Here is a 41,908-nt window from a genome sequence, read left to right as displayed (position 1 = left end):
CGGCGTTGCGCAAAGGGTTGCATACAACGAGTATGCGCCCCTTTGCGCGCCTTGCAGGACGGGCGTCTCGACGCCCCAAAACAGGAAGTTATTCTTTCGCGGGCCCTTAGGCCGCGATAATGCGGAGTGCCGCGACTCGACGAGACTAGACGGAAAGGGCGCCTCGCGGCCTATGGGCCGCTCCTACACCGGGCGGGGCGCGATCCCGTCGAGGCCGTGCTGACGGTAGATCGAGGCGGTCTCCGGCGAGGCGAGAAAACGGGCCAACCGCCCGCCCCAGGTGCCACCGTCGCCGACCACCGCGGTGTGTACCTCGCCGGAGAACGCCTCCGCGCCGGGCAGCCCGACCCACTCGAAGAGCGAGGGGAAGATGCGGCAGTAGCGCAAGGCCAAGTGGTAGTAGACCACCGCCGCGTCGGCCCGCCCGTCGGCCACCGCCTGGGGCGCCTCGCGATGGTGGATGCGCTCGCCGAACACCACCTTGCCCGCCTCCTTGCCCAGCGACGGCAACGTCACCCCCTCACGCGCGGCCAGCGCCCGCAGCGTCTCCTCGTAGCCGCCGTAGCTCACCGCCTCGGACTCCGGGTTGGAGAGGAAGAGCTTGACCTCCTCCCGCGCCAGATCGGCCACCCCGCCGATCCCCTTCGGGTTGCCCCGGCGCACCAGCAGCACCGCGCCGCGGTGGCGGGCGAGCGGCGTGGTGTCGGCGATCCACCCCTCCTCCGCCAGCTGCCCCAACACGTGAGGCGGACTGATCACCAGATGGGGCGCGAGGGCGAGTTGGAAGTTGCCGAAACGCAGCGTGCCGCGGCGCACCCACTGGAGCAGCGGGCCGGGGGGCGTGGTGGTGTAGAAGATCCCGCCAAGGCCGGGGTGCTGCTCGCGGAAGAGGCGCAACGCATCGCGCAGCGCCATATGGTGATTACCGTCGGAGAAGACCACCAGCTCTGCGGCGAGGGGGTCGCCGTGCAGGTCGAGCATGCGGTTGGAGCCGGCGTGCTCCCAACGGGGGACCTCGCCGTCTGTGGAAATCGTCTCCTCCGGCCACTGCAACATGGGGGCATCCTCCCTGCTCTCGGTTGATGATCTGAAAAGCTTAGACCGAGTCAGGGAAAGAACGATCCCGGCGGGAGATCGAAAAACCCGTGTTGCCTACCACATCAGATCATCGGGGATCTGGTACTCGGCATAGGGATCGTCTTCGTCAGGGGTATCGGCGCGCCCCTCGTTGAGCACCACCACGTAGGCGGCATCGCGCTCGCGGATCTTCTCCGCCACCCCCTTCGGCACCACCTCGTAGCCCTCGTCGAGGCGCACGATCGCCAGCTGCCCGCGGGCGATAGCATCGGCGACCTCCTTGGTGACGTGGATCCGCTTCACCTTGGTGCCGTCGGTGAAGTTGTAGGCCTCGCCGTCGTGCCCCTCCGCCTTCGGCCGGCGGTTGGCCTCGATCATCTGGCGGATCTGGGCGACCACCGCCCGCTCCCGCTTCTCCGCCTCCCGTTGGCGGTTCAGCTCGCGATCGCGCTCCGCCTTCTCCCGTGCTCCCTGCTCGGCGGCGCTCCTCGCCTCCTCCTCGACGCCGCCGCCCTCGCCCTTCTTACGCTTGCCCTTCTGCTCGTGGCGAACCTTCTTCGCCTTGCCCTTGCTCACCAGCCCCGCCTTCAGCAGCTGATCGCTCAGTGAATTACCCATGACCTGGAATCCTGTACTCGTAAAAGCCGTAGAAGTTCGAAGCTCTTTCGCGCCGCCGACTGAATCGGCTCCGGCAGCGTCTCGAATGCAGCCCAGAAGCGGCGGGTCGCCCGATGCATCAGAGCCCCTTCAAGCTGCCCTTCGCCTTCGCATCGGCGGCCTCATCCAACAGGAAGTCCAGCTTCCCCGATTGCCCGTCTGCCTCGATGTCTCGATCCCACTCTTCCCAATCCCGCTGGTTGATCCATTTTGCCAAGCGGACAAAGTCCTCATGGGGCAGTGCCTCAATTGCGGACTGAATCTGTTCGATCCTGCTCATGACGTCCCTCCGGGGACGAAAACTGGAAATTACATCGAATCCGATTGTAAGACTGTCCCCCCAATTTGGCGACGACCCGGTCAGGCGGGAGGATCCAAAAAGGGCCGAGCGTCATCACCGACACTCGGCCCCCCGCATTCGAATCCCTCTTCTCCGCGAACTCCGCGTCTCTGCGTTCTCCGCGTTGATCATCCCAAGCGCGGAAGAACGCCGGCGCCCGGACTCAGTCCTTCATCACCCCTTCGATGAACTTCTTCACCCCGTCGAGCCACGACGAGGCCTGCGGGGTGTGGGTGGCACCACCCTCGCCCATCGAGCCGTCGAACTCGCGCAGCAGCTCCTTCTGGCGGTCGGTAAGATTCACCGGGGTCTCCACCACCACCCGGCAGAGCAGATCGCCGACCACCCCGCCGCGCACCGGCCGCACCCCCTTGCCGCGCAGCCGGAACAGCTTGCCGGTCTGGGTCTCGGCGGGGATCTTCAGGCTCACCTTGCCATCGAGGGTCGGCACCTCCAGCTCGCCGCCGAGCGCGGCGGCGACGAAGGAGATCGGCACCTCGCAGAAGAGGTGGTTGTCCTCGCGGGTGAAGATCGGGTGCTCGCGCACCACGATGTGGACGTAAAGGTCCCCCGCCGGTCCGCCTTGGTCGCCCGCCTCTCCCTCGCCGGTGAGGCGGATGCGGTCGCCGTTGTCGACTCCCGCCGGCACCTTCACCGAGAGGGTCTTGTACTCTTCGATGCGGCCGCGGCCGTGGCAACTGCCGCAGGGCTCCTTGATCACCTTGCCGGTGCCGCGGCAGGTGGGACAGGTCTGCTGGATCGAGAAGAAGCCCTGCTGCATCCGCACCTGACCGTGGCCGCCGCAGGTGGTGCAGGTGGTGGGGTTGGTGCCGGGCTTGGCGCCGCTGCCGTGGCAGGTGTTGCACGACACCAGGGTGGGGATGCGGATCTTGGCGGTGGTGCCGTGGACCGCCTCCTCCAGGGAGAGTTCCAGGTTGTAGCGCAGATCGGCGCCGCGGTTGACGCTGGCACGCCCGCCACCGCCGCGGCGGCCGCCGCCGAAGATGTCGCCGAACACCTCGCCGAAGATGTCGCCGAAGTCCGCCGCGCCACCGAAGCCACCGGCGCCCGGTCCGCCGCCACCCATGCTGGGATCGACCCCGGCGTGGCCGAACTGGTCGTAGGCGGCCCGCTTACGGGCGTCGGAGAGCACTTCATAGGCCTCCTTCGCCTCCTTGAACTTGCCTTCCGCCTCATGATCGTCGGGGTTGCGGTCGGGATGGAACTTCATCGCCAACCGCCGGTAGGCCTTCTTCAGCTCGGCCTCGGAGGCGTTCTTGTCGACTCCGAGGACTTCGTAGAAATCGCGTTTGGACATTTTATTTAAGGCGCCAGGCTTCAGGTGTCAGGCTTCAGGTGATCCGGGGCTGCGCTCGCCAGCGGTCTATACCGTTGACGTCCGACTCCGAAACAACTCCATAAACGGGACAGGCTTCGCAAGCGAAGCCATTTATATTCTTCGGTCAATGCCAAGTAACCGCCAGCGAGCGCATCAACCCCTGTAGGAGCGGCCCCCAGGCCGCGATCCGTGCGGAGTGAGGCCTTTCATCTTGGCTGGCGGCAGGTACGGAAACAGCGCCATCGCGGCCTGGGGGCCGCTCCTACAGGCAGACATTTCACCGCATGTGCGATATTCGGGTGCGACTCCGGCACCGAGCCCTGCTCCGGGGCAGGTACGAAGTCCCCTGCCCGGAGCCTGACGTCCGGCGTCCGAAACCTTACTTGTCGTCCTTGACCTCTTCGAACTCGGCGTCGACCACATCATCCCCGCCGGGGGCTGCACCCGCACCCGCACCGGCGCCACCGCCCGGCTGGGCGCCGGCACCGCCCTCGGCCTCGCCACCCTTCTGGGCGTAGAGGCGCTCGGCGAGCTTGCCGGAGAGTTCGGTCAGCGCCTTGGTCTTCTCCTCGATCGTCTCCTTGTTGTCTCCCTTCATCGCCTCGCGCAGGCCATTGATGGCGCTGTCGATGTCGGACTTCTCCTCGGCGCTCACCTGCTCGCCAAGCTCCTTCATCGACTTCTCGGTGGCGTGGATCATGTTGTCGGCCTGATTGCGGGCGTCAACCAGCTCGCGCGCCTTCTTGTCCTCGGCGGCGTGGGCCTCGGCGTCCTTCACCATGCGGTCGATCTCGTCGTCGGAGAGACCGCTGGAGGCCTTGATCACGATCGACTGTTCCTTGCCGGTGGCCTTGTCCTTGGCGGAGACGTTGAGGATGCCGTTGGCGTCGATGTCGAAGGTCACCTCGATCTGCGGCACGCCGCGCGGCGCCGGCGGGATGTCGGAGAGGTCGAAGCGGCCCAGCGACTTGTTGCCGGAGGCCATCTCGCGCTCGCCCTGGAGGACGTGGACGGTCACCGCGGTCTGGTTGTCCTCGGCGGTGGAGAAGACCTGGTTGGCCTTGGTCGGGATGGTGGTGTTCTTGTCGATCAGCTTGGTCATCACCCCGCCGAGGGTCTCGATGCCGAGCGACAGGGGGGTGACGTCGAGGAGCAGCACGTCCTTGACGTCGCCGCCGAGCACGCCGCCCTGGATCGCCGCACCGATCGCCACCGCCTCGTCGGGGTTGACGTCCTTGCGCGGCTCCTTGCCGAAGAAGCCCTTCACCGTCTCCTGCACCTTGGGCATGCGGGTCTGGCCACCGACCAGGATCACATCGTCGATCTCGGAGGCGGCGAGCCCCGCATCCTTCAGCGCGATGCGGCAGGGATCGACGGTACGCTCGACCAGATCCTCCACCAGCGACTCCAGCTTGGCGCGGGTCATCTTGATGTTGAGGTGCTTCGGCCCGCTGGCGTCGGCGGTGATGTAGGGCAGGTTGACCTCGGTCTGGCTGGAGGAGGAGAGCTCGATCTTCGCCTTCTCGGCGGCCTCCTTCAGGCGCTGCAGGGCGAGCGGGTCGTTGTGCAGGTCGATCCCCTGCTCCTTTTTGAACTGGTCGGCCAGATAATCGATGATCCGCAGGTCGAAGTCCTCGCCGCCGAGGAAGGTGTCGCCGTTGGTCGAGAGCACCTCGAACTGGTGCTCACCGTCGACCTCGGCAATCTCGATGATCGAGATGTCGAAAGTGCCGCCACCCAGGTCGTAGACCGCGATCTTGATGTCACCGCGCTTCTTGTCCATGCCATAGGCCAGGGCCGCCGCGGTGGGCTCGTTGATGATCCGCTTCACCTCCAGGCCGGCAATGCGTCCGGCGTCCTTGGTCGCCTGGCGCTGGGAGTCGTTGAAGTAGGCCGGCACGGTGATCACCGCTTCATTGACCGCCTCGCCCAGGTAGTCCTCGGCGGTCTTCTTCATCTTCTGCAGCACGCGCGCGGAGATTTCGGGGGCGGCCATCTTCTTGCCGTGGGCCTCGACCCAGGCGTCACCGTTGTCCGCCTCGACGATCTTGTAGGGGACCATCTTGATGTCGCGCTGCACCACCTCGTCCTTGAAGCGGCGGCCGATCAGGCGCTTGATGGCGTAGAGGGTGTTGTTGGGGTTGGTCACCGCCTGACGCTTGGCCGGCTGGCCCACCAGCACTTCACCGTCTTCGTTGAAGGCGATGATCGAAGGGGTCGTGCGGTCACCCTCACTGTTCTCGATGACGCGGGCGCTCCCGCCCTCCATCACCGCGACGCAGGAGTTGGTGGTACCGAGGTCGATGCCGATGATCTTGGCCATGTTCCGTGCTCTCCGTTGAAAATCTTGAGTGATCCGCCCTGTGCGCGGGCGGAAGCGTGAATTCGTTGATAAACGTTAGATAGGTATGGAATTGCCGATTTCAAGCCTGGACGTCGATGGAGGGGGACTCCTCCGGCTTGGTCCCGGCCTTGGCCACCACCACCATCGCCGGGCGGATCAGCCGCTCGTTGAGCTGGTAGCCCTTCTGCACCACGTGGAGCACGGTATTGGGCTCGGCCTCGGCCGACTCCATCATGCTCATCGCCTCATGCAGTTGGGGATCGAACTTCTCCCCCTTGGGGTCCACCTGGACGATGCCGAACTTTTCCATGGCACCGGAGAGCATCTTCAGGGTCAGCTCCATCCCCTCGCGGATCTTCTCCACGTCGCCCTCGGAGTTCTCCGCGGCGGCCAGCCCCATCTCCAGGCTGTCGCGCACCGGCAGCAGTTCACCGGCGAACTTCTCCAGGGCGAACTTGTGGGCGTTCTCCAGGTCGCGGCTGCTGCGCTTGCGCAGGTTGTCCAACTCGGCGTTGATGCGCAGCACCTGATTCCAGTGGTCGTCGGCCTTGGCGCGCGCGTCCTCCAGCATCAGCACCACTTCGTCGTAGCTCGGCTGCCCTTCGCCGGTCCCTTCTGCGGCAGCCTCCTCGACGACACCCTCCACCTCGACCGATGGCTCGTTCATCTTCTCCTCATCACTCATCTCGCTCTCCACGGCGCTGGATAGTTCATTGAAAAACACAGAGAAAACCCGACGAAGGGGTGCTTCGAACGGGTAGTGGTACGGAATATGGGGTTTCATTTGGGGGTTTCAAGGGGCAATGGCTTCAGACTTGAAGTGCTTTTGAGAACCGCGCCGAGGCTGAGACATGGGCGCGTGCACTGGAAAGCGAGATGGACCGGGGGGTGTCTGTCTCCCGCTCCGAGGCGGAGCAGACGACGCTTGGCGAAGCGCTGAAGCGCTATTTGCGCGAGGTGACCCCCGCCAAGAAGGGAGCCGATCAGGGGAAGAGAAAGATCCGCCTGTGGCAAAACCGCAAGCTGGCGCTGCGCCCGCTGGCATCCATCCGCGGCGCCGACCTCGCGGAGTTCCGCGACCAGCGGCTCGCCGACGGGAGGAGCCCCTACACCGTCAATCATGACCTCAACCTCATCTCCCATCTCTTGCCCATGCCGCCGATGGCGATGAAGCGGAGCATCGGGTTGCGGTGGACCTCGCTACCCGGCTTGGCCACCCAGTCGGTGAGCAGGGAGAGTTCCTGCTCGCGCCCCACCAGGCGGCGCGACCGCATCAGTACGTAGGGGTGGGCGATGTAGGGCTCGGGAGCGGTGGGGATGGGGCTGGCCGTCGGGCGGTAGTCGGAGGCGGCGGAATCCCTTTATCCGTACTCGTGCAGGGCGTGAATGATCTGGCCGCGCAGGTCCTTTTCGTCGGTGAAGAATTCGCCGACCCGCTCGCTTCCGACGCGTTTTTTGACGGCCTCCAGCTTGGTAGCGCCCTCCCCTTTCTCCACCAGCTTGGACGGCCATGGATGATTCTCGTCCATGAAAAAGAGCAGGCGCGGAATGCCCCGCGCCTTGGCCCGTTCATACTCCAGCTCGGTGATGGAGGCGTGCGACATCGTTCCCTGTTCCCGTCCTGACTAAACCCCGTCCATTGTGCGGGATTTGCAAACGACAATTCCATCCACTCCGGCATCGATGTGGGAGCAGCCCTAAAGCCGCGATTGCCTACAGGGATGTAGGCACTTCGCGTGAGCAGAATGCGGAAGCCGACGCCGTTTGCGCCGCCTACCGCTCTCCGGGCCGAAACGTCTCACTCCGTACCATCGCGGCCTGGGGGCCGCTCCTACAGGGAGGGCGTCCAGGCGACGAAAAACAAGGCGGCACCTTCCGGCACCGCCTTTTTCCCGATTCGCGAACGAGGGGTTCCCGCCGCCGATCACTCGGCGCACAGGGGATAGCTCCCCGACTTGCACTTCATCAAGGCCTTCTCCCGGTCGCCCATCAGCACGCCCTGCCAGTTGGACTTGTCCAGCTCGATGGTCATGTAGCCGAACTCCTTGAGCCCCTGGACGGTGGCCTTGTGACCGTCGATCGCCAGCTCCTTGGTGCTCTTCGGATGCAGCGAGGCGAGCTTGACGCCGCCGTTGCCGAGGATCAACTGCTGGGCGTGGGACTTGGATTTGAAGCCGACCGCCTGGAAGCGGTGCATGTGCCCCGACAGCACCAGGTCCAGCCCCTCGCTCAGGCCGGTCGCATGGTCGGCGGCGAGCAGGGTCCGGGTGATGTGGCAGTACTTGTCGGTGGGATTCGCGCCGCAGGCGCCGACGTCGTCGCGCTTGACGATGCCCCAGACCGGCCGGTGGATCACCAGCCAGGTCTGCTTCGCCTTGGGGGCGTTGCTTTGCAACTGTTTGGTGAGGGCGAACTGGTTGACGTAGTCATCCGCATTCAGCAGGCCGGAGTCGCAGGCGTTGGCGGCGTCGACCACCAGCAGGTTGAGCGGATCGAAGTGGACCAGGAAGGGCTGCGCCGAGAGCGTCGGCGTCGGGTTGTCGGCGGAGGGGCAGCTGAGCTGGGCGGCGTATTTGCCGAGCAGCGGGCTGTTGGCGTCGAGCAGGTAGAACCAGCCGTTGCCGGCGCGGCTGCACAGCTCGTGGTTGCCGCGGGCGAAGACGAAGGGGGCGGCCGACATCAGCGATTGGGCGGCGTCGAACAGGTTGCTCTTCCAGGCGCTCCAGCTATCCGAGAAATTGCTGCCAGGGGTGTTCATGCCGTAGTAGCCGCCGGGGATGCGGCACATGCCCTGGGTGGTGTTGTCGCCGGCATCATAGACCTGGACGGTCTGGCCGTTGACCTGGATGGTGCCGGGGGTGCCGCTGTAGTTGTAGTCCCCCATGTGCAGGACCAGGTCGGGCGCCTCCTTCGCCGCCTGCGCGGCCAGTTCGGGGAACACCCAGCCCCCCTCCCCGTCGCTGATCTGGCTCGATTTGTAGCCCGTGTCGCCGACGACCACGATCTTCTCCGGCGCGCTCTTCAGCGCCGGCAGGGTGAGGGTGCTGCCGGGGATGGCGGTGGCGGTAGTGGCGCTGTAGATCCCCTCGCAGACGGTGATCGGGAAGTGCGCGGGGTCCGGGTTGGTGCGGGTCCGCATCGTCGCCACGGTGGGGACGGACGGGCACGGCTGGTCGACGCCGTCGATGACGATGCGGGCGAGGCTGACCGTATCGCCGGTGTCGATGTTCTGGGTATACAGCACGTAGGCGGCGGCGATGTCGCCGGTCGATTGCGCCTGTGCGCAGGGGGTGGTTAGAACGAAGAGGGAGAGCAGGCCGAGCAAGGCGGTGTTTCTCTTGACGGTCATGATTCGATTCATCCTTTTTGGGTGGTTGGCTCGTGGCGGTCCGTTTGAATGCGCCGTCTATTGTGCGGGATTCATCCGCGATTATTCCATCCCGCGTAGGTTCGGGAACACAGGATTCCAGAGCGTTCACAACTCCCCTACTTCCCGCGCCTCCCCTTCCTGGCGCGGTGCGGAGGCCGCGGTGAGGAGGGCATCGAGGTAGGGGGCCATCGCCTGTACGGTGGGGCGTTCGAAGAGGGCGGAGAGGGGGACCTCGACCCGCCAGCGGGTGTGGATGCGGGAGACCACCCGGGTGGTGGAGAGGGAGTGGCCGCCGAGGGCGAAGAAGTCGTCGGTGACGCCGACGCGGTCGTGGCCCAGCACCTCGGCCCAGATGGCGGCCAGCGCCGCTTCGGTGGGGGTGTGGGGCGCCACGTAGTGGTGGCTCGCCGCGGCGCCGCGGCGGCGCAGGGCGCGGCGGTCGGGCTTGCCGGCGGGGGTGCGCGGCAGGCGCTCCAGCACCGTGAAGCGCGCCGGCAGGAAGGCGTCGGGGAGACGCTCCGCCAAGTCGCGGCGCAGGCGCTCGGCGAGGGTACGGCGCAGGTGGCCGCGCCACGGGGTGTTGGCCAGCTCTACGTCGGTTGCGGTGGGGCGCAACTCGGAAAAGTCGACGGGTGCCGGGGCCCCGGCAAGGGCGAAGGCGCCCTCTCCGTCGCCACCGAGCCATGACGTCTCGCCCCGCTCGGCCGCCACGTCGGGATCGATGCCGCGCTCGGGCAGGGCCGCGAAGAAGCGGCGCAGGTCGCCCACCGTGGCCGCCCCCTCGGGCGGGGCGGCGAGCCAGCGGCGCAGGGTCGCCGCCCGGCTCAGGCGGCGGTTGGGAAGCGCTCTCCAGGCACGGCCCTCCGCCGCCGCGGGCAGCTCCGCGGCGGTTTGCGGGGGAGACTCGGACCAGCTGACCGCGGCCAGCGCCGGGGCCGGCCCCACGTGCAGCAGGACGTCGTAGCGGTAGCGCGCCATCTCGGTCTCGCCGCCCGCCCGCGGCATCACTTGCAGGTGGCCCACCCGCGGCAGGCGGGCGGCGAGTTCGGCGAAGAAGGCGGGGTGCAGCACCAGCTCCTCCTCCTGCTCGATCCCCTCTTCCACCGCCTGGCGCCACGCCTCCACCTTGGTCCCCTCCGGCAGCCGCAGGAGCGCCGCCTCGGCGTGGAACAGGTCGAGCAGCGGCAGGCTGCGCACGTCGCCGACGTAGACGTGGCCGCCGTCGGCGACCGCCTGCACCGCCCCCTCCAGCACCGCGGCGAGATAGTCGGCGTCGCTGAAGTACTGCACCACCGAGTTGAGCACCACCAGATCCACCGAGCGCGCCTCGATGCCGGCGAAGTCGTGGGCGTCGCGCCGCTCCAGGGTGACGTGGGCGAGACGCGGGTCGGCGTCGCGCCGGCGCTCGACGCCGGCCAGCGCGGCGGGGGCGAAATCGGTGGCGTGGTAGCGCTCCGCCGACGGCGCCAGCGCCTGCACCAGCAAGCCGCTGCCACAGCCGATCTCCAATACCCGGCGCGGCGCCAGGACGGCAAGGCGCGCCACGCTGCCGCGCACCCAGGCGCGCATCTCGTCGGCGGGGATGGCGGCGCCGGTGAGGCTGCTGCTCCAGCCGCGCAGGTCCCAGTCGGGGTCGGCCCGGTCGGCCACCGCCCCCTGGTAGACGTTCTCGTAGAGGCGGCGCCAGTCATCGAGGAAGGCGTCCCGCGGCCCCCGCTCACGGGTGAGGGCGGCGGCGGGCTCGACGAAAGCACTCAACGCGGCCTCGCCGCCCGTCTCCTCCAGCAGCACGGCGGCGGCCCCGACCAGCGGGCTGGCGGCGATCGCCGCCTCCACCTCGCCCAGCTCGATACGCACCCCGCGCACCTTCACCTGATGGTCGCGGCGGCCGAGGAACGCCAGGCGGCCGTCGCCGCGCAGCCGGACCCGGTCGCCGCTGCGGTAGACCCGCCCGTCCGGGTCGAGCGGGGTCTCCAGGAAGACCGCGGCGGTCCGCTCCGGGCGGCCGTGATAACCGGGCATGACCCGCGGCCCACCGAGGCACAGCTCGCCGACCGCGCCGCGCGGCGCGGGGTGGCCGTGGGGATCGAGCACATAGGCGCGGATGCCGGGCAGCGGGCGGCCGATGTCGGGGGCGCTGTCGTCCTCCTCGCGGGGGGCGAGAACGCCGGCGGTGTCGCAGACGGTGCATTCGGTGGGGCCGTAGGCATTGATCAGGCGGAACGGCAGCCCTCGCGGGGGGCGCCCCGGCAGCCGGTCGCCGCCGGTCACCAGCAGGCGCGGCGCCCCCTCGCGGGGCCACGCCAGTTCGAGCAGCGGGGGGAACAGCGGGGTGGGCACGAAGCCCACCTCGATCCGCTGCGCCAGCAGCCAGTCACGCAGCGTGGCGGGATCGGCGGTGCTCTCCGCGGGCACCACCGCGACCCCGGCGCCCGCGCAGAGCGCCGGCCACAGCTCCAGCAGGCTGGCGTCGAAGGCGGGGTTGGCCAGCAGCGAGGCGCGTACCCCCGGCGCCAGCCCGACGTACTCACCCCACTGCGCACAGAGGCCGGCCAGCGCGCCGTGGCGGATCGGCACCCCCTTGGGTCGGCCCGTGGAGCCGGAGGTGTAGAACATGTAGGCGATGGAGTCGGGGTCGATCCGCCCGCCCGCGGGGGCCGCCACCGCCTCGCTGTCGTCGCCTAGCCCGCATTTCTCACCAACTTCCGTAGCGAGGGCGTCGAGACCCCGCTGTGACGGGGCGCGCGGACTGGAGGGCGACGAAGGCATGGCCGACCCCATGTTGAGGAGCCCGGAGGGAGCACGCCCCGTCACAGCGGGAGGATCGGCGTCCGCAGTAGGAAGTTGGTGAGAAATGCGGGCTTGCACCACCTGCGGTATCTCCGGTGGCAACGCCCCCTCCTCCCCGGCCACCACCACCGCCACCGGCGCGGCGTCGGCGAGGATCTCGCGGTTGCGCGCCGGGGCACCGCCGTGGTCGAGGGGCACGAAGGCGGCCCCGCTCTTCATCACCGCCAGTTGGGCGATCACCATCCCCGCCGAACGGGGCAGGTGGAGCGCCACGAAGCGCCCCGGCGCGGCGCCGAGGGCCCGCAGGCGCGCCGCCAGCGCCTCGGCGGCGGCATCAAGGGCGGCGTAGTCGAACCGCACCGGCCCCTCCTCCACCGCGATGGCGTCGGGCTGCGCCGCCGCCCGCGCCGCCACCCACTCCGCCACCGTGGGGTACTCGGGCGGAGGCCCGTCGCCGCTCGCCAGTGCCGCCAGCCGCTCGTCGCGCTCCTCGCCGGAGAGCATCTCCAGCTCGGCGACCCGCCGCCCCACTCCGCCGATCATGGACTCCAGCAGCCGCGCGAGGCGCGCCGCCAGCGCGGCGACCGACGCCTCATCGTGAACGGCACGGTCGAACTGCAAACGCAGGTGCATGCGCTCGCCGGGGCTGGAGTAGACCACCAGCGGGAAGGTGGTGCGCTCGAAGAATTGCAGCGCCTCGATGGCGAAGCCGCAGAAGCCCACCGCCAGGCTCTCGTCGCGCGGGTAGTTCTCGTAGGCGACCACACTGTCGAACAGCGCCTCGCCCGGCGCCAGCCCGGCCCAGCGCTGGATCTCCGCCAGACCGGCGAAGCCCCACGCCTCCTGCGCCGCATGGCGCCGGGAGAGCTCGGTGAGGAGTTCACCGAGGCACCGCTCCGCCGGCACCGCCACGCGCATCGGCAGGGTGCCCATGAGCATCCCCACCATCCCCTCGATGCCGGCGACCTCCGGCGTGCGCCCCGAGCTGCCGTAGCCGAAACAGACCGCCTCCGCGCCGGTGTGGCGCGCCAGCAGGATCGCCCACGCCGCCTGGAGCACCACGTTCATGGTCACCCGCGCCTCGCGGGCCAGGGCGTGAAGGGCGGCGGTGGTCTCCGCCGGGAGGGTGGCCGCGACCTCGCCCGGCGGGGCGTCCGGAGCCGTAGGGCTCGAAGCGGTGGTCGGCAGTCGCGCCGGCACGGGGCCGGGGACATCGGTCTCGTCCAACACCCCGCGCCAGAAGGCCTCGGCAGCGGCGCGATCGCGCCCCTGCAGCCAGGCGATGTAGTTGCGGTATAGCGGCGCCTCGGCGAGCCGGTCGGGGCGGCCGGCGGCGAGGGCGGCATAGAGGGCGTTCACCTCCTTCAGCACCAGGGCGAAGGACCAGCCGTCCATCAGGGCATGGTGGAAGCTCCACACGAAGTGGAAGCGCTGGTCCGCGAGCCGGAAAAGGGCGCAGCGCATCAGCGGCGCCTGCTCCAGGCGGAACCCCTTGCGCCGGTCCTCGGCGAGGTAGCGCTCCAGCCGCGCCGCCGCCTCCCCCTCGTCGAGCCCGCCCCACTCCAGCGTGAGCCACGGCAGGGGGGCTTCGCGGCGCACCACCTGGAGGGCATCGTCGATCCCCTTCCACAGGAAGGCGGTGCGCAGCGCGGGGTGGCGCGCCACCACCCGCTGCCAGGCACCGCGGAAGGCCGCCTCGTCGAGCGCCCCGCGGAGGGTATAGCAGAACTGCTCGAAATAGGTCCCGCCCCCCGTCGCCTGCACCGCGTGGTAGAGCAGGCCGTACTGGCTGGGGGTGAGGGGGTAGATGTCCTCGACGTTCTTCACAGAATGCCTCGCGGGGGTAGATGGGGAAGCCGACGGTGTCCGCTCGATCCCCGGCAGGGTAGCGGAGGCGACATCGTAGAGGTAAGCGGGGATCCGAACTCGTAGCGGCTGTGGCCACCGCTTGTGCTCCTCGATCACCCTAAGCATAATCCCGCGCTCGCCGCGCAATAAGCTTGGTTTGGATGCCGCGCCTACGAAGGGGTCTGAACCACGGCCTACTCGAACACGACGAAGCCACGCCCTTTCAAGACGAAGATGCCCACCGAGAGAGACACCATGATTCGACTGCTCATCGCCGACGACCACGCCATCGTCCGCGAGGGCCTGAAACAGTTGTTCGCCCTCACCTCCGACATCACCGTGGTCGCCGAGGCGATGAACGGCGGCGAGGTGCTGGAGCGGCTGCGCGGCGGCGGCATCGATGTGATCCTGCTCGACATGGCGATGCCCGGGATCAGCGGCATCGACCTGATCCGGCGCATCCACAACCACGACGGCGCCCCGCCGATCCTGGTGCTGACCATGCACAACGAACCGCAGATCGCCCGCCGCGCGATCAAGTCCGGGGTGGTCGGCTACGTCACCAAGGACAGCGAGCCGGAGGTGCTGCTCGCCGCCATCCGCCGGGTCGCCGCCGGCGGGCGCTCGATCGACCCCGCGCTGGCCGAGGCGATGCTCTTCGAGAGCAACGCCGCCAGCGAGCAACCACCCCACGAGCAGCTCTCCGACCGTGAGCTGCAGATCCTCCAGCTGCTCGCCAAGGGGCTCAGCGTCAACGAGGTGGCCGACGCCCTCGCCATCAGCAACAAGACCGTCAGCACCCACAAGGCGCGCCTGATGGAGAAGATGGCCTTCCACAGCAACGCCGAAATGGTGCGCTACGCGGTCACCGCCGGCCTCGTGGAGTAGCCTGCCGCCCGCCCGCCGGACTTTCGCATCGTAGGGATTTCCCTACACCCTCCAACCCTTCCCCTACCCTCATTTCAGCCTGCCCTGATTGGCGGGAGAAGTGGCCGTGGCATCCTATGCACCACGCACCACAGCCCCGAGGGCACTACCACCATGGGAATCTCTCCACCAATCGACTGGCTGGGGGGAAGAGCGAGGATCGCCCCCCCAACCCGCCCACCGACGCCCCGCACCTCTCCCGCGAGGTGACACGCCGATGATCCGCCTGATGATCGCCGACGACCACGCCATCGTCCGCGAGGGGCTGCGCCGGCTGTTCGCGACCCGCGACAACCTCGCGGTGGTCGCCGAGGCGGCCAGCGCCCCCGAGGTGCTGGCGTGCCTGAGCGAGACCATCCCCGACCTGCTGCTGCTCGACCTGTCGATGCCCGGCACCCTCGGCACCGAGCTGATCACGCGGGTCCACGCCGCCCGCCCGCGGCTGCCGATCCTGGTCCTCACCATGCACGACGAGGCGCAGACCGCCCGCCGCGCGCTGAACGCCGGCGCCGCCGGCTACCTGACCAAGGACAACGACCCGGAGACCCTGCTCGAGGCCATCCACAAGGTGGCCCTCGGCCAGCGCTACATCGACCCGAAGCTGGCCGAGGCGATCGTCTTCGCCGCGGTCACCGGCCCCACCGCCCCCCACGAGCGGCTCAACCAGGGGGAGCAGTTCATCCTTCGCCGACTGCTCGAAGGGGCCGGCGTCGCCGCCATCGCCGGCGAGCTGGCGATCACCCCGCGCACCGCCAGCACCCGCAAGACCCGCATGATGGATAAGCTGGGGGTGGCCAGCAACGCCGAACTGGTGCGCTACGCGCTCGAGTGGGGACTGCTGCAATAGCCCTCCGTCGATCCGAAAAATCGGGATGGACGCCCGTAGGATGGGCAAAGCGTTGGCGTGCCCATCAAAACGAAACTGCCGATACCAAGTTCACCGCCTTCGTTTGATGGGCACGTCGCTGTGCTCCTTTGCCCATCCTACGGTAGCGGGATAAGAGTGTAACGCTCGGCCGGTAAGGAAATTCCTACAGGATGAAGGGGACATGCGCCGGCAAATTCAGTCTTTCCCGATAGTGTCCCGCCCCCGCGCGGAGCTACCCTGCAAGTTGCCCGCCGCTCCGGCCGGAACGCCGACCGGGGCGTCGCGGGCGCGACACTGAACCAGAGGTCACCGCACCATGAACAACGCCGGCGAATCCGCCGCCCCGCGCCACACCCTGCTGCTGGTCGACGACTCCCCGGTCAACCTCGAGTTGGTGGTGGAGAGCCTCGAGCTGGAGGGCCACGAGGTGTTGGTCGCCCTCGACGGCATGGAAGCGCTGGAGCGCGCCGCGCGGGTGGTGCCCGACCTGATCCTGCTCGACGTGATGATGCCGGGGATCGACGGCTTCGAGGTGTGTCGCCGGCTCAAGGCGGACCCCGTCACCGGCGAGATCCCGGTGATCTTCATGACCTCGCTGAGCGCCATGCAGAACGAGGTCGAGGGCTTCGCCGCCGGCGGCGTCGACTACCTCACCAAGCCGCTGCACGTCGACGAGGTACGGGCGCGGGTCAACGCCCACCTGCGGCTGCGCACCCTGCACCGGCAGCTGGAGGAGAAGAACCGCGCCTTGCTGCGCAGCGAAGAGGAGTACCGCACCCTCACCGAGAACTCCGACGACGTCATCGTCCGCTACGACCGCGACTGCCGCCGCCTCTACCTCAACCCGGCGTGGGAGCGGATCAACGGGGTGGCGCGTGACGCGGTCCTGGGCAAGGCGCCCGGCGAGCGGGCGGGCCGCATCGCCGCCACCAGCGCCCCCTTCGAGGCGATGTTGCGGCGGGTGATCGCCGACGGCCGGGGAGAGGAGTACGAACTCTCCTGGCACGACGAAGAGGGGGAGCCGGTCTACTTCGACCTGCGCGCCATCCCCGAATTCGGCGCCGACGGCATGGTGACCAGCGTCCTCACCGTCGCCCGCGACGTCACCGCCCACCGCCGCGCCGAGGCCGCCCTGCGGCGCAATCACCAGCGGCTGGAGGAGACCGAGGAGCAGCTGCGTCAACTCGCCACCCGCCGCGAGGAGCTGCGCGAGGCCGAGCGCAAGCGCATCGCCTGGCAGATGCACGAAGAGCTGGGGCAGTACCTCACCACCATCCGCCTCGGTCTCGGCACCCTGCGCGCCAGCTTCGCCGACCACGCCCCCGGACTCGACGGCGAGGCCCGCGCACTGACCCAACTGCTCGATCACACCCTGCGCATCGTCCGCGAGGTGGCCGCCGAGCTGCGCCCGCCGGTTCTCGACCACGGTCTGCCACACGCCCTCGAATGGCTTGCCGACGACTTCTGCCGCCGCACCGGCCTCCCCTGCCGCTGGCAGCAGGAGGGAGCGGCCCGGCCGCTGGACGAAGGGCGCACCCTGACCCTGTTCCGCTTCGCCGAAGAGGCGCTGGAAAACGTCGCCCGCCATGCCGCCGCCAACCGGGCGGACCTCCTCATCGAATGGAACGACGACCACTGCCGACTGACCGTGCGTGACGACGGCCGCGGGTTCGACCTCCGCTCCACCGCCCGCAAGCCGCTGGGATTGATGGCCATCGAGGCGCGGCTGGCCGTCTTCGACGGGATCCTGAGCAACGCCTCCCTCCCCGGAGGCGGCACCACCATCACCGCCCGGCTGCCGCTCGCCGCCGCGGCGCCGGGGGCGTGACCCGTGCGCCCCGCGACGCCACCGGCGTACCGGCACCCGGACGACGGCGAAGGACGGTTTCGCTCCCTGGCGGAGGTGGCCCGCGGCTACCGCACCAAGGCGATGGAGGAGTGGCTGACCCGAACCCTCGACGAGGCCTCCGAATGAACGACCGCTGCCCCACCCGATGCGCCTTCCGACCGATACCGGGCGCCCCCCGGATGCAGCGAGGAGATGTTCCGCGCGCTGGTGGAGAACTCCCCCGACGTGGTCGTCCGCTACGACCCGCAGGGGCGCCGCCTCTACGCCAACGCCGCCTGGCGCCGCCTCGGCGGCGCCGCCCGCGACGAGAGCCTGGGCCACACGGTCCTCGACCAGCCGTTGATGGCCGAGCCGGAGGCCTACCACCGCGCCCTCCTCCGCGCCGCCGCGGGCACCCCCGCCGAGCTGCGGGTGGAGGTCGACAGCCCGACCGTCGGACACCGCGTCTTCGACGTCCGCGTCCTGCCGGAACACGGCGACGACGGCCGCCCGGCCAGCGTGCTGGTGATCGGCCGCGACATCAGAGAGCGCAAACGGGCGGAACAGGCGCTCAAACAGCGGGAGCGCGAGTTCCGCACCCTCGCCGAACACCTCCCGGAGCCGATCATCCGCTACGCCCTGGCCCACCCCGACGACCGGCCGCGCATCGAGGCGGCCATCGCCGAGTCCGCACGCACCCTGAAGCCGTTCCATATCGAAGCGCGGATCTGCCGTCCGGACGGCACGGAGCGCTGAATCGACATGCGCTCGGTGCCTCGGCGCCCGGGCGACGGCGCCACCCTGTGGTACGGCATCATGCTCGACGCCGCCGAGCGCAAGGCCGCCACCCCGAACAGAGAGAGAAACAGGCGACAATTGAGCCGCATGGGATCTTCCTGTTTATGATTGGGGTGGGATGCGCCGATCCTTCCGGGACCGCAAAGCCGCGGCCCGGGAGGAGGCGGGAAGACGGTGAAATTTCAGAAATCATCCTTGCCCGATCCCCTGAGCCGATTCCCCGCCCTCCAGCGCCCGCACGATTGCCGCGTAGTCGAACCGCTCGACGAGCGCGGCCAGCGAGCGCGCCAACGCCGGATCGCTCTCAGCAACCCTACCCACCGCCGCCTCGACGCCCTCGCAATCGAGAAGCTTCGCAGCCTCCCGCAGCTCTCTGCGCAATGGTACCGCCAATCCGGCGAGCATGGCGGGGGTCAATATCGCCGCAGGCGCCGTTTCCTCCTCTTCCCGGTAGCGGTATTCGAGCCCCAGCTGACGCGCCAGGCAGGCGTAGATCTCCGCGGCGCGGTAGGGTTTGCGCACCAGCTCGTCGATCCCCGCCGCCGCCAGCTTCGGCTGCTGCTCCTTGAACACCGAGGCGGTCACCGCGACGATCTTCACCCGCTCGCCGCCGGGCAGCGCGCGGATCCGCCGGCTCGCCTCCACCCCGTCCATCACCGGCATCCGCCAATCCATCCAGATCAGGTCGGGCCGCCACTCGCGGAATTGGCGCACGCACTGTTCGCCATCCTCGGTCTGCCGGCTCTCCAGGCCGATCGCCTCCATCAGCCGGGCGAGCAGCAGGCGGTTCTCCCGCTGGTCCTCGGCGATCAGGATGCGGTAGGCGGGCTGGCCGGGGGCGAGGCCGATCACCTCGCCGGGAAGCGGCTGGGCCAGGGCATCGACCTCGCCCTCCTCCGCGCACTCCAACGGCAGGTCGACGCGGAACCGCGAACCCTCGCCGGGATGGCTCTCGACGGCGATCCCGCCCCCCATCAGCTCGACGAACTGGCGGGTGATCGCCAGCCCCAGTCCTGAGCCCCCCACCGCCGCCCCGTCGGCCAACTGGACGAAGGGCTGGAACAACTGCTCAAGGCTCGCGGCATCGATCCCCGGGCCACTGTCCTCGACCTCGATCAGCAGGTGGTGCCGGGTGTTGTCCTTGACCCCGAGGCGCACCGTCACCCCGCCCCGCTCGGTGAACTTCACCGCATTGCCCACCAGGTTGATCAGGATCTGGCGCAGCCGCGCCTCGTCGCCCTTGATGTAGCGCGGAAAGGCCGAGGATTGGTCCAGCCGCAGCCACAGCCCCTTCTGCCCGGCACGCACCTGCATCATCTCGACCACGTCGCGAACCAGCACACCGAGGTCGAAGGGGGCCTCCTCCAGCTGCAGCTTGCCGGACTCGATCTTGGCGATCTCCAGCACGTCGTTGATCAGGGTCAGCAGGTGCTCGCCACTGCGATTGATGATCTCGAGACTCCGCTGCTGGCCCGCGCTCAGCGCACGCTCGCGGCGCAGCAGGCCGGAGAAGCCGAGGATGGCGTTGAGCGGGGTGCGCAGTTCATGGCTCATATTGGCCAGAAACAGGCTCTTCGCACGGTTCGCCGCCTCCGCCGCGTCGCGCGCCAGACGCAGTTCGGCGGTGCGTTGCTCCACCGTCTTTTCGAGTTCGTCCTTGTAGCGCAGCAGCATCTCCCGGGCCTGCTGGCGCTCGGTGACGTCCTCGGAGATCCCCAGCAGGTAGCGGGGCCGCCCCTCCCGGTCGCGCAAGGCCAGTTTCCGGGTATGGAGGATACGCTGGCCGTGGGCCGTCTCGATGGGCTCTTCCGGGATCTCCACCAGCGCCCCGCCGCGCAGTACCTCGCGGTCCTTGGCGATGAAGTAGTCGGCCTGTTCCTTGGGGAAGAAGTCGTAGTCGCAGCGCCCCAGCAACTCCTCTCGACCACGTCCGAGCAGCGCCTCGCCGGCGCGGTTGAAACGGACGAAGCTGAGGTCCGAGGCGCGCTTGAGGAAGACCATCACCGGGAGGTTGTCGACGATATCGTCGAGCAGGTTGCGGCTCTCGCGCAGCGAGCGGTTGAGCATCAACAGGCGGATGCCGAACAGCAGCAGCAGCGCGAACGCCGCGGCGGTGACCAACACCTTGTCGTGGTGCTGCGCGTAGAAACTCACCGGGCGGTGGATCACCGTCGAGCCGGGGGGAAACGGTCGCCCTTCCAGGCCGAAGCGAAGCAGTTGGTCGTAATCGAAGCGGTAGCGGTTGGCGCTCTCCCACTCGATCGGGATGGCATCGGCCGCCTCGCCGTCGAGGATGCGCAGCACCTGCCGCGCGGCGATCTCGCCGTGGGCCTCGCCCGAGGTGAGCTTGCCGCCGACGATGCCGTAGCCGAACATGTAGTCCCACACCGAAAAGAGCGGCTGGCGGCTGGCCGCGCTGATCGCCCGAACGGCGGTCGCGCTGTCGATGGTCGCGCCGCGGTCGTCGACCGGGCGGTTGAGCAGGAACACCACCGTATCCGGCCCGGCGCGCCGCACCCGCGCCTCGATGTGCGAGAGCACCGGGTCGTCGAACAGCTCGATCTCGGCGGGCGAGGCGCGCTCCGCGTTGGCCTTGCGCAGGCTGGCGTAGTTGCCGCGGAAGGTGGGCGAGCGCTCGCCGAGCACCAGCACCCGCCGTCCCGGCAGCCACTGCTCCATCAACTCGAGGGTCTCCTTGAACGCCGCCTCCTCGGCCACCCCGGTGAGGTTGTGGTAGCGGGCGCGGATATCGGGATCGAGGCCGTTGATCCCGCAGAACACCACCGCCACCCCCGGTGCGAACTTCGGCCGCTCGTCGAGGATGAAATCCAGCGCGTTGTTGTCGGTGACCGCGATCACCGCCGGCGGATGGCCCCTGAATTTGGCGACCAGGGTGCGCAACAGGAGCCCGCGCATCGCCTCCTTGCGGTCGCGGTGGCGCAGCGAATCGAGGTACTCGACGTGCAGGTCGATTACCCGCCCGTCGGCGCGCAGGGCATCGGCGAAACCGCGGTTCTGGGCGTCGGTCCACGGCATCCCGGCATGGTAGGAGTGGATCAGCAACACGACGGGCGGGTGTTCGGCGACGGCGGCAAACGCCGGGGTCGTCAGCACGGCGAGCAACAGGAGCAACCATTTGGGGCTCGCGAAAAAACAACTTCCCGTTTTGGAACGCCGATCCGCTCCGCCCGGCGGCGTTGCGCAAAGGGTTGCATACGACAAGCATGCGCCCCTTTGCGCGCCTTGCCGGACGGGCGTCTCGACGCCCCAAAACAGGAAGTTATTCTTTCGCGGGCCCCTAGTCATCTCGTTCCACTCCTTCCAGCGCCTTCAGGATCGCCGGGTAGTCGAAACGTTCGGCGAGTGTATGGAGCGCGCGGGCCAGCTCCGGCTCGCGCTCGCCGACCCGCGCCACCAACGCCTCGACCCCTTCGCAGTCGAGCTGCTCGGCGGCCTCCCGCAACCGCTCACGCAGCGGCACCTCCAACCGGGCCAGCAGGGCGGGAGTCGGCGCCTCCGCCGACGGCATCGCCACCGCTTCACGGTAGCGATAACGCAGCCCGAGATGGTGCGCCAGGCAGGCGTAGATCTCGGCGGGACGGTAGGGCTTGCACACCAGGTCGTCGATCCCCGCCGCCGCCAGCTCCGGCTGCTCCTCCTTGAACACCGAGGCGGTCACCGCAACGATCTTCACCCGCTCGCCGCCGGGCAGCGCGCGGATCCGCCGGCTCGCCGCCACCCCGTCCAGTACCGGCATCCGCCGGTCCATCCAGATCAGGTCGGGCCGCCACTCGCGGAACAGCCGCACACACTGTTCGCCGTCCCCGGCCACCCGCACCGCCAGCCCCAGCGCCTCCATCAGCCGGACCAGCAGCAGCCGGTTCTCCGCATGGTCCTCGGCGATCAGGATGCGAAAGGCCGGCTGACCGGGGAGGAGCCCGATCACCTCGCCGGGCGACGCTTCCGTCGCGGGCGGCTCGACCCCCTTCGCCGACGCCAGCGGCAGGTCGATGCGGAAGCACGAGCCCTCGCCCGGGCGACTCTCGACCCCGATCACGCCTCCCATCAGCTCGACGAACTGGCGGGTGATCGCCAGACCCAATCCGGTCCCCCCCTTGGCGCTCCCCCGCGCCGTCTGGACGAAGGGCTCGAACAGCCGCCGGCGCTCCTCGGGGGCGATCCCCGGTCCACTGTCCTCGACCTCGATCAACAAGCGGTGGCGAGCATTGTCCTTGACGCCGAGACGGACATTAACCCCGCCCCGCTCGGTGAACTTCACCGCGTTGCCCACCAGGTTGATCAGGATCTGCCGCAGGCGCGCCTCGTCACCCTCGATGTAACGCGGAAAGGCCGAGGACTGATCGAGCCGCAGGTACAGCCCCTTCTGCTCGGCACGCAGCCGCATCAGATCGATGACCTCGCGAACCAGGGCCCCCAGATCGAACGGGGCGATCTCCAGTTGCAGACGCCCGGACTCGATCTTGGCGATCTCCAGCACGTCGTTGATCAGCTGCAGCAGGTGCTCGCCGCTGCGGTTGATGATGTCGAGGTTCTCCGCCTGCGCCGGGGTAACCCCCGCCTCCCGCCGCATCAGGTTCGAAAAGCCGAGGATGGCGTTGAGCGGGGTGCGCAGCTCGTGGCTCATGTTGGCGAGGAACAGGCTCTTCGCCTGACTCGCCGCCCGGGCGGCGTCACGCGCCTGGCGCAGCTGCGCGGTGCGCTCCTCGACGGTCCGCTCCAGCGCCTCCTTGTGGCGTTGCAGCGCCTCGCCAGCCTGTTTGCGGGCGGTGATGTCCTGGACGACCCCGGCGACCTTGAGCGGATTGCCCTGCCCGTCGCGTTGCAACCGGGCGACGGATGCGAGGATCCTCGGCTCCGCCCCGTTTCTCGGCCGGATCTCGAACTCGATGTCGTATTCCCGGTCGTTCTCTATCAGCTCGACGAGCGCCTGATGGACCCGTTCCCGTTCGGGAATGCAGCTTTCGACCTCGTCGGTCGAGAACGCATCGGCCTGCGGATCGAACCCGTAGAGCCGCTTGGCCTCATCCGACCCCCAGAAGCGGCCGCTCTGCAGGTTGTACTCCCAGTTGCCGACGCGCCCGATGAATTGCGCATCGCGGTAGCGCTGCTCGTTGGTCCGCAACGCCTGCTCCATGCGCTTGCGCTCGGTGATGTCGGTGAGCATGGCGAAGGAGCCGCGGAGGCGCCCTTCGTCGTCACGGACGGAGGTCGCCGAGACCAGCGCCCACAACTCGCCGCCATCGGCACGCCGAAAACGGCGCTCATACTGTTCGTTACCCCCTTCACGACGGTTCTCCATGCGCTGTCGGTGATCGGCGAGCTCCTCCTCGAAGAGGAACTCCTCCACCCGACGTCCCATCATCTCTTGCCTGGAATAGCCCAGCATCTCGGCCATCCGGGCATTCACGAAGGTGGTGTGGTGACCCGCGTCGATGCCCCAGACCCCCTCGCTGGCGGTATCGACGATGCGCCGGTATTTGTTCTCGCTCTCGCGCAGCTCGCGCAGTTCCAGCAAGGTGGTCAGGGCGGCCGACAGGCGCCGACCGATCGCCTCGAACAGGCGGATCTCCGCGACCGACCAGCGCCGGTCGTGGTCGCACTGGATCAGCGAAAGGCCCCACGGCCGGTCGTTGTCGGGACGCAGGATCGTGGTCAGCAGCGCCCGGTCGCCGAAGCGTTGCCGGAACGCTTCCGGCACCGGGTGGTCGCTGCCCGCGCCGCAGGAGAGGGGGTGATCGAGGGCCAGGCAGGCCCGCTGCATCGCCGCGATCTGCGGGGTCGTCGGCAGCTCGCCGCCCGCCGACCGCACCCCCGCATAGCCCGGCCGACAACGCTCCACCAACACCCGCCAGACCGGCGCGTCGGGATCGAACGGGTAGATCACGGAGGCGCGCTCGCAGGCGAAGAGATCGAGCAGCGTGTCGAGGACCCGCCCCGACATCCGGTCGAGGTCCCGGCTCCCCAGCAGGACCCGGTCGACACGCTCCAGAGCGCTCTCCTCGTCGGCCTGTTCACGTTCGGAGATGTCGCGCACCGGCGCCAAATTGAACTCCTCCTCGCCGTAGCGGAAATGGCTGGCACCGACCTCCACCGGGAAGATCCTTCCCCCCGCGGGGGGGAAGGATCTTCATCCGTCAACGGTCGACCACGAAGGTCGAAATGGCCTCCATCAGCTTCGCCTTGCGGATCGGCTTGGTCAGGTGGCCGTCGCAGCCGGCGGCGAGGCTCTTCTCCTCGTCCTCGCGCATGGCGTGGGCGGTCAACGCGACGATCGGGGTCGGCGCGCGCCCCTGTTCGCGCTCCCAGGCGCGGATCGCCCGGGTCGCCTCGTGGCCGTCCATCACCGGCATCTGGATATCCATCAGCACCAGCGCGAAGGCCCCGCGCCGAAACGTCTCCAGCGCCTCGCGGCCGTCGACGACGACGGTCAACCGGTGAGGGGTGCGCTTCAGGTAGGCGGCGATCAGCACCGCGTTGTCGGCGGCGTCCTCGGCCAGCAGGATCTCCAGTCCCTCCCCCTCCGCCACCGCCTCGGGGACAACCGGCGACGGCGCCGCGGCCTCCTCCGGCGCCGCCCCGAGGGGCAGCTCGAAATGGAACCGGCTGCCCCGGCCCAGCTCGCTCTCCAGCGCCAACGTCCCGCCCATCAGCCCCACCATCGACTCGGCGATGGCCAACCCCATGCCGGTACCGCCGTACGGCCGGGTGGTGGTGGAATCGGCCTGGGTAAAGGGCTGGAACAGCCGCGCGCGCTCCTCCGCGGCGATGCCGATGCCGCTGTCGCGCACCGCGAAGCAGACCCGCTCCGCCGCACCGGCCGCCACCTCCACCACCACCCCACCCTCGCCGGTGAACTTCACCGCGTTGCCCACCAGATTGAGCAGCACCTGACGCAGGCGGGCGGGATCGCCGCGCCGCCGGTGCGCCAGCGCCGGATCGAGGCGTAGCGTCAGGGTCAGCCCCTTCGCCTCGGCGGCGTGGGCGAAATTGTCCACCACCGAGTCCAGCAGCGCCGCCAGATCGAACGGTGCCTCCTCGGCGACGATCGCCCCGGCGTCGAGGCTGGAGAGGGTCAACACATCTTCGATCACCGCCAGCAGCCCGCGACAGGCGCGCTGCTGGACTTCCAGGAAACGGCGGCACTCCTCGCCACCCTGCGCCTCCGTCAACAGGTCGCTCATCCCCATGATGACGTTCAACGGGGTGCGCAGCTCGTGGCTCATCACGGTGAGGAACTCGCTCTTCGCCCGGTTGGCGGCCTCCGCCTGCTCCTTGGCCTGCACCAGCTCGGCGGTGCGCGCCGCCACCTGGCGCTCCAGCTCGTCGTGCATGCGGTGCAGGCGCAGGTGGGTGTCGACCCGCGCCAGCACCTCGCGAGCCTCGAACGGCTTGCTGACGTAGTCCACCGCCCCCACCTCGAAGGCCTGCACCTTGTCCCGCGGGTTGTCCAGCGCGCTGATGAAGAGCACCGGGACCTCGGCGGCACGCGGAGTGGACTTGAGCCGGCGACACACCTCGTAACCGTCGATGCCGGGCATGCGGATATCGAGCAGGATCAGGTCGGGGAGCCGCCCCTCCAGCCAGCGCAGCGCCAGCTCGCCGGAGGGGGCGGCATGGACCTTGTGGCCCGCCTCGCGCAACAGATCGGAGAGCAGCCGCAGGTTGGCCGGCTGATCGTCGACGATCAGGATGTGGGCCCGGGAACTGGCGACCGGAGGGAGAGGGGGCTCACTCATGCGGATCAGATTCACCCGTGGTTCAATCCGGCAAAGGTAGAGGGTAAAGGAGCCTCCGTTAAACGACATCCGTTCCTTCGCACCCGCGGAGATCACCAAGCCGGGTTGGCTGACCCCCTTCTCTCTTTGACCCACCGAAACAGCGTGCCGCTCACCGCCTCCTGTGAGGGGCACGGCACCACGCCCCTCTTTAAGTAAAAAGTAGATCAAACCTCGGGAAAACCCACATTCGGCATTCAGCAATTACGCCACACCTGGCCAGGAAATGGATCTGACCTCGGGACCGGTCTGGGATCTCCCGCTCCGCCTGCTCCACTGGAGCTTGCCGACACTGGTCGCCGCTTGCCGGATCAGCCGGTGGTGGGGCGACGTGGAGCTGCATACCCACCGCTGGTGTGGCTATACCCTGTTGACCCTCCTGCCCTTCAGGCTGCTATGGGGATGGTGGGGGGAGCATAACGCCCGCTTCGGCACCTTTCTCAAAGGTTCCCGAAGCGTCCTGCGCCACGTGCGCGAGGGGGGCTTCCTGATCCTGCTCGACCTCGACCGGGTGTTCTCCGACGACGAGCTGGCGGTGGTCCGCCAGGCCGAGCGGCTGGCACCGACCACGGACTGGCCCTCCCCCTCGGGGCGTCCACCGCCGGACGCCCCGCTCCCCCCCCTCGAACGCCCCGCCCGATCCCCAACCAACCGTAGCCTGGATGAAGCGCAGCGAAATCCAGGACTCCCCAACGAACGGTGCTTGTTTCCCACCCGCCTCCCCGGCCGGGAGTAGCCTGGATGGAGGGCTTCCGGAATCCAGGTTTCCCCACGAACGGTACCGCCCCCCGGATTCCGCTACGCTCCATCCGGGTTACTTCCGACATGGGATACGGGTTGGAAGCGGGTAGCCTGGATGAAGCGCAGCGGAATCCAGGAGCCCCAACAACGGCGCCCATCCCTTCATTCGCCGAAGCGGAGCCCCTCCTCGCCCGGCGGCCCGATCTCCCCCCACTCCGGCGGCAACCGCCCGTCGGCGACGAAACGGTGAAACGAGGAGTGGGGCCAATCCCGCACCCTTCCCACATGCCCATGCTTGACCGGGTTGTAGTGGATGTAATCCACGTGCCGCGTCAGATCCTCATCGTCGCGGATCGTGTGCTCCCAATAGCGACGCTGCCAAAACCGATACTCTCCCCGCTTATCCCTCATCAAACCCAATCCGCGTTGGACCAGGGCGCGAGTGAAGCGGCTCTTGATCGCCCGCCACCGGCCGGGATAGTCCGAGTCCCCCTCCGGCAAGACCCAAAGGGCGTGAATATGGTCCGGCAACACGACCATCGCCACGATCTCGAACGGCCGGGTCCGCTTCACGGCGCGAACGGCCTCCCGCAGCTCATCCACATGGCGAACCAACAGATTCGAACGGCGGTCGCGGAGGGTGACGGTGAAAAAGAAACTACCGCCCGGGACGAAATTGCGACGGTAACCGACCATGGCCCGCTCCCTCGATTCAGTTGACTGGAGCGAAGGTTAGCGAAGCACCGGGGGGGAGAAAAGCATCGATGCCCGGGTTCCCGGATTCCGCTACGCTCCATCCGGGCTACTTCCGACATGGGACGCGGGTTAGGAGCGGGTAGCCTGGATGAAGCGCAGCGGAATCCAGGACTCCCAACGAGCGGTACCGCCCCCCCCCCCCGGATTCCGCTACGCTCCATCCGGGCTACTTCCGACATGGGATGCGGGTTGGAAGCGGGTAGCCTGGATGAAGCGCAGCGGAATCCATGACTCCCAACGAACGGTACCGCCCCCCCGGATTCCGCTACGCTCCATCCGGGCTACTTCCGACATGGGATGCGGGTTGGAAGCGGGTAGCCTGGATGAAGCGCAGCGGAATCCAGGACTCCCAACGAGCGGTACCGCCCCCCCGGATTCCGCTACGCTCCATCCGGGCTACTTCCGACATGGGATGCGGGTTGGAAGCAGGTAGCCTGGATGAAGCGCAGCGGAATCCAGGACTCCCAACGAGCGGTACCGCCCCCCCGGATTCCGCTACGCTCCATCCGGGCTACTTCCGACATGGGATGCGGCTTGAAAGCGGGTAGCCTGGATGAAGCGCAGCGGAATCCAGGACTCCCAACGAACGGTGCCCGTTCCCCGTAACGAGAGGGTCTTCTCCTCGGCAGTGGGATTGGTCATCAGGCCGACCGAGCGGGTCGGGTCGGGTCGGGTCGAGCACGCTGCCCGTTACCGGCTCGAAAGCGACGTTGTCCAGCGATGATGCTCAGGTTCTCCGGGTCCACCAGCTGGTTGCCCAACCGGCGAGCAACGGGGAGGCGGGCGACCTTCCACCGTTGACCGATCCGGGATGCCTTGGGATAGTGGGGCGGGATGGAATTCGGCCGGAGTGCCGCGACGGATACCCGGTCCCGCCCCCGAGGGAGGCTATCGGACGGTGGATGAATCGGCCGCGGAAGCGGGAACCTCGAGACGAGGATTTATGACTGCCCGCCCCGATCGCAAATACGTTTTATTTTACCCGACACATCATTGACAACGGAGAGGCCGCATGACCCCTGAGCGGGGAAACGCAACCCTGCTTTCAGGAAACTGGAAGTTCTCGTGGAGGATGTGAACGGCTGAAGCGAAGGAGTGTCATGGAAACCGGAGGACAGGGTGACGCGGTGTTGACGCTTGCGGGAATGGGGCCACATCACCTGGAGCAGGTCGTCAAGTTGAGGGTGGCTGACGAGGACAAAAGGTTCGTCGGCGGGATCGATGAGATTCTGGAGAGGGTGAATGCCGAGGTTCACCCTCACGTCATTCTTGTCGACGACCAGGTCGTCGGCTTCTTTCTCGTGGATACGGCCTATGGTCGGAATTATGCTTTCGCGGGCCTGGAAAGCCTGGGACTGAGGGCGTATTTCATTGACAGAGCGTTTCAAGGCCTAGGTTACGGCAAGAGGTCGATTCGATCACTGTCCGCCTATCTGGGGTCGGTCTATCCGGACAAGGAGGAGATCTTCCTGACGGTGAATTGCCAAAACCCGATTGCCAGGCACTGCTATCTGGCAGGTGGTTTTGTCGATTCAAACGAGCTTTACCTTGCTGGTAAGGCGGGGCCTCAGCACATTATGTCGCTGAAGATCACCCAGGTTGCTCAACAAGAAAGGAGGGTTCGGTGGTGAGTGACTGTAGAGAGGGGAGACGCGGCATTTTGGCTTCCATCGGGAATACGCCACTGGTCGAACTGAGCAGTCTGTATACGGGAAAGCCGGTGAAGTATTACGCCAAGCTGGAAAGCGTCAATCCGGGCGGCAGCATAAAGGATCGGACCGCGCTTAGCATGATTGACAATGCCATAGCCGACGGCCGGATTACGCAGCACACCACGGTAGTGGAGTCTTCGTCAGGAAATCTCGGTGTGGGGTTGGCGCAGATCTGCGCCTATTACAAATTGAAGTTCGTCTGCATCGTGGACCCGCACGCCAACGCACACAACGTCAATATAATCAAGGCGTACGGAGGGAGAATCGAATATGTATCGGAGCCCGATATCGAGACCGGAGAATTTTTGCCGGCGAGAATAGCGCGCGCGAAGCTGCTGTGCCAAAAGGATCGGGACTACTTTTGGGTTAATCAATACTCAAACATCCATAACCCCTTGGCTCATCGCGAAACGATGAGAGAGATTGCGGATCAACTGGATGGGAAAATCGACTATCTGTTTTGCGCGGTCAGTACTTGCGGGACCGTCCGCGGCTGTGCCGAGTATGTCCGGGAGAGTGGTCTGGATACCAGGATCGTCGCCGTTGACGTGGCGGGGAGCAGGATTTTTCCGGGTGGTGTCGCCAAGCGGCACTTTCCGGGGATGGGGGCGGGAGTGAGGTCACCACATTGCGACGATGGCCTCATTGCCGGTTATGTCCTGGTCTCCGAGCAGGACTGTATCCGCTCCTGTCACCGGATCGTGGCGCGGGAGGGGCTGTTGCTGGGGGCCTCGTCGGGTGGCGTCGCCGCGGCGGTCGAGGCGATGCAAGAGCACATCGAAGAGGGTAGCAATTGCGTGATGATATTCGCCGATCGGGGCGAACGTTATCTGGATACCCTCTATTCGGAAGAGTGGATAATGCAGTGCTTTGGTGAAAAATGCGGCGAAGCGTTTCCCGGCGGAGGGCCTTACCAGGCCAGCGCGCCGGTCGTTACGCTCTTTGATTGGAATGGCGGGGTTTCAACGGAACATAGCATGGACCACTAGTTGAACATCGGAAAGGCGCCCGCCACGGGCGCCCCGAGACACCGGGAGTGAGCTCACTCGATGACGACCTCGACCCGCCTCGCGTTGGCGCAGCGGTCGAACAGGTCGGCCGGTGTGACGAAGCAGGCCTTCTCCAGCCCACCCACCCGGATTCCGCTACGCTCCATCCAGGCTACCCGTTTCCCACCCGCCTCCCCGGCCGGGAGCAGGGCGTAGCAAAGTAGCCTGGATGGAGGGCTTCCGGAATCCAGGTTTACCCAACGAACGGTGCCTCCCCGGATTCCGCTACGCTCCATCCGGGCTACTCGCTGCCGACGGGGTCAACCGCCCGCCCTGACCGACGCCGCCAGCTGCTCCAACGCGACCAGGAAACGCCCGCGCAGCGCGTACAGCTCATCGCAACGACCGCGGGCGCCGTCGCGATCCCCCGCGGCCGCCAGCGCCAGCAGCTCGGCGGCCAGCCCGTGGACCCGCTCGTGCGCCTGCCCGAGGACGGCGTATCCCGGCAGGTGGCCGTAGCGGCTGTGCCCGTTGCCGTGGTACCAGCGCCCGAAGCGGCACTGGCGCCGGTTCAGCGGCGGCGGCAGCGCCTCCGGCCCCTCCAATGCGGCGACCACCTCGTCGACCCATTGGCGGTGGCTCGCCCCGGCCACCTGCAGCACCACATCCTCCTTCGGCAGGTCGATGGCGGGGAGCGCCCGCCACGGGGCCTCCCGCTGCCACGCCTCGCGCCAGGCGACGAACGCCTCCGCCGGCATCGGCCGGGCGATGCCGTAGCCCTGGCCGTAGGGGCAGCCGAGGTGGAGCAGCAGCGCGAAGTGTTCGAGGGTCTCCACCCCCTCGGCGACCACCGGCCGGCGGAAGGCGTTGGCGAGGAAGGTGATGCCCTCGATGATGTTCAGGTTCTCCGGGTCCGCCAGCATGTTGCGCACGAAGTTCTGGTCGATCTTGAGCACGTCCACCGGCAGCTTGCTGAAGTGACTGAGCGACGAGTAGCCGGTGCCGAAGTCGTCCAGGGCGAGGCCGATCCCCATCGCCGCGACCGACTCCAGGACGCGCCCGGCGCGCTCGATGTCCGAGATCGCCGTGGATTCGAGGATCTCCAGCTCCAGGTCGCCGGGGGCGACCGCGGGGTGGCGGGCGAGGATCGCCCGCAGCTGCTCGACGAAGTCCGGGCGCATGATGTGGTCGGCGTCGACGTTGACGCTGACGGTCAGCGCCAGCCCCTCAGCCTTCCAAGCGGCGATCCGCGCCAGCGCCGAGTCGATCACCCACTCGCCGACGGCGACCGCCAGCTCGCTCCCTTCGAGCAGCGGCAGGAACACCGTCGGCGGGAGCAGTCCGCGCTCGGGGTGCTGCCAGCGGATCAGCGCCTCGGCGCCGATCACCGCCCCGCTCGCCAGCTCGACCTTGGGCTGATAATAGAGGACGAACGCCTCCTCGCGCAGCGCCTCGGCCAGCCGTTCCAGCGACTCGCGGCGGTCCCGTAGCTTGCGGTCCTGCTCCGGGTTGAACAGGTGGAAGCGGTTCTTCCCCTCCTGCTTGGCGCGATACATCGCCTGGTCGGCGTGGCGCAGCAGGATCTCCGGGTCGGCGCTGTCGAGCGGGAAGAGGGTAACGCCGACGCTCGCGGAGAGGGAGATCGACCGGCCGTCGATGGCGTGCTCGCCGGCCACCGCGTCAAGCAGCCGCTGGAGGATCGCGGCGCACTGCTCGACGTCGGCCAGATCGGGCAGCAGCAGCACGAACTCGTCGCCGCCGAGGCGCGCCACCGTGTCATCGCCGCGCAGCTCCTCCTTCAGCCGCTCGGCGACCCGCACCAGCAGCCGGTCGCCGAGCGGACGGCCGAAACGCTCGTTGATCGGCGCGAAGTCGTCCAGATCGAGGGAGGCCACCGCCACCAGCGAGCGGTTGCGCCGGGCGTGGGCGATCGCCTGGTTGAGCCGGTCGCCGAGCAGCGTCCGGTTGGGCATGCCGGTGAGGGCATCGAAGTGGGCGATCCGCTCGAGCTGCCGCTCCTGCTCCTTCAGCGCGGTGATGTCGGCGAACACCCCGGCGTAGTGGGTCACCTTGCCGGAGTGGTTGTGCACCGCGGAGATGGTGAGGTACTCGGGGTAGATCACACCGTCCTTGCGCCGGTTCCACACCTCGCCACTCCAGTGCCCGTTCTGCGTGATGGCGTGCCACATCGCGGCATAGAAGGGCGCATCCTGGCGCGAGGACTTCAACAGACGGGGATTGCGGCCCAGCACCTCGTCGCGCTCGTAGCCGGTGATCCGGCTGAACGCCTCGTTGACCTCGACGATCCGCGCCTCGGCGTCGGTGATGACGATCCCCTCGTGGGAGTCGGCGAAGACGCTGGCGGTCAGCCGGCGGTGCTCCTCGGCCCGCCGCCGTTCGCCGATGTCCTGCACGACGCCGTTCCAGCGGATGTCCCCGGAGGCCTCCGGCGCCGGGTTGGACTCGATATGGACCCAGCGCTCGCCCGCCTCGTGGACGATCCGCCCCTCCCAGGTGAAGGGGCGAAGGGCGGCCACCGCCTCGCCCATCCGCGCCTGCAGGTCGGCGCGCTCGTCGGGGTGGACACAGTCCATGACCGCATCGAAATCGCCGAGGGCGAGCGCCTCGCTCACCCCGATCAGCTCGCACCAGCGCGGGCTCACGTACTCGAAGGCCCAGCCGCCGTCGGCGCCGCTGAGCAGCTTGAAGACGCCGACCGGCACCCGGTCGACCAGCTCGTTGAACTCCCGCAGGCTCTTCTGCAGGCGCATCTCGGTGCGTTTGCGCTCGGTGATGTCGCGGCCGATGGTGATCACCCCGACCACCTCGCCGGCAGCGTCCCGGTAGGCGGCCATGCGGATCAGGTGGTACTGCCCGCCGTAGCCCTCCTCGGGCAACTGGAACTCGAAATCCTCCGTGCGCCCGCTGGTGACGACCCGGCACAGCGCCGCCTCGAACGCGGCGAAGCTGCCGTCCGGGTAGGAGTCGCTCGGCCGCTCGCCGATCGGGTTGCGCCCGAGCAGCCGCCGCTTCACCGCCATCACCCGGGGGTTGGCGTAGACCAGACGGCATTCGCGGTCGTAGCGGACGATGTAATCCGGCAGGTTCTCCTCCAGACCACGCAGCTCGCGCTCGCAATCGGCCAGCGAACGGAACGCCGCCTCGCCGCCACGCGACGACGGGACGGCGTTTCCGTCGTCGCCTCCCCCGATCCCGGTTCCATCGGACATGAAAATCAACCCGCGACGTGCCGATCCTGAAAGCCTGCCATTATTCCCGCTACACGCGTGGCGCGACAAGCCGGCGACGACGAGCCGCGCCGCGGGTGGCGGGTGATGGTGGTCGCTGGGATCAGGAAATCCCTACCCCCGAATCAGGATGGCCCGATTGTCCCCGCCGGCCGTTGGCGCGATCCTGGTGCCGCTTCCACCCGCTCCCCCTCACCACGGACCACCCCTCCTGTCGGGTCGACGGATCGACCCGGTCCCGGCCGGGGCGGGTGGAGGCACCTCCCCTTTGAATCCGAGCGCTCGCCGCCGTGCATGAAAACGACTTCCAGCGCCTCGCCTCCCTGGTCCAGGGACGGCTCGGCATCATGATGCCGCCCACCAAGAAGACCATGCTGATGGGCCGCCTGCGCCGCCGCCTCAGCGCCACCGGCTTCAACGACTACCGTTCCTACTGCGACCACGTCTTCAGCCCCGAGGGCGCCGACGAACGCCCTTTCCTGCGCAAGCTGATGGCCCAGCACCCGATCCCGGTGGTGATGTGCTCGAGCCTCACCGGTGCCGGCTCGGAGACCGCGCTGAAGGCGCTGGAGTACGGCGCGGTGGAGGTGATCGAGAAGCCGCGGCTGGACACCCGGCGCTTCCTCGACGAGGCGCGCATCCGCATCTGCGACGTGGTCAAGGCGGCGGCCCACGCCCGCCCGCGGCGCGCCGCGCCGCGCCGGAGCGCCCCCAAGCTCACCGCCGACGCGATGCTCGCCCCGCCCTCGCGCGCCCTGGTGCGCACCACCGAGCCGGTGGTGGCGATCGGCGCCTCCACCGGCGGCACCGAGGCGCTGCGGGTGGTACTCACCGAACTGCCCGCGGACGCCCCCGGGGTGGTGGTCGTCCAGCACATGCCGGCGGGCTTCACCGCCGCCTTCGCCCGGCGCCTCGACGGACTCTGTGGGATCGAGGTGAAGGAGGCCGCGAACGGCGACGAACTCCGCCCCGGCCGCGCGCTGATCGCCCCCGGCAACGCCCTGCGGGAACTGGCGGCGCGCGACCCGGCCGCCTTCGAGCGCCGGCGTCGCGAACTGGTCGAGAGCTACATCGCCAGCGTCAAACCGGACAGCCACCGGCGCCTGCGCGGCCTTCAGTGGCGCCTCGACCAGGTGCGCCGCGAACGCCCGGCGCTGGGCGCCTGCGTGAGCTTCTCGCGGATGATGTGGGAGAGCCTCTATGGCGACGGCGGTCTGGCGCAGGCCCTTACCCTCGCCGCGCACCATCCCGCGGCGGCCGCGGTGTTGGAATCGCGGCGCCTCGCCGCCGACGGCAATGGCCCCGGGCGGTCGCGCGAAGCGGCGCGGGAAGGGCGCCCGGCGCCGGGCGAATCCGAGACGCCCTCCCCGGCCGCCGCGCGCCCGTCCACCCCCCTCGAGTTCCCCGCCCGCGCCCGCCTCACCGCCCCGGCGCGGACCGACGGCGAAGCCGACGACGGCCCCCGCGTCGGCGACGCCCGCCCGCGGCCACCGCTGTAGGGCAATCCCTACACCAGCCACCCGATCCCCTACCCGCAAATCAGCATCAGCCGATATCGGGGAGGCCGCCGGCCGGCCTACCATCGAATCGACAGGCTCGTGGGCTGCCCCGCGGAAGCGGTCGTCGGCGGCGCCCCACCCGCCGACGCAGAACAACAACGACAACCATCCATGGCCAAGCCCGAGAGAGATTCGTCCGCCCCCGCCCCCCCCCGCCGGCACCCTGCTGCCGGAGACCCGCTCCGGCGAGGACCTCGGGCGGGTCGCCCGCAAGCTGCTCGGGGCGTTCGCCCTGCCCTTCACCCCGCAGGGCAACGAGCTGTTCATCAGCGCCAGCGTCGGCATCGCGCTGTTCCCCAACGACGGCGACGACGCCGACGAGCTGATCCGCCAGGCCGACGCGGCGATGTTCCTCGCCAAGCGCTCCGGCCGCGACGACTTCCGCTTCTGCTCCAAGGAGCTGACCGCCAGCGCCCACCACCTGGAGCTGGTCAAGGCGATGATCTCGATCGCCCGCTGCCTCGGCCAGCAGGTGGTCGCCGAGGGGTCGAGAACGCCGCCCGGGCGGTGCTGTTGGAGTCTCACGGCTGCCGGATGGCGCAGGGCTACCACTTCGGCAGGCCGATGGGGCGGGAGGCGTTTCTGGAATTCACCGAGCGCTTCGAAACCTTGCCGCAACACGCGCTGACGAGCTGACGCGCCGACCGGCCGCGCGCGGCGGCACTCCCCGGCCCGCGAAGGAATCCCCCCTTGCGGCAGGGGGGCAAAAGAGGCATATCTGTTACAAGTATGCGAGAATATATTACAGTCATGTAAGAGATTTGCCATATTCGGGCAACCCTCCTCCAGGACCGATATTCCCGACACCACGCGACGTGCAGTGACGACGTAATGAACCCCTTCAAGAACACCTCCATCAAGATCCGCCTGACCCTCCTGGTCGCCTTCTCCGCGCTGGTGATGCTCACCATCGGCGGGGTGGGGCTGAACGGCATGAGCGGGCTGCGCGGCGCCCTGCACGAGACCTACGCCGAACGCCTCCTGCCGAGCGTCGCGCTCGGCCAAATCATCGGGCGGATGCGCGAGAACCGTACCCAGTTGGGCCTCGCCCTCCAGCACGACCCGGGGAGCCCCCTCTCCCGGCTGCACGACCACCCGCTGGCCCTGCACGTCGATGAGATCCGCCACAACCAGCAGGAGGTCGAGCGGATCTGGGGCGAGTATCGGCAAAACGTGCGCACCGACGAGGAGCGGCGGCTGGCCGAAACCTTCGACAAGGGCCACGCCGCCTACCTCGCCGAGGGACTCGAACCCGCCCTGGAGGCCGTGCTCGCCGGCGACTACCGCCACGCCGAAGAGCTCCTGCTGACCCGGGTCAACCCGCTGTTCGCCCCCGTCGATGAGGCGCTGGAGAGCATCCTGCAATACGAGCTCGACCAGGCCCACCGGGCGGAGGAGCGGGCCGCCGCCGACTACGCCGGGCTACAGCGGTTCTTCCTCGGGCTGATGGCCGCGGGCATCGGCATCGCCGTCCTGCTCGCGGTGGTCATCATCCGCGGCATCGGCCAGGCGGTGGAGATCCTCGAGCAGGCCTCCGGCCGCCTCGCCGACGGCGAGCTCACCGCCCGCGCCGAGTACCGGGGCAAGGACGAACTGGGGCGCGTGGCGCGCGCCTTCAACACCATGGGCGAGCGCTTCCAGCAGGTCCTGCAGGAGGTGAACCACGCCACCGACCAGTTGGCGGCGGCGGCGGAACAGACCTCCTCGGTGACCCGCCACACCACCGACGGGGTGCGCCGCCAGCAGTTGGAGACCGAGCAGGTGGCCACCGCCATGAACGAGATGAACGCCACCGTCCACGAGGTGGCGCGCAACGCCGGGCTCGCCGCGGAGTCCGCCCGCGAGGCCGACGAGGCGGCCGGACGCGGCGGCCGGGTGGTCGCCGCCAGCGTCGAGGCGATCGACGCACTGGCCGGCGAGGTCGAGCGGGTGGCCGACGAGATCCGCTCGCTGGAGGAGGAGACCGCCGACATCGGCGGGGTGCTCGACGTGATCCGCGGCATCGCCGAGCAGACCAACCTGCTGGCGCTCAACGCCGCCATCGAGGCCGCGCGCGCCGGCGACTCCGGCCGCGGCTTCGCGGTGGTGGCCGACGAGGTGCGCACCCTGGCCAGCCGCACCCAGGAGTCGACCGAGGAGATCCAGCAGACCATCACCCGGCTGCAGAGCCGCGTCGGCAGCGCGGTCGGCGCCATGGAGACCAGCGAGCGGCAGGCCCGCGGCGGGGTCGAGCAGGCCGCCGGCGCCGGCGCCGCGTTGCAGGAGATCACCGCGGCGGTGGCGCGGATCAACGACATGAACGCGCAGATCGCCAGCGCCGCCGAGGAGCAGAGCGCGGTGGCCGAGGAGATCAACCGCAACATCGTCACCATCAACCAGGTCGCCGAGGAGACCGCCGACGGGGCCACCGAGACCGCCGCGGCCAGCGAGCAGTTGGCCCGGCTCGCCGTGCAGTTGCAGGGAGTGGTGCGACAGTTCCGGATCTGACCGGCGGGTTGGCGTAGGTCGGCGCTACCGCGCCGACGCAAACGGAGGCACCGCGCTGCAACGGATTCCGCCGCGCGTTCCGAATGGCACGTTCCATTCGGAGGGATCGTCGTCACCGTGAGTCCGCTGCCTCCGTTCGCGTCGGCGCGGTAGCGCCGACCTACGCGGGTCCCGACCGACACGGCGTGAAAGGCCGACAGGCATCGAACAGAAGGCCCTTTTTCCTTTCACCTCCCCCGACGAACGCTCAGGCGTCGGCCTCATCGACCGGGATACGCAGCGTCACCGTGGTCCCCCGCCCCGGCGCGCTGTCGATCTCCAGCTCCCCGCCCAGGATCTGCGCCCGCTCGCGCAGACCGACCAGGCCGAAGGAGTTGCGCCGGCCGAGCGCGGGGTCGAAACCGACGCCGTCGTCGCGCACCTCCAGCAGGCAGTGCGCCCCCCGCCGCTCCAGGGTCAGCCACACCCGGCCCGCCCCGGCGTGGCGGGCGACGTTGGTGAGCGACTCCTGGGCGATGCGGAACACCGCGGTGGCCCGCGTCTCCTCCAGCGCGATCTCCCCGTCGTCGACCCGCATCTCGCAGGGCAGCCCGGAGTGGCGGCTGAACTCGCCGGCGAGCCACTCCAGCGCGGAACCGATCCCCATGTCGAGGGCGGCCGGACGCAGCCGCGCCGCCACGTCGCGCACCACCTGGAGGGTCCGGTCGACCAGCTCCATCATCCGCCGGGCGTGCTCGAGCAGCGGCGGCGACGCCTCGCCGAAGCGCAGGCGCAGCAGCGAGACATTCATGCGCAGTGCGGTGAGCAACTGGCCCAGTTCGTCGTGGACCTCGCGGGCGATGCGCTTGCGCTCCTCCTCGCGGGCCGCCTCGCGGTGGGCGGTGAGCCGGCGCATCTGACGTTCGGCCTCCTTCAGCTCGGTGATGTCGTGACCGATGGCGAGCACGCCGGTGAGCTCGCCCCGCTCGTCGCGTTCGGGGATCACGCGAATCTGGTGGATGCGCTCCATCCCCCGCCGCACGTCCATTACCACCCGTTCGATCTGGCCGACTTCTCCGCTCGCCAACACCCGCTCGATCAGCCGTGCGTAGTCATCGAACTCACCGCCGGGAAAGGCCTCACGGACGGTCTGACCGAGCCGGTCCTCGAAACCCCGCCCCAGGGTCTGCAGCAGCACCGGGTTGACGTAGCGGGCCCGCCCGCCACGGTCGTAGCGAACGATGTTGTCCGGCAGACTCTCCGCCAGGGTGCGGAACTGACGTTCGCGCGCCGCCAGCGCCTCCTCGGCGTGCTTGCGCGCGGTGATGTCGCGACCGACCATCAGCGCGCCGACGATCCCGCCGCCCTCATCGCGCTCGGCGACGAAGCGCACGCTGTAGGTCCGCCGTCCTTCGACGGCGTGGTCCAGCGGCGTCTCCAGCTCGCGCGGCTCGCCGTCCGCCAGCACCGCGCGCAGCGTGCGCGCGTACTCCTCGATGTTCAGCGCGCGCGCCTTCGGCGGGGTCTCCTCCGGGGTCAGCCCGAGCACCTCGCCCGGCGCGATGCCGATCAGCCGCGCCATCGCGCTGTTGAGGTAGGTCTTGCGCGCCTGGAGGTCGTAACGGACGATGTGGTCGGGGATGTTCTCGGCCAGCGAGTGGAACTCACGCTCGCGCGCGACCAGCGCCAGCTCGGCGCGCACCCGCTGGGTGATGTCGCGCGACAGCACCAGGAAGCGCGCCTCGGCGAGCGGCTCCTCCACCCGTTTCTTCGATATCGACAGCTCGAACCAGTGACTCCCCCCGGGCAGGTCGATGCGTATCACGCGACCGAAGGAGAGCCCCTCGGCGTCCGCCTCGAGGAGGCCGGCCATGGCGTCCGCCGCCGCCTCGGGGGAGTGCACCTCGTCGATCGTCCGCCCGAGCAGCGCCTCCTTGGGCGCGACGAGCAGCTCGGGGTTGCGCGTCCAGACGTTGAGATAGCGCCCGTGCACGTCCACCTCGAAGAGCAGATCGGGGATGGCGTTGATCACCCCCTCGGAGAACTCCAGGGCCTGCCTCAGGCGCCGCTCGGCCGCCTTGCGCTCGGTGATATCGATCAGCGACACCAGCACCCGCTCCAGCGATTCGCCGACACCGGGACAGACCGCGAAGTGGACGGCCACCTCGCGCCGCTCCCCGGCCAGGGTCTTGACCACCGCCTCGCTGCGCATGGCGCGACCGCCGTCCCACAGACAGAGCAGTTGGCGGCGGAAGGCGGCAAACGACTCCTCGGTGAAGGTGTCGACCAGCCCGGCGAGCAGCCGCTCCTTGTCCGGCGCCTCGTGTAGCGCCACCGCCGCACGGTTGACATCGACGATGCGCACCCGCTCGGCACACCCCCGCACGGCCTCCGGGTGGCCCGCGAAGTAGGCCGCGAGGTCGTCGACCCCCGCCGCGCGCAGCCGCTCGAACTCCGCCTTCACCGCCGAGAAGTCCTCCTCCCAGATGGAGACCGGAGAGTTCTCGAAGACCTGCCGGTAGCGCTCCTCGCTGGCGCGCAAGGCCGCCTCGGTCCGCTTCCGCTCGGTGATGTCGCGCACCAGGCTGAGCACGAACTCGCGGCCGCCGAACTCGAAGTGGGAGCCGCTGACCTCGACCGGGACGAGGGTGCCGTCCTTGCGCCGGTGAAGGCTCTCCAGGGGCTTCACGCTCCGCGCCTTCAACCCCTCCCACGCCGCCGCATGGCGGTCGGCGGACCAGTCGGGGTCGATGTCCATCACCGTCATCCGCGACAGCTCGTCGCGCCCGTAGCCGAGCGAGCGGCACGCCTCCTCGTTGACGTAGAGGAGGCGCGCCTGCCGGTCGACCAGGAACGCCGCCTCGCCGACCCGGTCGAGGGCGTAGTCGCGCAGCGCCAGCTCGACGTTGGCACCGCTCAACAGGCGGTTGGCGCGCCGCTGCTGCCGCAGGAACAGCAGCACGCCGACGAGGATCACCAGGCTGGCGCCGATCAGGGTGATCAGCCAGCGCCGCTCGAGGGTGCTCCGTGCGATCTTCACCGCCTGGAGCTGGTTGCGGTGGGTCAGTTCGTCGATCCGCCGCTGGTGACTCTCCTCGCGGTAGCGGCGGGTCAGCTCGCGCAGATGCCGGCCGGCACGCTCGCGATCCGCCTGCTCGGCCAGCGCCAGCGCCTCGGCGGCGAGGCGATAGGCCTTGCGGTGATCGCCGGAGCCGGCGGCGACCGCCGCCATCCGCCGCGCGCTGCCGCCGAGATAGAGGGCCAGCCCGATCTCCTTGGCCAGGCCGTAGCTGCGCTCGGCGTCGCTCCACGCCCCGGGCAGATCCCCCGCCGCCTGGCGATCGCCGCTGCGCGCCTTCAGCGTCCACCACAGGCCGATCCGGTTTCCGCGACTGGAATAGATTTCGACGATCTCGTCGATCAGCGGGCGGGCCTCCTCGCCGCGTCCCTGCCGGCGCAGCGTGTCGGCCAGCATGTACAGCGCGTGGGCGATGTAGAAGGGACCGCCGATGCGGCGGAAGATCCCGATCGCCTCGCGGATCCGCTTTTCGCCCTCCGCGCACCGCTTCAGCGCGCACTGCTGACTGCCGACGCCGAGCAGCGCCGCCGCCTCCGAGCGCCGCGAACCGGCGAGCCGGGCATATTTGCCCATCTCCTCGAAATAGTGGGCCGCCTCGTCGTGGTGGCCGCTGAGGTCGTAGGTGTAGGCCAAGCCGTTGTCGGCGTGGACCAGGGCCAGCGGATCGCCGCTCTCCTCGGCCATCTCCTTTGCCTGCAGGGCGATCGTCACCGAGTCGTCGAGGCGGCCGATACGCCGGTACATCATGCCGACGCGCAGCATCGCCTCGCTGATCAGGTCGGGCCGGCCGGTGACCCCGTCGAGCGCGGTCAGCGCGTCGGTGGCGGCCTCGACCAGGGCGTCGATGCGCGCCTGGTTGACGGTGTTGAGGGCGAGGACCAGGTCGGCCTCGGCGCGGCCGATGCGGTCGCCGTTGGCCTTGGCCAGCGCCAGCGCCTGCTCCGCGTGCTTGCCGGCGGCGGCGCTCTTCGCCAGGTAGAGTTCGGCGCGGGCGAGGACGTTGAGCGCCCGCACGCGGTCCGCGGGGAGCACCCCCGGCGGCGGCTCGGCGACCAGCCGCTCCGCCTCGTGGTAGGCGCGCGGGCCGTCGTTCTCCGCCAGTTGGCGGGCGGCGGAGAGATGATCGCGCCACTGCTCCAGCGGCGTGGCGGCGACGGCGGCGAGGGGGGCAAGCAACCAGCACGACAGCAGGCCCACGCGGACAATGTTCTTGATCAATTTTGCTTTGCCGAGAAAAAGCGGGAGGAGCGTTCCACGTACCACACCCGGGACTCCATCCCCTCATCCCCTCCCCGCGACGGACGCGCCGGGGAAACGATCCAATCTACCACACCGACACCCGTAGGAGCGGCCCCGAGGCCGCGATGGCGCCCTCC

At 68.7% G+C, this 41,908-nt stretch carries 27 protein-coding genes; 12 read left to right on the top strand and 15 right to left on the bottom strand.

Translation table 11 applies throughout. From position 1 onward, the window contains the following. Window positions 1-183 precede the first annotated feature (183 nt). From ACYQ2W_RS12925 to grpE, 6 genes are all read right to left on the bottom strand, one after another. Window positions 184-1,056, bottom strand: a complete 873-nt coding sequence (locus ACYQ2W_RS12925) for a molybdate ABC transporter substrate-binding protein (protein WP_459867564.1) — start codon at window positions 1,054-1,056, stop codon at window positions 184-186. 96 nt (window positions 1,057-1,152) lie between these two features. Next, the gene (locus tag ACYQ2W_RS12920; protein ID WP_459867561.1) at window positions 1,153-1,695 is read right to left on the bottom strand and encodes a DUF2058 domain-containing protein; all 543 of its coding nucleotides are present in this window, start codon (window positions 1,693-1,695) and stop codon (window positions 1,153-1,155) included. A gap of 118 nt (window positions 1,696-1,813) precedes the next feature. After that, complete coding sequence (locus tag ACYQ2W_RS12915) at window positions 1,814-2,014, bottom strand: hypothetical protein (RefSeq protein ID WP_459867558.1); 201 nt, start codon at window positions 2,012-2,014, stop codon at window positions 1,814-1,816. Between the two features lie 223 nt (window positions 2,015-2,237). Then, on the bottom strand, window positions 2,238-3,392 hold the full coding sequence (dnaJ, locus tag ACYQ2W_RS12910; RefSeq protein ID WP_459867555.1) for a molecular chaperone DnaJ: 1,155 nt from the start codon (window positions 3,390-3,392) through the stop codon (window positions 2,238-2,240). A 400-nt stretch (window positions 3,393-3,792) separates the two neighbouring features. Further along, a complete protein-coding gene (gene dnaK / locus ACYQ2W_RS12905) occupies window positions 3,793-5,736 on the bottom strand; it encodes a molecular chaperone DnaK (protein ID WP_459867552.1) in 1,944 nt (647 codons plus the stop codon). 100 nt (window positions 5,737-5,836) lie between these two features. Next, window positions 5,837-6,442 (bottom strand): nucleotide exchange factor GrpE, encoded by a 606-nt coding sequence (gene grpE, locus ACYQ2W_RS12900; RefSeq protein WP_459867549.1) that lies wholly within the window; start codon window positions 6,440-6,442, stop codon window positions 5,837-5,839. Between the two features lie 203 nt (window positions 6,443-6,645). Between grpE and ACYQ2W_RS12895 the strand changes: the two genes are divergently transcribed. Then, window positions 6,646-7,041, top strand: a complete 396-nt coding sequence (locus tag ACYQ2W_RS12895; protein WP_459867546.1) for a hypothetical protein — start codon at window positions 6,646-6,648, stop codon at window positions 7,039-7,041. Window positions 7,042-7,118: 77 nt separating this feature from the next. Here the strand turns inward: ACYQ2W_RS12895 and ACYQ2W_RS12890 are convergent, their stop codons facing one another. From ACYQ2W_RS12890 to ACYQ2W_RS12880, 3 genes are all read right to left on the bottom strand, one after another. Continuing rightward, entirely contained in the window at window positions 7,119-7,361 is a 243-nt protein-coding gene (locus tag ACYQ2W_RS12890; protein WP_459867543.1) for a DUF4062 domain-containing protein, read from the bottom strand. 320 nt (window positions 7,362-7,681) lie between these two features. After that, window positions 7,682-9,106: a metallophosphoesterase gene (locus tag ACYQ2W_RS12885; protein WP_459867540.1), complete on the bottom strand. Its 1,425-nt coding sequence runs from the start codon at window positions 9,104-9,106 to the stop codon at window positions 7,682-7,684. Window positions 9,107-9,232: 126 nt separating this feature from the next. Next, window positions 9,233-13,744: a class I SAM-dependent methyltransferase gene (locus ACYQ2W_RS12880; protein WP_459867537.1), complete on the bottom strand. Its 4,512-nt coding sequence runs from the start codon at window positions 13,742-13,744 to the stop codon at window positions 9,233-9,235. A 276-nt stretch (window positions 13,745-14,020) separates the two neighbouring features. On the opposite strand from ACYQ2W_RS12880, the gene ACYQ2W_RS12875 reads away from it, so the two are divergent. The 5 genes from ACYQ2W_RS12875 to ACYQ2W_RS12855 all read left to right on the top strand — a co-directional run bounded on the left by ACYQ2W_RS12875 (window position 14,021) and on the right by ACYQ2W_RS12855 (window position 18,144). Further along, entirely contained in the window at window positions 14,021-14,653 is a 633-nt protein-coding gene (locus tag ACYQ2W_RS12875; RefSeq protein WP_459867534.1) for a response regulator, read from the top strand. Window positions 14,654-14,909: 256 nt separating this feature from the next. Continuing rightward, the gene (locus ACYQ2W_RS12870) at window positions 14,910-15,539 is read left to right on the top strand and encodes a response regulator (RefSeq protein ID WP_459867531.1); all 630 of its coding nucleotides are present in this window, start codon (window positions 14,910-14,912) and stop codon (window positions 15,537-15,539) included. Window positions 15,540-15,876: 337 nt separating this feature from the next. Further along, window positions 15,877-17,388, top strand: a complete 1,512-nt coding sequence (locus tag ACYQ2W_RS12865; protein ID WP_459867529.1) for a hybrid sensor histidine kinase/response regulator — start codon at window positions 15,877-15,879, stop codon at window positions 17,386-17,388. A 3-nt stretch (window positions 17,389-17,391) separates the two neighbouring features. Continuing rightward, window positions 17,392-17,535: a hypothetical protein gene (locus ACYQ2W_RS12860; protein ID WP_459867527.1), complete on the top strand. Its 144-nt coding sequence runs from the start codon at window positions 17,392-17,394 to the stop codon at window positions 17,533-17,535. Window positions 17,536-17,601: 66 nt separating this feature from the next. Next, window positions 17,602-18,144, top strand: a complete 543-nt coding sequence (locus tag ACYQ2W_RS12855; RefSeq protein WP_459867524.1) for a PAS domain-containing protein — start codon at window positions 17,602-17,604, stop codon at window positions 18,142-18,144. Between the two features lie 231 nt (window positions 18,145-18,375). Here ACYQ2W_RS12855 and ACYQ2W_RS12850 read toward each other — a convergent pair whose 3' ends face one another. The 3 genes from ACYQ2W_RS12850 to ACYQ2W_RS12840 form a co-directional block, all read right to left on the bottom strand. Further along, entirely contained in the window at window positions 18,376-21,318 is a 2,943-nt protein-coding gene (locus ACYQ2W_RS12850; protein ID WP_459867521.1) for an ATP-binding protein, read from the bottom strand. A 166-nt stretch (window positions 21,319-21,484) separates the two neighbouring features. Then, complete coding sequence (locus ACYQ2W_RS12845) at window positions 21,485-24,298, bottom strand: PAS domain S-box protein (RefSeq protein ID WP_459867518.1); 2,814 nt, start codon at window positions 24,296-24,298, stop codon at window positions 21,485-21,487. A gap of 43 nt (window positions 24,299-24,341) precedes the next feature. Next, entirely contained in the window at window positions 24,342-25,943 is a 1,602-nt protein-coding gene (locus tag ACYQ2W_RS12840; protein ID WP_459867515.1) for a response regulator, read from the bottom strand. A 265-nt stretch (window positions 25,944-26,208) separates the two neighbouring features. Between ACYQ2W_RS12840 and ACYQ2W_RS12835 the strand changes: the two genes are divergently transcribed. Then, on the top strand, window positions 26,209-26,718 hold the full coding sequence (locus ACYQ2W_RS12835) for a hypothetical protein (protein WP_459867512.1): 510 nt from the start codon (window positions 26,209-26,211) through the stop codon (window positions 26,716-26,718). Window positions 26,719-26,885: 167 nt separating this feature from the next. On the opposite strand, the gene ACYQ2W_RS12830 is transcribed toward ACYQ2W_RS12835, so the two are convergent. Continuing rightward, entirely contained in the window at window positions 26,886-27,419 is a 534-nt protein-coding gene (locus ACYQ2W_RS12830) for an REP-associated tyrosine transposase (RefSeq protein ID WP_459867509.1), read from the bottom strand. Between the two features lie 1,160 nt (window positions 27,420-28,579). On the opposite strand from ACYQ2W_RS12830, the gene ACYQ2W_RS12825 reads away from it, so the two are divergent. Together ACYQ2W_RS12825 and sbnA are read left to right on the top strand one after the other, a co-directional pair. Beyond that, on the top strand, window positions 28,580-29,110 hold the full coding sequence (locus tag ACYQ2W_RS12825) for a GNAT family N-acetyltransferase (RefSeq protein WP_459867506.1): 531 nt from the start codon (window positions 28,580-28,582) through the stop codon (window positions 29,108-29,110). Beyond that, complete coding sequence (gene sbnA, locus ACYQ2W_RS12820) at window positions 29,107-30,180, top strand: 2,3-diaminopropionate biosynthesis protein SbnA (protein ID WP_459867503.1); 1,074 nt, start codon at window positions 29,107-29,109, stop codon at window positions 30,178-30,180. The genes ACYQ2W_RS12825 and sbnA overlap by 4 nt, the downstream gene beginning before the upstream one ends. Window positions 30,181-30,500: 320 nt before the next feature. Here sbnA and ACYQ2W_RS12815 read toward each other — a convergent pair whose 3' ends face one another. Next, window positions 30,501-33,410, bottom strand: coding sequence for an EAL domain-containing protein (locus ACYQ2W_RS12815; protein ID WP_459867500.1), 2,910 nt, complete (start codon window positions 33,408-33,410; stop codon window positions 30,501-30,503). Window positions 33,411-33,718: 308 nt separating this feature from the next. On the opposite strand from ACYQ2W_RS12815, the gene ACYQ2W_RS12810 reads away from it, so the two are divergent. From ACYQ2W_RS12810 to ACYQ2W_RS12800, 3 genes are all read left to right on the top strand, one after another. Further along, window positions 33,719-34,927, top strand: a complete 1,209-nt coding sequence (locus tag ACYQ2W_RS12810) for a DUF3135 domain-containing protein (protein WP_459867497.1) — start codon at window positions 33,719-33,721, stop codon at window positions 34,925-34,927. A gap of 4 nt (window positions 34,928-34,931) precedes the next feature. Continuing rightward, window positions 34,932-35,615 carry a diguanylate cyclase domain-containing protein gene (locus ACYQ2W_RS12805; protein ID WP_459867567.1) on the top strand — a complete coding sequence of 228 codons (684 nt, stop codon included), beginning with the start codon at window positions 34,932-34,934 and terminating at the stop codon, window positions 35,613-35,615. A 203-nt stretch (window positions 35,616-35,818) separates the two neighbouring features. Further along, the gene (locus tag ACYQ2W_RS12800; protein ID WP_459867494.1) at window positions 35,819-37,474 is read left to right on the top strand and encodes a HAMP domain-containing methyl-accepting chemotaxis protein; all 1,656 of its coding nucleotides are present in this window, start codon (window positions 35,819-35,821) and stop codon (window positions 37,472-37,474) included. 247 nt (window positions 37,475-37,721) lie between these two features. Here ACYQ2W_RS12800 and ACYQ2W_RS12795 read toward each other — a convergent pair whose 3' ends face one another. After that, window positions 37,722-41,750, bottom strand: coding sequence for a PAS domain S-box protein (locus ACYQ2W_RS12795; protein ID WP_459867491.1), 4,029 nt, complete (start codon window positions 41,748-41,750; stop codon window positions 37,722-37,724). Window positions 41,751-41,908: the final 158 nt, after the last annotated feature.

It is taken from the genome of Endothiovibrio diazotrophicus, assembly GCF_054657215.1.
This window is presented reverse-complemented; position numbering and strand designations above follow the sequence as displayed.

Excerpts from the sequence above, each read along its gene's own strand:
- ACYQ2W_RS12800 (WP_459867494.1), top strand. The coding sequence starts at position 35,819 with ATGAACCCCTTCAAGAACACCTCCATCAAGATCCGCCTGACCCTCCTG.
- ACYQ2W_RS12885 (WP_459867540.1), bottom strand. The coding sequence starts at position 9,106 with ATGACCGTCAAGAGAAACACCGCCTTGCTCGGCCTGCTCTCCCTCTTC.
- ACYQ2W_RS12870 (WP_459867531.1), top strand. The coding sequence starts at position 14,910 with ATGATCCGCCTGATGATCGCCGACGACCACGCCATCGTCCGCGAGGGG.
- dnaJ (WP_459867555.1), bottom strand. The coding sequence starts at position 3,392 with ATGTCCAAACGCGATTTCTACGAAGTCCTCGGAGTCGACAAGAACGCC.
- ACYQ2W_RS12855 (WP_459867524.1), top strand. The coding sequence starts at position 17,602 with ATGTTCCGCGCGCTGGTGGAGAACTCCCCCGACGTGGTCGTCCGCTAC.
- ACYQ2W_RS12830 (WP_459867509.1), bottom strand. The coding sequence starts at position 27,419 with ATGGTCGGTTACCGTCGCAATTTCGTCCCGGGCGGTAGTTTCTTTTTC.
- ACYQ2W_RS12890 (WP_459867543.1), bottom strand. The coding sequence starts at position 7,361 with ATGTCGCACGCCTCCATCACCGAGCTGGAGTATGAACGGGCCAAGGCG.
- ACYQ2W_RS12865 (WP_459867529.1), top strand. The coding sequence starts at position 15,877 with ATGAACAACGCCGGCGAATCCGCCGCCCCGCGCCACACCCTGCTGCTG.
- ACYQ2W_RS12925 (WP_459867564.1), bottom strand. The coding sequence starts at position 1,056 with ATGTTGCAGTGGCCGGAGGAGACGATTTCCACAGACGGCGAGGTCCCC.
- ACYQ2W_RS12825 (WP_459867506.1), top strand. The coding sequence starts at position 28,580 with ATGGAAACCGGAGGACAGGGTGACGCGGTGTTGACGCTTGCGGGAATG.
- ACYQ2W_RS12840 (WP_459867515.1), bottom strand. The coding sequence starts at position 25,943 with ATGAGTGAGCCCCCTCTCCCTCCGGTCGCCAGTTCCCGGGCCCACATC.
- grpE (WP_459867549.1), bottom strand. The coding sequence starts at position 6,442 with ATGAGTGATGAGGAGAAGATGAACGAGCCATCGGTCGAGGTGGAGGGT.
- ACYQ2W_RS12920 (WP_459867561.1), bottom strand. The coding sequence starts at position 1,695 with ATGGGTAATTCACTGAGCGATCAGCTGCTGAAGGCGGGGCTGGTGAGC.
- ACYQ2W_RS12815 (WP_459867500.1), bottom strand. The coding sequence starts at position 33,410 with ATGTCCGATGGAACCGGGATCGGGGGAGGCGACGACGGAAACGCCGTC.
- dnaK (WP_459867552.1), bottom strand. The coding sequence starts at position 5,736 with ATGGCCAAGATCATCGGCATCGACCTCGGTACCACCAACTCCTGCGTC.
- ACYQ2W_RS12875 (WP_459867534.1), top strand. The coding sequence starts at position 14,021 with ATGATTCGACTGCTCATCGCCGACGACCACGCCATCGTCCGCGAGGGC.
- ACYQ2W_RS12915 (WP_459867558.1), bottom strand. The coding sequence starts at position 2,014 with ATGAGCAGGATCGAACAGATTCAGTCCGCAATTGAGGCACTGCCCCAT.
- ACYQ2W_RS12835 (WP_459867512.1), top strand. The coding sequence starts at position 26,209 with ATGGATCTGACCTCGGGACCGGTCTGGGATCTCCCGCTCCGCCTGCTC.